Annotated in this window: 62 protein-coding genes (2 of these 62 running past the window's edge); 25 read left to right on the top strand and 37 right to left on the bottom strand. The window is 62.0% G+C overall.

What is annotated here, in order from left to right:
• Positions 1-1,336: the 3' portion of an amidase gene (locus LB577_RS14320; protein ID WP_224687172.1), read on the top strand. Its footprint begins 689 nt before the window's first position; only the last 1,336 of its 2,025 coding nucleotides appear in the window; its start codon lies beyond the left edge, outside the window; its stop codon occupies positions 1,334-1,336.
• Positions 1,337-1,484: 148 nt separating this feature from the next.
• Here LB577_RS14320 and LB577_RS14325 read toward each other — a convergent pair whose 3' ends face one another.
• From LB577_RS14325 to LB577_RS14335, 3 genes are all read right to left on the bottom strand, one after another.
• Positions 1,485-1,829 carry a hypothetical protein gene (locus LB577_RS14325; protein WP_224687173.1) on the bottom strand — a complete coding sequence of 115 codons (345 nt, stop codon included), beginning with the start codon at positions 1,827-1,829 and terminating at the stop codon, positions 1,485-1,487.
• A gap of 61 nt (positions 1,830-1,890) precedes the next feature.
• The gene (locus tag LB577_RS14330; RefSeq protein ID WP_224687174.1) at positions 1,891-2,538 is read right to left on the bottom strand and encodes a ThuA domain-containing protein; all 648 of its coding nucleotides are present in this window, start codon (positions 2,536-2,538) and stop codon (positions 1,891-1,893) included.
• 43 nt (positions 2,539-2,581) lie between these two features.
• Complete coding sequence (locus tag LB577_RS14335; RefSeq protein WP_224687175.1) at positions 2,582-3,604, bottom strand: LLM class flavin-dependent oxidoreductase; 1,023 nt, start codon at positions 3,602-3,604, stop codon at positions 2,582-2,584.
• 164 nt (positions 3,605-3,768) lie between these two features.
• Between LB577_RS14335 and LB577_RS14340 the strand changes: the two genes are divergently transcribed.
• Positions 3,769-4,854 (top strand): CaiB/BaiF CoA transferase family protein, encoded by a 1,086-nt coding sequence (locus LB577_RS14340; protein WP_224687176.1) that lies wholly within the window; start codon positions 3,769-3,771, stop codon positions 4,852-4,854.
• A 14-nt stretch (positions 4,855-4,868) separates the two neighbouring features.
• Positions 4,869-5,369 (top strand): peptide deformylase, encoded by a 501-nt coding sequence (locus tag LB577_RS14345; RefSeq protein ID WP_224687177.1) that lies wholly within the window; start codon positions 4,869-4,871, stop codon positions 5,367-5,369.
• A 369-nt stretch (positions 5,370-5,738) separates the two neighbouring features.
• Here LB577_RS14345 and LB577_RS14350 read toward each other — a convergent pair whose 3' ends face one another.
• Positions 5,739-6,014, bottom strand: a complete 276-nt coding sequence (locus tag LB577_RS14350) for a hypothetical protein (protein WP_224687261.1) — start codon at positions 6,012-6,014, stop codon at positions 5,739-5,741.
• A gap of 178 nt (positions 6,015-6,192) precedes the next feature.
• The gene (locus tag LB577_RS14355; protein WP_013894172.1) at positions 6,193-6,630 is read right to left on the bottom strand and encodes an Lrp/AsnC family transcriptional regulator; all 438 of its coding nucleotides are present in this window, start codon (positions 6,628-6,630) and stop codon (positions 6,193-6,195) included.
• A gap of 130 nt (positions 6,631-6,760) precedes the next feature.
• On the opposite strand from LB577_RS14355, the gene rocF reads away from it, so the two are divergent.
• The 4 genes from rocF (at position 6,761) to LB577_RS14375 (ending at position 10,033) form a co-directional block, all read left to right on the top strand.
• Positions 6,761-7,693, top strand: a complete 933-nt coding sequence (gene rocF, locus LB577_RS14360; protein ID WP_224687178.1) for an arginase — start codon at positions 6,761-6,763, stop codon at positions 7,691-7,693.
• Between the two features lie 2 nt (positions 7,694-7,695).
• On the top strand, positions 7,696-8,751 hold the full coding sequence (locus LB577_RS14365; protein ID WP_023778996.1) for an ornithine cyclodeaminase: 1,056 nt from the start codon (positions 7,696-7,698) through the stop codon (positions 8,749-8,751).
• Positions 8,752-8,874: 123 nt separating this feature from the next.
• Positions 8,875-9,846 (top strand): SDR family oxidoreductase, encoded by a 972-nt coding sequence (locus tag LB577_RS14370; protein WP_224687179.1) that lies wholly within the window; start codon positions 8,875-8,877, stop codon positions 9,844-9,846.
• A gap of 40 nt (positions 9,847-9,886) precedes the next feature.
• Entirely contained in the window at positions 9,887-10,033 is a 147-nt protein-coding gene (locus tag LB577_RS14375; protein ID WP_013894168.1) for a hypothetical protein, read from the top strand.
• 56 nt (positions 10,034-10,089) lie between these two features.
• On the opposite strand, the gene LB577_RS14380 is transcribed toward LB577_RS14375, so the two are convergent.
• The 4 genes from LB577_RS14380 to LB577_RS14395 all read right to left on the bottom strand — a co-directional run bounded on the left by LB577_RS14380 (position 10,090) and on the right by LB577_RS14395 (position 14,846).
• Positions 10,090-10,596: a ferritin-like domain-containing protein gene (locus LB577_RS14380; protein WP_013531567.1), complete on the bottom strand. Its 507-nt coding sequence runs from the start codon at positions 10,594-10,596 to the stop codon at positions 10,090-10,092.
• A gap of 325 nt (positions 10,597-10,921) precedes the next feature.
• Positions 10,922-13,201: a xanthine dehydrogenase family protein molybdopterin-binding subunit gene (locus tag LB577_RS14385; protein ID WP_224687180.1), complete on the bottom strand. Its 2,280-nt coding sequence runs from the start codon at positions 13,199-13,201 to the stop codon at positions 10,922-10,924.
• 3 nt (positions 13,202-13,204) lie between these two features.
• On the bottom strand, positions 13,205-14,227 hold the full coding sequence (locus LB577_RS14390) for an FAD binding domain-containing protein (RefSeq protein WP_224687181.1): 1,023 nt from the start codon (positions 14,225-14,227) through the stop codon (positions 13,205-13,207).
• Position 14,228: 1 nt separating this feature from the next.
• A complete protein-coding gene (locus LB577_RS14395) occupies positions 14,229-14,846 on the bottom strand; it encodes a (2Fe-2S)-binding protein (RefSeq protein WP_224687182.1) in 618 nt (205 codons plus the stop codon).
• A gap of 196 nt (positions 14,847-15,042) precedes the next feature.
• Here LB577_RS14395 and LB577_RS14400 point away from each other — a divergent pair, with 196 nt between their 5' ends.
• Positions 15,043-15,360, top strand: a complete 318-nt coding sequence (locus tag LB577_RS14400; RefSeq protein WP_013894164.1) for a hypothetical protein — start codon at positions 15,043-15,045, stop codon at positions 15,358-15,360.
• A gap of 33 nt (positions 15,361-15,393) precedes the next feature.
• Complete coding sequence (locus tag LB577_RS14405) at positions 15,394-15,837, top strand: PPC domain-containing DNA-binding protein (RefSeq protein ID WP_224687183.1); 444 nt, start codon at positions 15,394-15,396, stop codon at positions 15,835-15,837.
• Between the two features lie 15 nt (positions 15,838-15,852).
• Here the strand turns inward: LB577_RS14405 and LB577_RS14410 are convergent, their stop codons facing one another.
• Positions 15,853-16,461, bottom strand: coding sequence for a cysteine hydrolase family protein (locus LB577_RS14410; protein ID WP_224687184.1), 609 nt, complete (start codon positions 16,459-16,461; stop codon positions 15,853-15,855).
• 204 nt (positions 16,462-16,665) lie between these two features.
• Here LB577_RS14410 and LB577_RS33465 point away from each other — a divergent pair, with 204 nt between their 5' ends.
• Positions 16,666-17,061: a GFA family protein gene (locus LB577_RS33465; protein ID WP_084018753.1), complete on the top strand. Its 396-nt coding sequence runs from the start codon at positions 16,666-16,668 to the stop codon at positions 17,059-17,061.
• 135 nt (positions 17,062-17,196) lie between these two features.
• A complete protein-coding gene (locus LB577_RS14420; protein ID WP_224687185.1) occupies positions 17,197-17,616 on the top strand; it encodes an HD domain-containing protein in 420 nt (139 codons plus the stop codon).
• A 46-nt stretch (positions 17,617-17,662) separates the two neighbouring features.
• Here LB577_RS14420 and LB577_RS14425 read toward each other — a convergent pair whose 3' ends face one another.
• The 5 genes from LB577_RS14425 to LB577_RS14445 all read right to left on the bottom strand — a co-directional run bounded on the left by LB577_RS14425 (position 17,663) and on the right by LB577_RS14445 (position 20,025).
• Entirely contained in the window at positions 17,663-18,091 is a 429-nt protein-coding gene (locus tag LB577_RS14425; RefSeq protein WP_023779004.1) for a DUF427 domain-containing protein, read from the bottom strand.
• A gap of 139 nt (positions 18,092-18,230) precedes the next feature.
• Positions 18,231-19,127, bottom strand: a complete 897-nt coding sequence (locus LB577_RS14430) for an alpha/beta fold hydrolase (protein ID WP_224687186.1) — start codon at positions 19,125-19,127, stop codon at positions 18,231-18,233.
• Positions 19,124-19,306: a hypothetical protein gene (locus LB577_RS14435; RefSeq protein ID WP_023779005.1), complete on the bottom strand. Its 183-nt coding sequence runs from the start codon at positions 19,304-19,306 to the stop codon at positions 19,124-19,126. Before LB577_RS14435 ends, LB577_RS14430 begins: the two co-directional genes overlap by 4 nt.
• 76 nt (positions 19,307-19,382) lie before the next feature.
• The gene (locus LB577_RS14440; RefSeq protein WP_224687187.1) at positions 19,383-19,577 is read right to left on the bottom strand and encodes a DUF2934 domain-containing protein; all 195 of its coding nucleotides are present in this window, start codon (positions 19,575-19,577) and stop codon (positions 19,383-19,385) included.
• Between the two features lie 211 nt (positions 19,578-19,788).
• Positions 19,789-20,025, bottom strand: coding sequence for a DUF6894 family protein (locus LB577_RS14445; protein WP_013894156.1), 237 nt, complete (start codon positions 20,023-20,025; stop codon positions 19,789-19,791).
• A 190-nt stretch (positions 20,026-20,215) separates the two neighbouring features.
• On the opposite strand from LB577_RS14445, the gene LB577_RS14450 reads away from it, so the two are divergent.
• Positions 20,216-20,935, top strand: a complete 720-nt coding sequence (locus LB577_RS14450) for a Crp/Fnr family transcriptional regulator (protein WP_224687188.1) — start codon at positions 20,216-20,218, stop codon at positions 20,933-20,935.
• A 54-nt stretch (positions 20,936-20,989) separates the two neighbouring features.
• Here the strand turns inward: LB577_RS14450 and LB577_RS14455 are convergent, their stop codons facing one another.
• A complete protein-coding gene (locus LB577_RS14455) occupies positions 20,990-21,208 on the bottom strand; it encodes a hypothetical protein (protein ID WP_224687189.1) in 219 nt (72 codons plus the stop codon).
• A 172-nt stretch (positions 21,209-21,380) separates the two neighbouring features.
• Between LB577_RS14455 and LB577_RS14460 the strand changes: the two genes are divergently transcribed.
• Entirely contained in the window at positions 21,381-22,199 is an 819-nt protein-coding gene (locus LB577_RS14460; protein WP_224687262.1) for a DUF1236 domain-containing protein, read from the top strand.
• Positions 22,200-22,357: 158 nt separating this feature from the next.
• On the opposite strand, the gene LB577_RS14465 is transcribed toward LB577_RS14460, so the two are convergent.
• The 4 genes from LB577_RS14465 to LB577_RS14480 form a co-directional block, all read right to left on the bottom strand.
• Positions 22,358-22,975, bottom strand: coding sequence for a flavodoxin family protein (locus tag LB577_RS14465; protein WP_224687190.1), 618 nt, complete (start codon positions 22,973-22,975; stop codon positions 22,358-22,360).
• 59 nt (positions 22,976-23,034) lie between these two features.
• Entirely contained in the window at positions 23,035-24,384 is a 1,350-nt protein-coding gene (locus LB577_RS14470) for a PQQ-dependent sugar dehydrogenase (protein WP_224687191.1), read from the bottom strand.
• Positions 24,381-24,827, bottom strand: coding sequence for a DUF2231 domain-containing protein (locus tag LB577_RS14475; RefSeq protein ID WP_224687192.1), 447 nt, complete (start codon positions 24,825-24,827; stop codon positions 24,381-24,383). The genes LB577_RS14470 and LB577_RS14475 overlap by 4 nt, the downstream gene beginning before the upstream one ends.
• 131 nt (positions 24,828-24,958) lie before the next feature.
• Positions 24,959-25,570 carry an alpha-ketoglutarate-dependent dioxygenase AlkB gene (locus LB577_RS14480; protein ID WP_051508548.1) on the bottom strand — a complete coding sequence of 204 codons (612 nt, stop codon included), beginning with the start codon at positions 25,568-25,570 and terminating at the stop codon, positions 24,959-24,961.
• Between the two features lie 288 nt (positions 25,571-25,858).
• Between LB577_RS14480 and LB577_RS14485 the strand changes: the two genes are divergently transcribed.
• Complete coding sequence (locus LB577_RS14485) at positions 25,859-26,461, top strand: diguanylate cyclase (RefSeq protein WP_224687193.1); 603 nt, start codon at positions 25,859-25,861, stop codon at positions 26,459-26,461.
• Between the two features lie 15 nt (positions 26,462-26,476).
• Positions 26,477-26,605, top strand: coding sequence for a hypothetical protein (locus LB577_RS33100; protein ID WP_263496075.1), 129 nt, complete (start codon positions 26,477-26,479; stop codon positions 26,603-26,605).
• A gap of 6 nt (positions 26,606-26,611) precedes the next feature.
• Here LB577_RS33100 and LB577_RS14490 read toward each other — a convergent pair whose 3' ends face one another.
• The 6 genes from LB577_RS14490 to LB577_RS14515 all read right to left on the bottom strand — a co-directional run bounded on the left by LB577_RS14490 (position 26,612) and on the right by LB577_RS14515 (position 34,622).
• Positions 26,612-27,853 (bottom strand): NAD(P)/FAD-dependent oxidoreductase, encoded by a 1,242-nt coding sequence (locus LB577_RS14490; protein ID WP_224687194.1) that lies wholly within the window; start codon positions 27,851-27,853, stop codon positions 26,612-26,614.
• 4 nt (positions 27,854-27,857) lie between these two features.
• A complete protein-coding gene (locus LB577_RS14495; RefSeq protein WP_224687195.1) occupies positions 27,858-28,574 on the bottom strand; it encodes a methyltransferase domain-containing protein in 717 nt (238 codons plus the stop codon).
• Complete coding sequence (locus tag LB577_RS14500) at positions 28,571-29,785, bottom strand: type III polyketide synthase (protein WP_318013486.1); 1,215 nt, start codon at positions 29,783-29,785, stop codon at positions 28,571-28,573. The genes LB577_RS14495 and LB577_RS14500 overlap by 4 nt, the downstream gene beginning before the upstream one ends.
• An 85-nt stretch (positions 29,786-29,870) precedes the next feature.
• The gene (locus LB577_RS14505; protein WP_224687196.1) at positions 29,871-30,875 is read right to left on the bottom strand and encodes a L,D-transpeptidase; all 1,005 of its coding nucleotides are present in this window, start codon (positions 30,873-30,875) and stop codon (positions 29,871-29,873) included.
• 136 nt (positions 30,876-31,011) lie between these two features.
• Complete coding sequence (locus LB577_RS14510; RefSeq protein WP_224687264.1) at positions 31,012-32,217, bottom strand: acetate/propionate family kinase; 1,206 nt, start codon at positions 32,215-32,217, stop codon at positions 31,012-31,014.
• A complete protein-coding gene (locus tag LB577_RS14515) occupies positions 32,214-34,622 on the bottom strand; it encodes a phosphoketolase (protein ID WP_224687197.1) in 2,409 nt (802 codons plus the stop codon). Before LB577_RS14515 ends, LB577_RS14510 begins: the two co-directional genes overlap by 4 nt.
• A 302-nt stretch (positions 34,623-34,924) precedes the next feature.
• Between LB577_RS14515 and LB577_RS14520 the strand changes: the two genes are divergently transcribed.
• From LB577_RS14520 to LB577_RS14535, 4 genes are all read left to right on the top strand, one after another.
• The gene (locus tag LB577_RS14520; RefSeq protein WP_224687198.1) at positions 34,925-36,916 is read left to right on the top strand and encodes a protein-L-isoaspartate(D-aspartate) O-methyltransferase; all 1,992 of its coding nucleotides are present in this window, start codon (positions 34,925-34,927) and stop codon (positions 36,914-36,916) included.
• Positions 36,917-37,007: 91 nt separating this feature from the next.
• The gene (locus tag LB577_RS14525; protein ID WP_013894139.1) at positions 37,008-37,214 is read left to right on the top strand and encodes a hypothetical protein; all 207 of its coding nucleotides are present in this window, start codon (positions 37,008-37,010) and stop codon (positions 37,212-37,214) included.
• A gap of 42 nt (positions 37,215-37,256) precedes the next feature.
• Complete coding sequence (locus LB577_RS14530) at positions 37,257-37,727, top strand: YbhB/YbcL family Raf kinase inhibitor-like protein (protein ID WP_224687199.1); 471 nt, start codon at positions 37,257-37,259, stop codon at positions 37,725-37,727.
• A gap of 96 nt (positions 37,728-37,823) precedes the next feature.
• Positions 37,824-37,985 (top strand): hypothetical protein, encoded by a 162-nt coding sequence (locus LB577_RS14535; protein WP_023779024.1) that lies wholly within the window; start codon positions 37,824-37,826, stop codon positions 37,983-37,985.
• 62 nt (positions 37,986-38,047) lie between these two features.
• Here LB577_RS14535 and LB577_RS14540 read toward each other — a convergent pair whose 3' ends face one another.
• Entirely contained in the window at positions 38,048-38,476 is a 429-nt protein-coding gene (locus LB577_RS14540; protein WP_224687200.1) for a hypothetical protein, read from the bottom strand.
• Between the two features lie 231 nt (positions 38,477-38,707).
• Between LB577_RS14540 and LB577_RS14545 the strand changes: the two genes are divergently transcribed.
• The 5 genes from LB577_RS14545 to fabG all read left to right on the top strand — a co-directional run bounded on the left by LB577_RS14545 (position 38,708) and on the right by fabG (position 44,574).
• Entirely contained in the window at positions 38,708-40,978 is a 2,271-nt protein-coding gene (locus LB577_RS14545; protein ID WP_224687201.1) for a propanediol/glycerol family dehydratase large subunit, read from the top strand.
• Positions 40,975-41,394: a diol dehydratase small subunit gene (locus tag LB577_RS14550; RefSeq protein WP_224687202.1), complete on the top strand. Its 420-nt coding sequence runs from the start codon at positions 40,975-40,977 to the stop codon at positions 41,392-41,394. Before LB577_RS14545 ends, LB577_RS14550 begins: the two co-directional genes overlap by 4 nt.
• A 9-nt stretch (positions 41,395-41,403) precedes the next feature.
• Positions 41,404-42,102, top strand: a complete 699-nt coding sequence (locus LB577_RS14555) for a cysteine hydrolase family protein (RefSeq protein WP_224687203.1) — start codon at positions 41,404-41,406, stop codon at positions 42,100-42,102.
• A gap of 98 nt (positions 42,103-42,200) precedes the next feature.
• Positions 42,201-43,727, top strand: coding sequence for an APC family permease (locus tag LB577_RS14560; RefSeq protein WP_224687204.1), 1,527 nt, complete (start codon positions 42,201-42,203; stop codon positions 43,725-43,727).
• Between the two features lie 82 nt (positions 43,728-43,809).
• The gene (gene fabG / locus LB577_RS14565; protein ID WP_224687205.1) at positions 43,810-44,574 is read left to right on the top strand and encodes a 3-oxoacyl-ACP reductase FabG; all 765 of its coding nucleotides are present in this window, start codon (positions 43,810-43,812) and stop codon (positions 44,572-44,574) included.
• A gap of 107 nt (positions 44,575-44,681) precedes the next feature.
• Here fabG and LB577_RS14570 read toward each other — a convergent pair whose 3' ends face one another.
• Positions 44,682-45,692, bottom strand: a complete 1,011-nt coding sequence (locus tag LB577_RS14570; RefSeq protein ID WP_224687206.1) for a phosphotransferase enzyme family protein — start codon at positions 45,690-45,692, stop codon at positions 44,682-44,684.
• A gap of 117 nt (positions 45,693-45,809) precedes the next feature.
• Positions 45,810-47,093, bottom strand: coding sequence for an aspartate aminotransferase family protein (locus LB577_RS14575; protein WP_224687207.1), 1,284 nt, complete (start codon positions 47,091-47,093; stop codon positions 45,810-45,812).
• Positions 47,094-47,193: 100 nt separating this feature from the next.
• On the opposite strand from LB577_RS14575, the gene LB577_RS14580 reads away from it, so the two are divergent.
• Positions 47,194-47,955, top strand: a complete 762-nt coding sequence (locus tag LB577_RS14580; RefSeq protein ID WP_224687208.1) for an SDR family NAD(P)-dependent oxidoreductase — start codon at positions 47,194-47,196, stop codon at positions 47,953-47,955.
• Between the two features lie 244 nt (positions 47,956-48,199).
• On the opposite strand, the gene LB577_RS14585 is transcribed toward LB577_RS14580, so the two are convergent.
• The 8 genes in view from LB577_RS14585 to LB577_RS14620 are tightly spaced (each overlapping or abutting the next) and all read right to left on the bottom strand, a layout consistent with a single transcriptional unit that may run on beyond the window.
• Complete coding sequence (locus LB577_RS14585; protein ID WP_224687209.1) at positions 48,200-48,454, bottom strand: cytochrome C oxidase subunit IV family protein; 255 nt, start codon at positions 48,452-48,454, stop codon at positions 48,200-48,202.
• Positions 48,451-49,089: a cytochrome c oxidase subunit 3 gene (locus LB577_RS14590; RefSeq protein ID WP_224687210.1), complete on the bottom strand. Its 639-nt coding sequence runs from the start codon at positions 49,087-49,089 to the stop codon at positions 48,451-48,453. The genes LB577_RS14585 and LB577_RS14590 overlap by 4 nt, the downstream gene beginning before the upstream one ends.
• Positions 49,089-50,729 (bottom strand): cytochrome c oxidase subunit I, encoded by a 1,641-nt coding sequence (gene ctaD, locus LB577_RS14595; RefSeq protein WP_224687211.1) that lies wholly within the window; start codon positions 50,727-50,729, stop codon positions 49,089-49,091. Before ctaD ends, LB577_RS14590 begins: the two co-directional genes overlap by 1 nt.
• Positions 50,726-51,685, bottom strand: coding sequence for a cytochrome c oxidase subunit II (gene coxB / locus LB577_RS14600; protein ID WP_224687212.1), 960 nt, complete (start codon positions 51,683-51,685; stop codon positions 50,726-50,728). Before coxB ends, ctaD begins: the two co-directional genes overlap by 4 nt.
• Complete coding sequence (locus LB577_RS14605) at positions 51,682-52,437, bottom strand: SCO family protein (protein ID WP_224687213.1); 756 nt, start codon at positions 52,435-52,437, stop codon at positions 51,682-51,684. The genes coxB and LB577_RS14605 overlap by 4 nt, the downstream gene beginning before the upstream one ends.
• Positions 52,434-52,925, bottom strand: coding sequence for a hypothetical protein (locus tag LB577_RS14610; RefSeq protein WP_224687214.1), 492 nt, complete (start codon positions 52,923-52,925; stop codon positions 52,434-52,436). The genes LB577_RS14605 and LB577_RS14610 overlap by 4 nt, the downstream gene beginning before the upstream one ends.
• Complete coding sequence (locus LB577_RS14615; protein ID WP_224687215.1) at positions 52,918-54,057, bottom strand: hypothetical protein; 1,140 nt, start codon at positions 54,055-54,057, stop codon at positions 52,918-52,920. Before LB577_RS14615 ends, LB577_RS14610 begins: the two co-directional genes overlap by 8 nt.
• Positions 54,054-54,079, bottom strand: partial view of a c-type cytochrome gene (locus LB577_RS14620; protein ID WP_224687216.1) — the 3' portion only. It continues 517 nt past the right edge of the window; the window shows 26 of its 543 coding nt (coding positions 518-543); the start codon falls outside the window, past its right edge; the stop codon is at positions 54,054-54,056. Before LB577_RS14620 ends, LB577_RS14615 begins: the two co-directional genes overlap by 4 nt.

Genomic DNA, 54,079 nt, shown 5'->3' on the forward strand with positions numbered 1-54,079 from the left:
GAACGATATGCTGGAACTGCTCGACATCATCGTCGCCGGCGATCCCGAGGCGCGAGGCGACTTCTGGCGCGCGCAGCCCTGGGTCAAGCTGCCGAAAAGCTCCGAAATACGGCCGCAACGCTACACCGAGCTATCGCTTGCAGGATCAGTGAAAGGCAGACGGCTCGGCGTGCCCCGAATCTATATCGGCCGCGACAGCGGCGCCGACCGGCCGATCGAAACCCGGGCCTCGGTGCTTGCCCTGTGGGAACAGGCGGAGGCCGATCTCAAACGGCTGGGCGCCGAAGTGGTGGAAGTCGATTTTCCCGTCGTCTCCAACTACGAGCGCGACCGTCCCGGAGCACGCACCATGGTCGAGCGCGGGCTGGTGCCGAAGGAGTTCGCGAACCGCGAAATCTGGGACCTGTGCATCTGGGGTTGGGACGATTTCCTGCGCGCCAATGCCGACCCTGATATTCCCGACCTCGCCTCGGTCGATGGCCCAAAAATCTTCCCGCAGCCGCCAGGCACGCTGCCCGACCGCTACGAAGGCAGCTTCGACCTCGCGGACTATGTCGAGCGGGCGAAAGCCGGCGTCACGCCCTTCAAGGATATCCCGACGATGGAGGATGGTCTCAAGGGCCTGGAAACGACGCGGCGGATCGATTTCGAGGACTGGCTCGATGCACAAGGCATCGACGCCGTGGTGCTGCCCGCCGCCGCCGATGTCGGCCCGGCCGATGCCGACATCAACGAGGCGTCCGCCGCCCTTGCCTGGCGCAACGGCACCTGGGTCGCCAACGGCAATCTGGTCTGGCGCCATTTCGGCATCCCGACCGTCACCGTGCCGATGGGCACCATGGCCGATATCGGCATGCCGGTCGGCCTGACCTTCGCCGGCAAGGCCTATGACGACGAACGGCTCCTGTGCATGGCCGGCGACTACGAACGCGCCACGCAGCGCCGCACCCGCCCACCGCGCACGCCGGAACTGGCCGATGACGTGTTTTCGGATCGGCCCGCCCGGTGTGGCGACGGCAAGGCGCCACCGCTTGTCATCGCGCTTGCCGCCGAGACGCGTTCTTCGGGCGATCAGGACGAGATATTCATCACAGTCGACCTGCCCGGCGACGCGGAGGCGGAGAATGCCAGCGTCAAGGTGCATATCAACGGCGAGCCTGTCGCATTGCAGCGAAGCGGCGCGCGCCTAGTCGGGCGCGCGCTCGTCCCTGCAGCCGAGCATCAGCGGTTCCACAGCGTCTGGCGCGGCCCGTATGGCTCGATCATCACGGCGGTGGTGCGGCTGAAGGATGGGCGAAGCGCTGGCGCCTATGTGGTTGTGGGCGGAATCAGGTGAGGGTCTCAGCGTCCCCGGCTTCGTATTCCTAGGGTCTCCGCGACGGAGCTTCGCTCCTGCTACGCCCTAGGATGACGAAGCCAGGGGCCTATGGATAGTCGCACAAGTGCCGTCAATGACAATCGCGAACCCGGGAGCGCCGCTCCGGTCAGCCACTGGCCGAGCGTCTCGCCACAAAGGCCAGGTCCCGCTGAATGACATCCCGCTTGTCTTGCGGCAGACCGGCAAGCAGCTTTTCATCGAGATGCCCTGCTCGAATAAGCTGCGCGAACACGAAGAGAAGCTGCGAATAGCGATAGTCGAACGTGCGATCGATTTTCCGTCGCTGTTCACGCAAATAGTCTTCGAGCTCCCACATCTCGGAGGGCTGCGTCACCGCACTCGCCTTGCTTTTGAAGTCGGCCATCGTCTTTGCGAGCGCCGCCTCAAGGGCGGTATCGAAGGCATGGCGCGCGAGCTTCTTTTCGGATCCGGACCACTCGAAATCACTCATTGGATATCTCCATGGATGCCCTGTGAAGTCGGCCCAGATTTTCACGAAAACGCGCTTGCTGCTACCCTCGCGCCGCCCATACCAACCCGCGCTCCACAATCAGCGCCATTTCCGGCACCGCGAACTCATCCGCCGTGTGTCCAAGAGAACTGTAAAACACCCTGCCCGAACCATACCGGCGCTTCCAGACCACAGGCATGACAACGCCGCCGATGCCCGGAAAATGCGCGTCAGTGAAAGTGGTCGTCGCCAGCACTTCGTTGCTTGGGTCGACATGCATGTAATACTGCTCCGACCGGTAGGCGAAATCGTTAATGCCTTTGGTGATCGGATCGTCCGGCCGGGTGATGGCGACTTGGTAGTCGATGATGTCGCCGGGGTGCGCGACCCATTGGCCGCCGGTCATGAACTGATAGTCGGGCTCGTTGCGAAAACTGTCGCCCATCGTGCCGTGAAAGCCGCCGAGCCCGGTCCCCTGGCGAACGGCCTGCGTCAGGTTCTGCAGCTCGGCCTTTTCGATCGTCGACATGGTGATGACAGGCACGATGAGATCGAATGACGACAACTCCGGATCTGCGAACATCGCCGTGCCCTGGCCCAGCGTGACGGCGAAACCGTTACGCTCGAGCAGCGCGCGGATGACATTGGCGCTGCGCTCCGGCGTATGGCCTTCCCAGCCGCCCCAGGCAATCAAGGCTTTCTTCGCCATGCCGTATCTCCTCTCCTCCGTTGTCGCTGTCTTGGCGCGCCTGTCAGCGCCAACCCAGCCCAGGCGCGACATGGGTCAGAATCGCCTCGATGACATGAGCGTTATAGTCGACGCCGAGTTGGTTAGGCACGGTGAGCAGCAGCGTGTCGGCCTCGGCGATCGCCTCGTCCTGCGCCAATTCCTTGATCAGCACATCCGGCTCGGCGGCGTAGCTGCGCCCGAAGATCGCCCTGGTATTCTCCTCGATGAAGCCGATCTGGTCGCGGCTCTCATTGCCGCGCCCGAAATAAGCGCGGTCGCGGTCGTCGACCAGCGCGAAAATGCTGCGGCTGACCGAGACGCGCGGCTCACGCTCGTGGCCGGCCGCTTTCCAGGCATCGCGGTAAATCCGGATCTGCTCTGCCTGCTGGATGTGGAAAGGCTTGCCGGTCTCGTCGAATTTGAGCGTCGAGCTCTGCAAATTCATGCCCAGTTTCGCCGCCCATTCCGAGGTGGCGTTGGTGGCCGCACCCCACCAGATGCGCTCGCGCAGGCCCTCCGAATGCGGCTCGAGCCTGAGCAGGCCGGGCGGGTTGGGGAACATCGGCCGCGGATTGGGCTGGGCAAAGCCCTCGCCGCGCAGCGTGTCGAGAAAAACCTCGGCGTGGTGCCGCGCCATGTCGGCGTCGCTTTTGCCTTCCTGCGGCTGATAGCCGAAATAGCGCCAGCCATCGATCACCTGCTCGGGCGAACCACGGCTGATGCCGAGCTGCAGCCGCCCGCCGGCGATGATGTCGGCAGCGCCCGCGTCCTCGGCCATGTAAAGCGGATTCTCGTAGCGCATGTCGATGACCGCGGTGCCGATCTCGATGCGGCTGGTCTTGGCGCCGACCGCCGCCAGCAGCGGAAATGGCGAGGCGAGCTGGCGCGCGAAATGATGCACGCGGAAATAGGCGCCGTCGGCGCCGAGCTGCTCGGCGGCAACCGCGAGATCGATGGATTGCAGCAGGGCGTCCGAAGCCGAGCGCACCTGCGACTGCGACGAGGGCGTCCAGTGCCCGAAGGAGAGAAAACCGATTTTTTTCATGACCCTGAAGTATATGCGAGCGGCACGTGCTTCAATGCTGAAAGAGCAGGGTTACACACCGTCGCCCACCACGATACCAAAAGTGGGCGATACCAAAAGTGGGCGACACCAAAAGCGCGCGATGCAGATGTGCGCCATACAAGGTTGAAGCCGTGGAGGGTGGAATGCTGAAGGGAACCCGCATCGTCGAGATCGAGGCGCTCGGGCCAGCCCCCTTCGCCGGCATGCTCTTCGCCGATCTCGGCGCCGATGTCATCGTCGTCCATCGCAAGCAGGCGCCGATGCCGGGCCTGCCCGAGCGCTCGCTGCTCGATCGCGGCAAGCGCTCCATCGCGCTCGACCTCAAGGATGCCGAAGATGTCGTCGTGCTGATGCGTCTGATCGCCACCGCCGATGGCTTGATCGAGGGTTTCCGGCCCGGCGTCATGGAACGTCTCGGGCTTGGCCCCGATGTCTGCCTGGTGGCCAACAAGCGCCTAGTCTACGGCCGCATGACGGGCTGGGGCCAGGACGGCCCGCTCGCCCGCACCGCCGGCCACGACATGAACTATATCGGCGTGTCCGGCGCGCTCTGGTACGGCTCCTTGCCGGAAGAGGTGCCAATGGCGCCGCCGACGCTGGTCGGCGACATAGGCGGTGGCGCGCTCTATCTGGTGGTCGGCATGCTCGCGGCCATGATGAACGCCGGCGCCAGCGGGAAAGGCACCGTGGTCGACGCGGCGATCGTCGACGGCTCGGCCCACATGATGAACCTGTTGATGTCGCTCGCCCAGTCCGGCGGCCTTGCCGCAGAACGGGGCAACAGCCTTCTCGACGGACCGCACTGGTGCCGCGTCTACCGAGCGTCCGATGGTGGCTTCGTCAGCGTCCAGTGCATCGAGCCGAAATTCTACGCGCTGTTCCTCGACCGGCTTGGCCTCGCCGCCGATCCGCAATTCGCCAACCAATTGGACCGCGGTCTATGGCCGGAGCTCGGCAACCGGCTGGCGGCGATCTTTGCTGCCAGACCGCGTGACGAATGGGTCAAGCTGTTCGAAGGCTCGGACGCCTGCGTCGGACCGGTACTTGGCCCGCGGGAGGCAGCACAGCATCCGCACATGGCCGCCCGCGGCACATGGCTGACGGTGGACGGTACTCTTCAAGCGGCGGCGGCACCGCGTTTTTCGGCAAGGGCGCGGTGCTCGCCTGCCGGAAGCCCGGCGCGTGGCGAACACGATGCGGAAATCCGTGCTTGCCTGGCCGAATCGTGACGTAGGAGGAGTCCATGGCGGTTCGGCCGATCATAAGGTTCCCCAATCCCCTTCTCCGCGCGGTGGCGGAACCCGTAAAACTGTTCGACAGCGACTTGCAGGGTTTGGCCGGTGATCTCGTCGACACCATGCATGCGGCGCCCGGGATCGGCATCACCGCCCCGCATATCGGCATTTTGAGACGCCTGGTCGTGATCCAGCTGCCTTCCGCCGCAAAGCCGGGCATCTACGTCAATCCATCTGTTATCCAGGCCTCGACCGAAATGATCCTTCATGCGGAAGGCAGTGTTTCGATGCCCGGTGTCACCGAGGACATCGAGCGACACGCGCGCATTATTGTTCGCTATCAGGATCTGGATGGCAATGAGCAGTTCGAGAACGCCGAAGGCCTGCTGGCGGTTTGCCACCAGCATGAGATCGACCAGCTCGACGGGCTCTTCTGGACGCACAGGCTGACGCGCCTGAAGCGCGACCGGCTGGTCAAGCGCTACGGCAAACTCATGCGAGCCTCGTAGACGCCACGGCAAATCGTAAAGATCGGCCTTGGTCCGGCAAAAATTGTGCCGTGCTGATTGCGATGCGGTGCATGCCGGCGACGACAATCCACGTCGGGTTGGGGAACGGCCTGAGGCGGCACCAAGCAGGATCAGCGAATGCGCAACCCCTGGGTGTCGAAGATGCGGGTGCGGCTGGGCAGGAAGCGCAGCGTGATCGTCTCGCCGAAACGCGGCTGATCCTCGCGCCGTTCACCGACCACCGTCTCGCCGCTGGGATGAGTGGGATGAGTGTTTTATCGTTCAGACGACGTCATGCCGGCCCGGTGTCGGCACCGGTAACCGGGGCGGCGTTCGCGACGTCCTCGCCGGATTCCCGGCGAAGGCCGTTCATTTCCCGCAATGATGATCGTTGATCTTGTTCGTCGCATTCGCGTCCGGCCCCACCCGGTGATAGGAACATGCGCCGGCGGCGGTGGTGAACAATTGCTGGTCATAATAGCGCGGGCCGCCGAACAGGAAGTCGATGAGATCGTCTTCGGCGGGAACGTAGCGTTCCCGTTCAACCTGATAATGGCGATGCCTGGCGCCGGCCAATGCCGATGGTGACATGCCGCAGGCCATCGCCAGGGCAAGAGCGCAGATCGCAAACCGTGTCGTCGTCATCGCCAACACCCCTCCTGGCCGTTCCGATTCCATCTTACATCCAAAATCGCCACCGCGACAAAAGTTCCGTGCTGGGGGTTTGCCTCGCCGCGATTTGCCGGCCAAGGACCGAACCGCACGGCGCATCAGAAAGATCGAAACTGCCCCGGCCTGTTAGGCGACGGACCCGATAGTGTCGCTAAAGCCGGGCTTTGGTGCTGCGGGGCGTGGCAAGCAGCAGGCTCGTCTCGCTGCCGGTAATGCCGGGAACGAGACGGATGCGTCGCAGGATCGCATCGAAATCGGTAAGGGTGGCCGTATTGAGTTCGACCACAAGGTCCCAGCGGCCGTTGGTGGTATGAATGGTCGCGACCTCCGCAAAGCCGCCAAGCGCACGGATGACGCGATCGGCGGCATGGCCTTCGATCTCGATCATCATGATGCCCCTGACCGCCGAGCTGATCGCTTCGGCCCGCAGGATCACGGTGTAGCCGATGATCTGTCCCGACTGTTCCAGCCGCTCCATCCGCGCCCTTGCCGTGGCGCGGGAAACGCCGAGATCGCTTGCCAGGTCTGAGATGCTCCGCCGCGCGCTATGGCGCAGCAGCGTGATCAGCTTTTGGTCGAGTGAATCCATTTTTGTCCAATGTGGCAGTCTGATTGATCAGAACGATAAGTCTTTTCGGTTGTTTTGCCAATCAGGCCTATTCATTCTGCCGGCCGCATGGGTTTCAACTGGCCTCAGCTTCATTGAGGAGAATGGTCGAGTGGATTGCAAGATCTTGGGTGCGCCGGTGCAGGACGGTGCCGGCCGCATGGGCTGTGAGATGGGGCCGAGCGCCCTGCGGACCGCCGGGCTTGCCGGTGCGCTCCGGGAGCTTGGCCATCAGGTTGCAGACCTTGGCACCATCCTGCCGGCAACCGTGCGGCCGCTCGCCCATGGCAATCTGGCGCTGAAGGCGCTGCCGGAGATTTCGGCCTGGACGGCCGGTATCGCCGAGGCCGCCTATGACGTCAGCGCCGACGCCATGCCGATCTTTCTCGGCGGCGACCATTCGATCTCGGCAGGAACTGTTTCCGGTCTCGCTCGCCGCGCCGCCGAAGCCGGCCGGCCGCTCTTCGTGCTGTGGCTCGACGCGCATCCCGATTTCCATACGCTGGACACCACGGCCAGTGGCAATCTGCACGGTGTTCCGCTCGCCTACGCCAGCGGCCAGCCTGGTTTCGGCGGCTATTTTCCGGACCTGCCGGCGGCGGTCGATCCCAAGCGGATCTGCGCCATGGGCCTGCGCAGCGTCGACCCGGCCGAACGCGAAGCACTCAACCAGGCAGGCGTGACCGCGCACGACATGCGGGCCATCGACGAACACGGCATCGCGCCGCTGCTGCGCGCGTTCCTGGCGCGTGTCGCGGCGCAAGACGGGCTGCTGCATGTCAGCCTCGACGTCGACTTCCTCGATCCCTCGATCGCGCCCGCGGTCGGCACCACGGTTCCGGGCGGCGCGACCTTGCGCGAGGCGCATCTGGTGATGGAAATGCTGTCCGACAGCGGCCTCGTCTCCAGCCTGGATCTGGTCGAACTGAACCCCTTCCTGGACGAACGCGGCCGCACCGCGACGCTGATGGTCGACCTGACGGCAAGCCTGATGGGCCGCCGCATCATGGATCGCCCCACCCTCAGCCATTCCGGGAGTTTCTGATCATGACCGCCGCAAAGCTGAACATCGTCCCCTTCGTCAGCGTCGACCGCATGATGAAACTGGTGAATGCCATCGGCGTCGAGCGCTTTCTGACCGAACTCGCCGGCTACATCGAGGAGGACTTCCGCCGCTGGGACCTGTTCGACAAGACGCCGCGCATCGCCTCTCACAGCCATGACGGCGTCATCGAGCTGATGCCGACGAGCGATGGACGCCTCTATGGCTTCAAATATGTCAACGGCCATCCAAAGAACATGCGCCAGGGTTTGCAGACGGTCACCGCCTTCGGCGTGCTCGCCGATGTCGGCAGCGGTTACCCGATGCTGCTCACCGAGATGACCATCCTGACCGCATTGCGCACCGCCGCCACATCCGCCGTCGCGGCCAAGTATCTGGCGCCGCGGGGCACCCGCACCATGGCCATCATCGGCAACGGCGCCCAGTCGGAATTCCAGGCGATCGCCTTCAAGGCGCTGGCCGGCATCGACCGGCTGAGGCTCTACGACATCGACCGGTCGGCTTCGCTGAAATGCGCGAAGAACCTTGCCGGCATGGGGTTCGACATCACCATCTGCGAGACCGGGCAGGAAGCGGTTGAAGGTGCCGGCATCATCACGACGGTTACCGCCGACAAGCAATGCGCCACCATTCTCACCGACAACATGGTCGGCTCCGGCGTCCACATCAACGCCGTCGGCGGCGACTGCCCCGGCAAGACGGAACTGCACAGGGACATCCTGCTGCGCTCCGAGATTTTCGTCGAATTCCCGCCGCAGACGCGCATCGAGGGCGAAATACAGCAGCTTGATCCTGACCATCCGGTGACCGAGCTCTGGCAAGTGATCGCCGCCAGGACCCAAGGCCGCCGCGACGCCAAGCAGATCACGCTGTTCGATTCGGTCGGCTTCGCCATCGAGGATTTTTCGGCGCTGCGCTATGTGCGCGACCAGCTGCAGGCGACCGGCCTCTACGAGGAGCTTGACCTGCTCGCCGACCCCGACGAACCGCGCGACCTGTTCGGCATGCTGCTGAGGGCGGCGATGCAGCCGGCGGCCTGAGTGCAGACACCCCAAGGCCGTCGGGTTGCAAACGCCGAGGTGTTTGGAGGAATGATACGTCTGCCATAAACCTTTTCGTCCGCTATGCGTTGTTTCTTCTCCAAGCTAGCCAAGGAGACGATGATGCAGATGAAGTCGGAAATAGCCGGCGAAGCGGCAAAGCAGCGCCATATCCAGCGTGGCATCGATGCCAAGGACAAGTCGAAACGCAATGGCAAGCAGCAAGGCGCCATGCAGGCTGGCGCCCGCGAATATCCCGAGCCGCCCTTCCCCGAACAGCACCAGCCGAAACCGGGACATGAATGGGCGATAGAGCCGGCGCCGCTGTACGATGCGCCGTACTATCTCGGATCGAAAAAACTCGACGGCAAAGTAGCGCTCATCACGGGCGGTGATTCCGGCATTGGCCGTTCGGTGGCGGTGTTGTTCGCCCGCGAGGGCGCCGACGTCGCGATCGTCTATCTGGCCGAGGACAATGATGCAAAAGAGACCAAATCCGCAGTGGAGAAGGAAGGCGGACGCTGCGTTCTGGTCAAGGCCGACGTCAGCGATCGCGATCACTGCCGCAACGCGGTGGCCCAGATCGTGAAGGAATTTGGCCGCATCGACGTGCTGGTCAACAATGCAGCTTTCCAAATCCACTCCAGCGATTTCGGCGAGCTGACCGAGGAACATTTCGACACGACGCTGAAGACAAATCTCTATGGCTATTTTCATATGGCGCAGGAAGCCGTGCCGCACATGAAGCCCGGTTCGGCGATCATCAACACCGGATCGGTAACCGGCATCGACGGCTCAAAGCAGCTGGTCGACTATTCGATGACCAAGGGCGGCATCCATGCCTTCACACGGGCTCTCTCGGGCAATCTCATCGGCAAGGGCATAAGGGTGAACGCGGTAGCACCGGGTCCGGTGTGGACGCCGCTCAATCCCTCGGACAAAGAGGCGGAAGATGTCTCCAAATTCGGCGCGGACACGCCAATGAAACGACCCGCGCAACCGGAAGAACTCGCGCCGGCCTATGTCTTCCTCGCTTCGCCGCAATGCTCCAGCTACATCACCGGCGAGATTTTGCCGGTGGTCGGAGGTTACTGAGGCTGGTTGAAGCGAAACGTATGAGCTAGGAGCAGGATGAATGGCCCGTCTGCTTTTCACAGTGGCGCTAGCTTATGTGGCGTACCGCATCTACGCGGAAACCACGGCAGCCCGACATGTGCCGCAGGATGAACGCGAGGCATTGCGCAAGCAATCAGCGGCCCTGGGTGTCGACCCGTCCCGCTGAGATTGCTCAACTATCGGCGGGCCGGCGCATTTGCCGGCCAGCCGATAGGAATTGCCTTATTCGGCCGCCTGCAGGTTGATCTTGCTTTCCGCCATTTCGGTGAGCTTGCGGTCGGTCGCCTGTTCTTCCTTGAGATTCTTGGCCAGCACGTTGGCGCAGTCGGTGCGGCCGAGTTGCTTTGCCCAGGCGATGAGCGTGCCATAGCGTGTCATCTCGTAGTGCTCGACGGCCTGTGCCGATGCAATCAGCGCCGCATCGAGGACTTCCTTGTCGTCGACGTCGCCACTGACATCGTCGGCTTCCTCGAGAATGCCGTCGATAGCCGGGCAGTTGACCTCCTTGGCCTTGACGCCATGCAATTCGAACACCTGTTCGACACGCTCGACATGGCCTCTTGTCTGGTCGAGGTGTTTTTCAAATCCGGCTTTCAACTGCGGATCGGTCGCCTTGTCGATCATCTTCGGCAGCGCTTTCTCAATCTGCTTTTCGGCGTAGTAGATGTCGCGCAGCGTGTGCACGAAGAGATCGTCGAGTGTCTTGATGTCCTTCGAAAAGAAGCCCATGGCCTTGCCTTTCATTGTACTGGAGTTGAAATTTCAGTGGCGGGTCACCCGCCACTTATGAAGGCCGGGATCGGGTCCCGGCCTGTCTGGTCAACGTACCGGTACGGGAGGAGTTCCTGATTTTCGGGGGCAAACCGCAACCCCCTTTCCGACGGCCTGGGATGCCATGGACGGGGAGCCTGGCGTCGACCACGCGTCCTGAAAGAGCGCAAAACCCCAGAGGGAAAGACTGTCGACGGGGAGAGCCGCGCGCAGGTGTTCGACGCCATGCGCCGCAGTGACACGCCCGTCACTGCAGCAGAAGAACGGTGTGAAACGGTATGCGTCAGACGATCAGATGTTCGATCCTGATCGGCAGATCGCGGATACGCTTGCCGGTGGCATGGTAGACCGCACTTGCCACGGCGGCAGCCGTCCCAACATTGCCGAGCTCGCCCAACCCCTTGACGCCGGCAGGATTGACTTCACGGTCGACTTCCGGGACCAGGATCACGTCGAGCTGTTTGATGTCGGCGTTGACCGGCACCAGATAGTCCTGCAGGTCGCGGTTGACGTAGCGCGCGGTGCGTTGGTCGATCTCCGTTGCCTCGTGCAGGGCATGGCCAATGCCCCAGATCATGCCGCCCATCAGCTGGCTGCGCGCGGTACGCGTGTTCATGATCCGCCCGGCGGCGAAGGCACCGACCATGCGCGGCACTCTGATTTCATGGGTATGGCGGTTGATGCGCACTTCGACGAATTCGGCGCCGAAGGCATATTTCACCGAATCCTCATCGCCTTCTCCACCGTGGAATTCCGGCTGTCCGGCGTAGAGCTTGTTCAATGCCTCCGGTGAGGCGCCCTTAGGTGCAAACTCGGCATATTCCTCGATGGCGCCGACCTGCATGGCCTTGAAGACATCGGCGAGCTTTGCCGATTTGCCGGTTTCGGCGACGATCTTTCCATCGGCCATATCCAGCTTCGCGTTGCCCGAGCCGGCCAGGGGCCCATCCTTGCCAGCTGCCGCCGTGAACAGTTTCTCGCGAACGGCGTCGCAAGCCTTCATGACCGCCGAGCAGACACTGGCCGTTGAGATCGATCCGCCTGACACGGGAGCCGGCGGCAAGGCACTGTCGCCCATCTCGACGCTGATCTTGTCCATGCCGACCCCCAGCCTTTCGGCCGCCATCTGGCCGGCGATGGTGCGAACGCCGGTGCCGATTTCATGCGAGCCGCACTGGACCCGAACCTCGCCATCGGCGGTGAGACGAACCCTGGCCGCGCAGGGTGCGGCGGCTGTCGGATAGATCGCCGTTGCGCAGCCCATGCCGACCAGCCAGTCGCCGTCACGCATCGAGCCGGCCTTGGGCTCGCGTTTCGCCCAGCCGAAGGCCTCCGCGGCCTGATCGTAGCACTTGATGAGCGAACGGCTGGAAAATGGCTTGCCGCCGATCGGTTCCTTCTGCGGCTCGTTGATGCGGCGGAACTCGACGGGATCCATGCCGAGCGCAACGGCCATTTCGTCCATGGCATTCTCAAGCGCATAAACGTAAGGCGTCTCCGGCGGCGACCGCATGTATCCAGGCGTATTGCGGTCGGCGTGAACCAATGAAACCTGCGTCAGGACGGAGCCGTAGTCGTACATGCGGGCGGTGGCGGACGTGCCGCCGACGACATAAGGGTCAGGGCGTGACGTCACCTCCCAGCCCTCATGTCCGAACGCCGTGATGCGGCCGTCCTTGCCGGCGCCGATGCGGATTCGATGCCGCGTCTCGGCGCGATAGGTCTGTGTGCCGAAGGCTTGCATGCGGCTGACGACGCAGCGGACGGGACGGCCGATCCGCTGCGCGGCAATGGCAACGATCGCCGTGCGCGCCGTCATCGGTCCCTTCGAGCCGAAGGCCCCGCCTATATAGGGACTGATGATCCGCACATTGGCCGGATCGAGCTTCAGTTGGCGCGCCAGCTCCATCTTCCAGCCGGTCACGTTCTGGGAGGGCTCGTGTATGGTCAGTTGGTCGCCCTGCCACATGGCCGTGGTCGAAAACAGTTCGATCGGGTTGTGGTGCTGGGTCGGAGTCGAGTATTTCTGGTCGATCTTCACAGCCGCGTTTGCCCAGGCGGCGTCGAAGTCGCCGGCCTTGGCATCTTCCTTGAACATCGGGTTTTTACCTGCCGCAGGCTCCATCTTCGTGCCCTTCGAATCGAAGCTGGCGCTGGGCGGTTCGTCCTCATAGTCGGCGCGGATCAACATCGCTGCTTCCTCGGCCGCCTCGAATGTCTCGGCAACGACCAGAGCGATGATTTGGCCGTCGTGGAAAATCGTCTTGTCGTGCAAAGGCCCGATCGAACTCGCGCCGGTGTTGCCGAACTTCGGCGTCTCGGTCTTGTCCATGTCGCCGTAGGTGACGATGTCCAGCACACCGGGCACCGCCCTGGCGTCTTTCGTGTGGAGCGCGGAAACCTTGCCCCGGGCGACGGTGCTGGTGGCAAGGGCGCCATAAGCGACGTTGGCCGTGGCGATGTCGGCCGGATAGCTTGCCTGTCCGGTAACCTTCAGACGGGCGTCGATACGGACAACCGGATCGCCCTGATTTTCCTTGGGAGCGGGTGCAGCTTGGTTCATGGCTCAGACCTTCATGTCCCGGGTTTCGAGCAGCGCTCGCACCAGCGTGCGCTTGCCGAGCGGTATCTTGAAAGCGTTGTGTTCTCGCGGCCTGGCGTCGGCGAAAGCGACATCGGCAGCCTTCTGCGCCGCGGCTTCATCGAGCACCTTGCCTTGCAGCGCGTTTTCCGCCGCGCTTGCACGCCACGGCACGGTCGCGACACCGCCGAGTGCGACGCGCGCGCCTCTTACCGCGTCGCCATCCATATCGAGGGCGACCGCTGCCGATGCCAGCGCGAACGCGTAGGATTCGCGATCGCGTATCTTCAGATAGCGCGACCGCGTGCTCCACGGTGCGAGCGGTACTTCGATGGCAGTGATGAGTTCGTCGGCGGCAAGATCCGTCTCGATGTTGGGCGTCTCTCCCGGCGGCCGATGCAGCTTGGCAAAGGCAAGGCTACGCTTGCCTCGCTCGCCTTCGATATCGACAGAAGCATCGAGCGCTATCAGCGCCTGTGCGAAATCGCCATGGTAGGTGGCTATACAGGCATCGCTGGTACCGAGAATGGCATGCTGGCGGTTGAACCCTTCCATCGCGGCACAGCCGGAGCCGGGTTCACGCTTGTTGCAGGGCCATGACGTCTCGCGAAAATACTCACAGCGCGTGCGTTGCAGCACATTGCCGGCAAGGCTCGCCATGTTACGAAGCTGGCCGCTGGCGGCCAACGTCAGGCTGTCGGCAAGCAGCGGGCAACGACGCCTGACGTCTTTGTTGTCGGCAGCTTCCCCCATCCGGACCAACGCCCCAAAACGGATGGCGTCATTGCCGATCCTGACCTGCCGCAAGGCCGGCTCGGCAAGCGTGTTGAGGTCAAGCAATCGCTCTGGCCGCGCAACGCCAAGCTTCATGTAGTCGGCCAGGTTGGTGCCGCCGGCAATAAACTGCGCGTCGGCTTCGGTCGGCGGAATATGTCGTGCATCGCGACGAGACGCCATGGTGACCGCTGCGGAGACGCTGCTTGGTCTTTCATAAACGAAGGGGTGCATCCTAGGCCCTCCTGATCTCGTCGCGCGCCTGGACGATCGCCGCAACGATGTTCGGGTAGGCAGCGCAACGGCAGAGATTGCCGCTCATGTATTCGCGAACATCATCTTCCGACCCGGCATGGCCCTCGTCGATGCAGCCGATGGCGGACATGATCTGGCCCGGTGTGCAGTATCCGCACTGAAAGGCGTCATGGTCGACAAAGGCCTGCTGCACCGGATGAAGTTCTCCATCCGTCGAAGCCAGGCCTTCCACCGTGGTGATCTCGCGGCCGTGGTTCATCACGGCGAAGCTCAGGCAGGAGAGCACCCGCTTTCCGTCGACCAGAACGGTGCAGGCGCCGCACTGGCCGTGATCGCAACCTTTCTTGGTGCCGGTCAGGCCGACATGATCGCGAAGAGCGTCTAGCAGGCTCGTACGATTGTCGAGGGCGAGGCTGTAGGCCTGTTTGTTGATACGCATGGACACCGCCGACAGGTCGCGGGGCTTCGCCGATTTTGCCGACGTTGGCTGGGCTGCTCTTGTCGGGGAGGTCGCGAGCGGCACCGCCGCTGCCGCCGAAACAGAGGCTGTCATAAACATGCGTCTGCTCAGGCCATTGGAAATCTTGGCATCGGACATGGCTGGCTCCGGGCTGGCTGGGTCTCAAGCGAGCCAAACCACCCATCCAGCACAAAGTTCCCTCCTCGCGCGGCTGTGACTGATTTTCTGTTGTGCCGCATCAGGCCTCATAATGCCGGCTTAAATGTCCCCGGCGCTGGAACTCACCCACCGTCTTTTCGTTCAGGCTTAATCCCATCAGACAGGAGAAACCGTCATGCCACGCGGCGAGAAATCGAAATACACCGACAAGCAGGAGCGCAAGGCCGATCACATAGCCGAAGGCTATGAGAAGCGCGGGGTTTCCGAAAAGGAAGCCGAGCGGCGTGCGTGGGCGACCGTCAACAAGGACGATGGCGGCGGCAAGAAGGAAGGCGGCTCTGGCCGCGGCAAGCATACGGGTAACCCGGCAGCGCATAAGGGCGGCAGGACCGGCGGCAAGGCGTCGGCGTCGCGGTCCGCCGCAAGCCGATCGGAATCGGCGAAGAAGGCTGCGGCAACCCGCAAGCGGAACGCCGAACACCACGCTCATTGAAGGGGGGAGCAGACTGATGTCCGGAGAACAACCATGAAATCACGGCTCGTCAACGAAGTCAGTGGCCAACGGACATTTGTCGTCGTGCTCGATCCCGGCGAGGAAGCATTCACGGCGCTTACGGATTTCGCGGCTGACCGGAAAGTCGACGGCGCTTCCCTGACCGCGATCGGCGCTTTCGAAAGAGCCACCGTGGGCTGGTTTGATCCGGATGCAAAAACCTACCGCAAAATTCCGATCGACGAACAATGCGAAGTGTTGAGCGCAATCGGCGATGTTGCGCTTGGCGACGATGGCAAGCCCAGCCTCCACGTTCATGCGGTGCTCGGATTAAGCGACGGCACCACCCGGGGTGGACATTTGCTTGACGGCATCGTTCGGCCAACGCTTGAAGTCACGTTGGTGGAAGCGCCCGGCCATCTGCGCCGCAGCAAGCGCCCCGGACTGGGCGTTGCCTTGATCGATCTGGATGCTTGAGCCTCAAACCCGGCTTCAAATCCAGCTGGAGAGAAGCGTCTCCATCTCGATCGTCTCGACCTGCTGCGCGAAGCGTTGGTGATAGACGGTCAGCAGCGCGTCATGAGTTGCGTCTGAAGAACTGCAAAGCGCGTCCGTGACGAGGACGACGCGATAGCCGAAATCGATGGCCCCCAAAACAGTGGCCAGAACGCACACATCTGTTTCGCCACCCGTGATAACCAGCGTGTCGATCTCACGCTCCACCAGAAGGGCCCTGAGGCGCCCTTCGAACCAGGGCGAGTAGATGTGCTTGTCGATGATTGTCGCCGGCGGGCAATAACCGGCCAATGTCGGCAACAGTTCGACCATTTCGGGCCCGATGGTCTCGATCGTCATCGAAGCCCAGCGCTCGTAATAGCGCCTCCAGGTGCCGACGCCCTGCCCCGGCTTCCGAGCTGGCAGGAACCGCGTAAAGACCGTCTGTGGCGCGCGTCTTTCGACCAGCCTCACGATCTGCGGGAGAACCCGGGTGATCCAGGGTGTTGCCCATGAAGACGGCTCGGCAAACAGCCGCTGCATATCCACGCAGATATGCATGCATCTGTCGCCAAGAGGACCGTATGCGAGGCCCGGCATCGACATCAGCGCGCCTCCAAGAGGCGGTAGTATGTGTCCACGGCACCTCTCCCATTGCCAGCAAGAAACGCAACGCCACGCGCCGCGACTGGTTCCTGAGACGGCACAGGAACCGGCGCAAATGACTGGCGTTTCCGCTGAGACGGATGGAGATGCTCGCATGAGACCACGCGACACGTTGGGAGGCAGTAAATCAGGCGGGACGCCAAGATGGAGCTAAGCGGAGGATGTCTGTGCGGCACGATTCGCTTTTGCGTTGGAAGCGAACCGAGAGTGCATTACTGCCATTGTGATATGTGTCGGCGGGCGACCGGCAGTGCTTTCGCGGTTCTGGCCTGGGTGCCTTCTCAAAGCGTGAGCTGGATCAATGAGGCGCCAACCTATCGCTGGTCTTCACCGATTGCCCGGCGGGGGTTTTGCTCCGCCTGCGGATCTCCGCTCAGCCTCGCCTATGATGCATCGCCTGGCGAGATCGCACTGCATGTCGGGACGTTCGACGATCCGGCTCGACTGGAGCCGCGCTACAACTATGGGTCGAGGCAGCGACTTGGCTGGGTCTGCTGTGGAATAGACCTGCCGCACCACGATGCCGAGGAACGATGGTAAGGACGCAGTGGAGGTGGAACTGCACTCTAAAGAAAATCGGCTCGCCCCTGGAACAACAACCTCGGCAACCAATTTGAAACTGAGTTGCAATGCCGCTGTCGCTGGACATGCCCGCGAGCGGCCGGGACAGGCAAGATGAGCATTTTCTACCGTGCCGCCAAGATTGCGGAAGAGGTCCATGCATCGCAGAGTGACAAGACTGGGCAGCCCTATATCGAACACTGCCGGCGTGTCGTCGATGCTGTCGAAACGATGGACCAGAAGGTCGTCGCCTATCTTCATGACGTCGTGGAAAAGGGCGAGGGCTGGAGCCGGACCAGGCTGGAAGAGGCTGGCTTTGGCCCGACCATTGCTTCTGCTGTCGATGCCATGTCGCGCAGGGACGGCGAGGATTATTTCGCCTTCGTGCGGCGAGCTGCCTCGAACCCGTTGGCGCTGCCGGTGAAGCGCGCCGATCTGGAGGACAATATCTGGCAGTCGCGGCAGGTTGGGGCACCGGCTGCCAAATATGAAGCGGCCCTCCGCATCCTCGATGAGGAGTTCTCAAGGCCTTAGCGTGGTTCCGGTGTCTCGCCTCGCCCAAACTTCAGGTGCCCGGCATTTATTCCGTGACATGGGGCGTGTGCCGCTTGTCCTCCGCGGGTTCGACATCGATCCGTGCCTTTTGCGGATCGAACGTGCCATGACGCGCAATGGCCCGCGCGGCGGTATCCGGCGTTTCGTATGCCCACATGAAATCGTCGGCCGAGCTGCCCACGGCATGGACGCGCCAATAACTCGCAGTTCCCTTAGGCGGGCTCTCGCTTGTCGTATTCGTCTTTTCGAACAGGTCGAAATAAATGTCCTCGAAAGGGATATAGAACACCGGCTCATGTCCTTCTTCCCGCAGCACTTTCGCCCGTTCCGTCGCAGCGACTATGGCGTCGGAAAATCGCACCGTCACCGTTCCGGCAAACGGCTCTATGGCCAATTGGCCAGCATGGTGTGTTGAATCAGCATGGCGTCCTGAAATTGCACCCGAAGCTTGCATCTGAATTCTCCTGACTACCGGTTGATGACGGGCGGATTGATGGCGGGATGGCGTTCCGGTTTCGCGATCCGTGAAAACGAAATGCACGCCGGTGGAGTGAGGTTCCGCTCCGCCAAGAAAGGCTGAGCGGCGGCGGTGCCTATCGCTTGCTGTGGCTGTCGAGGAAATTCACCAACAGCCGCGAAACCTCTTGCGGAGCTTCACGCATGGGGAAATGCCCGACGGCATCCAGCACCAACCGCCTGTAGGACGCGGTGAAATGCCCCTCCAACCCCTTGGAAGATCGAGGCAACACCACACGGTCATCGCCGCCATGAAGCGTCAGGGTTGGCACGGTGATGATCTTGACCGATGTCGCCTGGCGGGCGAGTTCGGCATAGCGAGGATCGGGCTCGGCTTCTTCCCACCGGACCCGATAGGAATGCAGCGTGACTTCAGCCCAATCCGGGTTTTCGAAGGATTTAGCCACTTCATCGAAGATGGCATCGTCGAACCAGCCCAATGGGCTCCAGGTATCCCACTGGAATCTGGCGAATTCCTTGCGGTTCTTTCGCACGAACTCGGCGCCGCGCTTCGTCGCCATGAACCACTGATACCAGAATGCTTTCGCTTGTTCGGGCGATGGCGTCACCAGCTTGCCCGGTTGCCAGCCGAGCGACAACGCGGCGCAGCATTTGATGCGGTCCGGGAAAACCGACGCCAGCAGGTAGGCGATACGGGCGCCCCAATCGTGGCCGACAATTGCAAAGCGGCTGAGGCCGAGCGCATCGGCGAGGTCCAGCACATCCTGCGCCATCGCCGTGATCTCGCCCGAGCGCATGGTTTCCTTCGACAGAAACGATGTCGATCCACAGCCTCGCAGCCAGGGCGAAAATGTCCGAAAGCCGGACTCATGAAGGGCCGGCGAAATGCGCGCATAAGTGGTCGCGTCGTCGGGCCAGCCATGCAGCAGAACGACTGGAGCACCGTCCTTCGATCCACCGCTGAGATACGCGATGCGCAGCAGAGGGGTATCGCAATACGAGATGGAGTTCATTGGTTCGGCACTGTCGCCGGCTGGTCGCCGCCAGTCGTGGACTTGGGCCTGGCGTCCTGGTCGACCTGCGGGTTCTTGTTGACGGTGTCGGTGTTGGCTTTCATCGGTTCGGTGTTGTTGTCGCATGCGCCGAGCGCAAGGGCGGCGGCCAACACCAGAAATGACAGAGGACTCCTCATGGCAATCTCCTCGGCTGATAATGGACAAACAAGGCTGCCCGACTTTGGTTGCCAGGATAATGACGATGGCGTGATTTTACGCCTTCGAGCTTTTTGAGCCGTCGTCGACTGTCGGATCGGCCTCGACCGGACCGCGTTCGGTCTCCGGGTCCTCCGCTTCTATCTCCTGCACAGCCTGGTCCCAGTGTTCCTGCTCACGTCCGGTGGGCCGGCCTTCGCGTTCCCAGATTTCGTAGGCCCGCCGTTTGATGCGCTCTTCCCTCCTGTCCATGGATCCGATCCTCCAATCCACAGGTTCCAATCCCGAACGGTATTTTTTTTTCCTCCATCGCCGTGTGGAGGCTTGCTGTCGGTGCTGCGATCCCGGGCAAGGCGTATGTGGATATGGGGTGAACCCGGTTGGTTATTTTCGTACCAAGTTTTTCGATAACAGCCCGCCACAAGATTCGATGCTGCCGCGAGCCCATGCATTGATGACGCTGTCAGGCGGTCCAGGCGGCGTTGAGGGTAAGAGACGCCTCGAGCACCTGCGTCCCACCCGTGTCGCGCATTTTAAGGGTTATCTTGACGAGATCGCGATCCGGCATTTCATCGCGAGCAATGTCATGCAAGATGCGAATTGCTTCCGCTCTTGCCTGCTCTGGGGATTCAAACAGCTGCCCGTTCTCGTCCGAGACCAGGCCATCGCCATTATAGAGATCGAAATAGTAGCGTTTCATTCATGTCACGCTGAAAGCCTCAGCGTTCTAAATACGTCGACACGCGAATGGTTCCCCGTGTGCACTGGCGTTTGCGCGAAAACTGGCGCAGCCTGTCAAATGATAGCGTCCGTCATCTTCCGAAGGCCTAAGGTTCGGCTTCCCGACACACAGGCGATCGGCTTCCCACTTCGATCGCCCCGAGGCCGCCATGCTGGAACCACTTTATCTGCAACTTAGTCAGCATGACGATCTATCGAACGAAGAGAAGGCTCTGCTCGCCGAGACGGTCGTTTTTGGAAGAGATTTTGAAAAGGGCCAGGATCTCGTCTCGACAGGATCGCGGCCAGCCTACAGCACCATGCTGCTCGACGGCCTGGCGGCACGCTACAAAGTGCTCGAGGATGGTGGCCGGCAGTTCACTTCCTTGCAAGTGCCTGGCGACTTCGTCGACCTCCACGCCTTCCTGCTCCGGAAGATGGACCACGGCATCGTCGCACTTTCGCCTTGCCGTGTCATGTTCGCGGACCACAGCAAATTGAAGGCAATCACCGAACACGCTCCGCATCTGGCTCGGTTGCTGTGGCTCGACACACTGGTCGATGGCGCCATTCACCGCGAATGGATCGTGGCAATGGGCAGGCGCTCAAAGACTTCGCATCTCGCCCATCTCATATGCGAACTGTTCGTTCGCCTGCAGGTGGTCAAGCGTACCAGCGGCATGAGCTTCAACCTGCCCCTTTCGCAAGCGGAGATGGCCGATGTGCTGGGGCTTTCGGTTGTGCATATGAACCGGGTGATCGGATCCCTGAAAAAGACCAAGGTCATCAGCTGGGTGAACCACACAGTCACCATTCTGGATTGGGATCAGCTTGCAGAGCTTGCCGAGTTCGATCCTACGTATCTGAGCATGAACAACGAACCCAGGTGAGCGCCTTGCTCAACTCGCGGCGCTTCGAGCTCACCCATAGGTGAAGCCAGCCTGCTAAAGGCGCACGATAGCCGCAAGTTTCAAACGCCTGCGCTGGCCCTCTGCATAGGCAAGGGCAATGGACTCGAGCTCGAACTGACGACTGTCCTGCTGGTCGCCTCCGATCACACGGACGAACCATTCGCCACACGCTTCGACGACCTCAATTCGCGGCTCGACGTCGGTCCCGCTGCATTCGAACTCCTCGTCGTTTTCGCGTTGGAGATGAGCCATCTCCTTCCTCCTGATTTGGCGAAAACATCAGCGTCCCATCGCACCAAGGCCCGGTCATTTAAATTTGATGGTGCCGATGACTTTTGGCAGTCCCTCGGCTTTATCCCGGAACCAACCCTTTTTTGTGAAGTTTTATCCGGTGAAGGGACGATTTTTTCAGGGAGATTTTCCTATGAAACATGTTCTCATCACCAGCATGCTGGCGATCGGGCTTGGCTGTGGAACGGCAATGGCTCAACAACAGTCGGAAAGCCAGCAGGGAGCAGATACAAACTGCGCCGCCGGGGCGGCTAACTGTAAGACCGGAACGAAGACAGATGAGCAGGCCCAGGGCAAGGCCAAGATGAAGACCGATGAGCAGGCCCAGGGCAAGGCCGGCGCCGCCACGGACCAGCAGGCCCAGGGCAAGACCAAGATGAAGACCGATGAGCAGGCCCAGGGTAAGGCCGGCACCACCACGGACCAGCAGGCCCAGGGCAAGGCCAAGGTCCAGACCAATGAGCAGGCCCAGGGCAAGGCCGGCGCCACCACGGACCAGCAGGCCCAGGGCAAGACCAAGATGAAGACCGATGAGCAGGCCCAGGGCAAGGCCGGCGCCACCACGGACCAGCAGGCCCAGGGCAAGGCCAAGGTCCAGACCAATGAGCAGGCCCAGGGCAACGCCGGCACCGCCACGGACCAGCAGGCTCAGGGCAAGACCTCTACGCAGGATAAGACTTCAACCGCTTCGATCAACAATGTGACGGTCGAACAGAAAACCCAGATCACCCAGGTGATCAAGGAAACGAAGGTCGAGCCCGTAGCCAATGTCGACTTCGACGTTTCGGTGGGCATCGAGGTGCCGCGTCACAAGGTCAGGCTGCATCGCTTGCCGGCTCGCATCGTCAAGATTGTCCCGGCTTATGAGTCATATGAGTATTTCGTACTCGCCGACGGCCGGATCGTCATCGTCGACCCGGATACGTACAAGATCGTGCTCATTCTGACCTAGCAGGATACCCCGCAGCCCGTCTTGCCCGCGGCACGACGGGCTGCGTTATTGCCATCCGGCGATCACGGGCAATTAGAAAGGCGAACCGGCGTGGCGTTCGGCTGGAGCATTCAGGCGCTTGGGACACCGAGTGCCAACACCCCACCGCAAAACGACCTTCACCGCAAGACGCCAGGATAGGCTTCGCCTTTCAACAAGCTGGCGAGATGGGCAGCGTTGGAGGCAGCCATTTCGATCGCGGCGGCAACCTTTTCCGGCGTTTCGGGCAGGTCGACATAGTTGACATCGTCCATGGCCTCGCCGACCCAGTAGATTCCGCTATTGGCGGGAATGGTGAAGCCGACATCGTTCAAGGCTTGAAAGCATGCGGCATGGCAGTGATGCGCCCCATCCTCATTGCCGACAATGGCCACCAGAGCTACCTTTCCGGCTGCCGGCATGCGCCCCCGATCATCGGTTTCGTCCAAGAACGCGTCCATGCGCTCCAGCACGCGCTTGGCAACGCTCGAGGGCTGACCGAGCCAGATCGGCAACCCAAGCACGAAAATATCGGCTGCCAGAATCTTCTGTCTGAGTTTTGGCCAGTCGTCGCCCTTGCCCATGTCTGAAAGCACACCCGGCTTGATGTCGTGATCGAGCGAACGCACGATCTCGCCCTTGACCCCATGCGGCACCAACGCCGCCAGAAGATCGGCAAGCAGGCGGTCGGTGGAGGATTTCTCCTTGTCGTCCGAAGCCTTGAGGGAGCAATTAAGGGCGAAGGCTGTCAGTTTCATTTGAACGTCCTTGACTGCTGCGAGTGCTACCCAATCACTCGGCATTGTTGCGGAAATATCTACCGGGATGCGGACGTCACGCGCCAGACCGTGTTTCCGACATCGTCCGCTATCAACAACGCACCCGCCTTGTCGACGGCAACTCCGACCGGCCGCCCATGCGCCTTGTTGTCGTTCTCGAGAAAACCGGTGACGACGTCTTGCGGCTTGCCTTCCGGATGACCGTCCTTGAACGCTACGAAGACGACTTTGTAGCCATTGAAGTGCTTGCGGTTCCAGCTGCCATGCTCGCCGACAAAGGCGCCGTTGCGATAGGAGTCCGGCAGGTTGGTTCCGGTGTAGAACACCAGACCCAAAGGTGCGACGTGGGAACTCAGGGCATAGTCCGGAGGGATGGCTTTCGCCACCAGGTCCGGCCGCCGCGGCATCACGCGCGGATCGACATGCTGGCCATAATAGCTGTACGGCCAGCCATAGAAAGCACCATCCTTGACCGATGTCATGTAATCGGGAACCAGATTGGGGCCGAGCTCGTCGCGTTCGTTGATGACCGCCCACAGCGCCCCGCTCCGCGGCTCCCAGCTCAGCCCGTTGGGATTGCGCAGCCCGCTCGCGAAAATGCGATAGCGCCCGGTGGCCCGGTCGACCTCCCAGATCGCGGCCCGGTCCTTCTCGGCCTGGATGCCGTTCTCGGTGATGTTGCTGTTGGAGCCGATGCCGACATAAAGCAGCGCCCCGTCAGGACTGGCGACGAGCGACTTGGTCCAGTGGTGATCGATCGGCCCCCCGGGCAACGGTGTTAGTATGGTGCCGGGCGCGGTGATCTTGGTATCGCCGGTGGTGTAGGGATACCGCACGATGGCATCGGTGTTGGCGACGTAGAGATCGTTGCCGACCAGGGCCACGCCGAAGGGCGAATTGAGATGATCGAGGAATATGTCCTGAACATCGGGCACGCCATCGCCGTTCGTGTCGCGCAGCAGGGTGATCCGGTTGCTTCCCTCAGTCCCTCCGCCCGAGGTCGCCATGGACTCGATCCAGCCCATGACCAGATCTTTCGGACGCTTGATCGCAGCACCGGGCGGCGCCACGGACTCGACCACGAGAATGTCGCCGTTCGGCAAAGTGTAGAGCGAGCGCGGGTGCTTCAGTCCTTTCGCGAAGGCCTTGATTTGCAGGCCCTTGGCGACTGTCGGCGTCTCATCCTGCTTCCAGCCGACGACCGAAGCGACGTGCATCGGCGGAACAAGATACTGAGTCAGTTCTGGCAGTGTCGGGTTCGCTCCGACCTGATCGCCTGGGTCCGGCTCATCATTGCTGCACGCCGGCAGTGTGAGCAGCGAACCGCACAGCAGACCGAGACCAGCCGCGCGCTGGATATATCGGCCGGAAAACATCATGGCGCTCATTCGACCACCTCCACTCGATTGCGGCCGAAACTCCATTCCAGCAGACAGAGGAGGAGCAGGACGATCACCGCCGCGACTGACAGGGTGAGCCCTGTCGGCACGACCGAGGTCCAGGCATCGCGGCTATGCACCAGCGCGTTGAAGAACGATATGACCAGCACGACGAGATTGCCGAGAAGCGAGGGCCACGCAGACCTTGCCGCACCGGAAAGCCGACCGGTGAACAAATCGACAAGCGCCAGCAGAACCGCGAGCACGCCCACGACCAGGCCGGCGAAGAGTAGCCAGGCGGAAAAATCGGCCCACATCATTTCCGCGCTTTGCCAATAGGTTACGTCGGTCAGCAACGTGCCGATGAAACACGCATTGGCCACCGCCACCGGTGTCTTGTGAAGCGGACGCCGGGAGACCACCAACTTGGATTGCGCACGGGCCACGGACATTCTCCACCTGTGAAAGTTGGACCTGTCTTCCAAACCAACTTGTGGTTGGGAGGTTCCCGGAACAGTTTGCGCTCAAGAACTCGTGATGGCATCTCAAGGCGATCTCAAAGCTCAGCAGGAGCGCATGCGATTCAAGAATTTTGAGACCGCAAAGTCCGCAAGGTGATCGAGTATCGATGCAGGTCAACCGGCGGAATGCTGTGCTCCCATTCCGTGCGCGATGGTCCGGTCATCAGATAGGCCGACCTTGGCTCGACGACGATGGTCCTGCGATCCCATTTGGTGCCGTTCTTTCGCCGGAGCCGGAAGCTGCAGGGCGCCAGCAGCGAGACACCCGCCACGTCCTCGAAATGAGGCTTGTCACGGTGCCAGCCAATGCCGGCGCCAGGCCGATACTCATTGATCAGCACCTGTGCGAAGGCTTCGGCCGGCCGTCGCGCAAGGGCTGCAACCTTTTCGCGCAGAGGCAACAGAAAGTCAGGTATAGCCGGCGCCTGCACGACTTCGCGCCGATCATAGTCGTAACGCAAGCCAAAACCGACGACCCGCCGGTTGGCCAAATGGCCATGGAAATCGAACGCCTGGAAAGGCAAAGCGCCCAGTTGCCTGGCGAGTTCGGTTTCTTCCCGTGGGGTGATCAATCCAGGCTGGTAGCGAAAACCTTCCGGCAGATCGTCGACAGCACCAAAGAGATCCTGCTGAAGCGAGGATGAGCCGGGTGTTTTCGATTTGAACATCGCCATCATGGCTAGATGGTGAAGGCCAGCCCGCCTGGCAATATGGCAACGAAACCACCAATCCCACGGATCGCCCTGCGGAGGACCGTGGGACTCTTGTTTCAGCGCCAGGAGGCGATCGCTGATCGTGATCTCTTCGCGATGAGTCCGGAACCTGCCCGGCACCGCACCGTTGAAGTCTCGTCGAAGCGGCAAAACACCGTCGTTCTTTAGCGCTTGGCATGGTCGGGGTTTCCCCTGATCTAACCAATTGAACAGTGGCGCGAGCGCTCCGCCCAGCCACCGGGGACTGAGATGTTGTCCGATCCGACTGTCGTTATTTTGATGTACTTCATCCTGCCGCTCTGGCTCCTGGCCGGGTTCGCAGATTGGCTATGTCATCGCGCCTCGCATATCGAGACGACGACTGGCGCCAAGGAATCTCTTATTCATCTCCTGATGTTCGTTGAGGTCGGCATTCCGCTACTGGCGGCCATGTTCCTCGATATCAACGCCTTGATCATCGCCGGCATGCTTGTGACATTCCTCGTCCACGAAGCCACAGCCATGTGGGATGTGCGCTACGCCACGACAGCACGAACCGTGACGCCGGTCGAGCAGCACGTTCACAGCTTTCTGGAGATGATCCCGCTGATGGGCATCATCATCGTGATCTCCCTGCACTGGGGTCAATTCCTCGCACTCTTCGGCTTGGGATCAGAGCCGGCACGATTCAATCTTGTCTGGAAATCGGAACCTCTGCCCGTCACCTACATCGTGACGATGCTTGTCATCATTCTGCTGTTCGAATTCCTGCCTTACATCGAGGAATTCGTCCGGGGACTTCGCGCCAATGCCGGAAAACTCGTCCCTGAGAAGGCGCGGAAGGGAGACCCGGGACAGACCGCTCGTCGCTGACGGGCCGACGCCATCATGCGGAGACCGCATAACGCGGTTCTCTATCCCGGCCATTCAGACATGCGCACACCGGAAGATCTTGAGGATCTGCCGAATGCACTTGCCGGTGGCGGTTTGCATCTGTTCCAGATCGCCATCAGATAGCGCCGGTCATGCAAGACCGGGAACCGGCCTCGTCTTGCCGCTCATATACGCGCCAAGTGTCAGTGTTTGCGGGAAATTCCGGACAGCCGCAGCCATCAATGCGGGACCGCCGGGGCCGAGCGCTATTCGGGCGATAGCCGCGGCAGCGTGGACGCGCGTCGAAAACAATTCTCGCCAGGCCGCTTGATAGCGCCTGCCGGCAGCTTCGCGCCCTGCCCGGCCGCTTGGCGCGCCAGCAAGTTCCCTGGCTAGCAGCCAACCAGACTGAAGCGCCATCGAGATGCCTTCGGCGATGATCGGATGAGACTCCCCGGCAGCATTGCCGACGCGAAAGATGTCCCTTTCATAACAGGCCCGGATACCGGGACGGATCGGGCCGGCTGCGAGCCACCGTCCATCGACACAGGCTCCATCCAGAGCATCGCTGACGCCCCGGCAAGAAGCCATGAGATGATGGAAGACCACGTCAGCGGCCGACACAGGGCTTGCGACGCCATCATGTCCGGAGCCATGTTTCCCGCGCAGTCGCGCGAGCATCTCGCGCCTTATGCAGCACGAGATCGACAGCCGGCCATGATCGGCCAAGACCATGCCGCCATAGCCGCCGGGAAACGCCAGCAGAGGCATCAGATCGGGCGCGAGCGTCGAGCCGGTGAAGTGCGCCTTGAAGCCGAGCAGGTCCGACGGACGGTTGGTCTTTTCGAGCTGGCTTGGCAGCGGTCCCGGTTCCCAGGAACCATGCGCGGCGACAATCACCGGCGCCCGCAAGGTCGTCGTCTCGTCGCCCGAATTCTCGCCCCTTGCCTGAATGCGCACCCTTTGCATGTCCCCATCCCGATCGATGGCAACGGCCCGGCAAGGCTGGAAGATTTCGGCGCCCGCCGATCGCGCCGCCTGCAAGAGCAGCGCGTCGAGAACGTCACGGCCCAGCGCGCGGCCGAAGCAGTCTTTTGCAGGACTATATTTTGCGTCCGGCATCGGCGCCTCGACGCAGGTCTCGCCGGAAAAGAAGCCTACGCGGCGGATTTCGGGGCCAGCATCAGCGCGCCAGGCATCGCCGATCTCCAATCGATCGAGAAGCACGAGATTGCTCGCCGAGATGTATTCGCCACAGACCTTGCGGCGCGGGAACGCGCTCTTTTCCACGATCGCCACGGACCACCCGTGTCGGGCCAGTGTGAGTGCGGCGGAAGTGCCCGCCGGGCCGGCGCCGATGACGATCGCATCATGGGTCGATAGGTTGCTCACGGGTTCAACTCAAAACCGGCATTGTCGCTGACCCGACGAAGACATGGGAAAAAACACCGGCGCGCCGTTCCTCGAGCGGCTTGCGACCGGCCGCGAGCCAGAGACCGGACAGTTCGCTGCCGCGAAAGCCGGCACGCACGCTCTGGGCCGCATCATGTCGGGTCACGTCATTGACGCCGATCGCCGGCAGGAGGCGAGCCGCTGCCAGCGCCGGCATCGATCTCAGCGGTTCCGTCGCAAGCAGCAGGGGCGCCTTCGGCGCCAGCAGGGAAAACAGACGCACCAGACCGGCATGGTCGAAATGATGCAGGAACAGATTGACGGTGATCGCGTCGAACCGCTTGCCCCCGGCACCTTCCGCCCAGTCGAACACGTCGGCGGTGATGCCTTCGATGGTCCACCCCAGCCTGCCGAAATCGGCGGAGAGCTCAGCGGTGAGGAGACCGGCGCGATCGAGCATTGTCAGTTCCACCTCGGGCCAATGCCTGGCCATGCGCCGCGCCACCGCCAGCATGAAGGTACCGTCGCCAGCGCCTATCTCCAGAATGCGCCGTGGCGGCTTCGGCACGAATTTCCGCAGCAATGACGCCATGATCCGCGCCTGGAACATCAGCGCGTTGATGCGGCGGAGATCGCGGCGCGAGGCGAGCGCCCGCGGATCGTCGGCCGCCAATCCGTCCAGGATTTCCGGGACAAGGCGACGTTGGGACAGTTCGCTCATGATACTGTTCGAAAGAGCATGGTTTCAGCCGTCAGGCCGGGTCCGAACGACATGCCGCAACCGAGCAGGCCCGGCGGCGCCTTCAGCATCTCTTGCAGCGTGAACATTACGGTGGCCGACGACATGTTTCCGTATAGGCGCAACACCTCGCGCGACGGCTCGAGCGCGGCTGTCGTGAGGTTCAGCGCTCTTTCAACAGCGTCGAGAATAGAGCGCCCGCCGGGGTGAACGGCCCACAGATCGATCGCTTCGGTCGGCCGACCGCCGAGGAAGGCGTCCTGGTTGCTCAACAGCGCGTCGTGGATCGCCGCAGGAACCTGGCCAGAAAGAACCATGTCGAAGCCATGGTCGCGAATGTCCCATCTCATCAGGTCCCGTCGCTCGTCCGCGACAACGCAATGGAAACTGTCGAGCTTGATGCCGGTCGGTTCGGCGGTGACGAGCGCGGCCGCGCAGCCGTCGCCCCAAAGACAGAAGGACAGCAGCTTTTCCAGTTCGGTGGTTTCATTGAGATGCAAGGTGCAGAGCTCGATATTGACCAGCAAGACTCTCGATTGCGGGTCGGAGCGAACGATGTGGCGGGCCAGCTTGAGGCCATTTATCGCGGCGTAGCAGCCCATGAAGCCGATCATCGTGCGCTCGACCCTGTCCGACAGGCCGCAGCTCTGAACCAGGTCCAGGTCGATACCTGGCGCGGAAAACCCGGTGCAGGTGGTGACGATCAGATGGGTGATGCGCGACGCTTCGTCGCCAAGCTGCAATCCGTCGACGCCTTTTTTTGCCAGGACAGGAGCAGCTTCACAAAACATCGCCATTCTCGCGGCCGTTCCGGGGAATGCGCCGCGGACAAAGGTTCCGGCACGGTCGACGTACCCTCCTTCGGGGTCGATGGCGGGCGCAAAGCAGGAATAGCGGCTTTCGATGCCGGCAAGGCCGGCCATGCGTTCAAAGATCCTCCTGCGATTGGCAGCAAGCGTGGAAGCCGCGAACCGCAGATAGAATTGATGGACTTCATGCTCCGGGACCGCTGTCGCGATCCGGTTGATATAGGCGTCGGCAGACATTTCCGGTCTCCTTGGGCGTCGTGCGCGGTGTCGCCGCTGCCGAAGGGTCTTTGCTCTACGGCACCAATGTCGGGGCGCCGGCTTTGAGCGTTGCCTGTCCCACAAACGTTTCCCAAAACGAGTTTCGTCCCGCCGTGCCAGATTCACCCGCCGGGCCAAATTCCAGGGGCAGCCTCCAACGACAGGAAGTTTTGGCGGCCGCCGTCGCGGACACCGCTTTCGGCCTGATGTGCTACTGCGGCGGCTCGTTGCCGACGTCCGCCATCTCGTCCTTGAAGTTGACCGTGGTACCTTCTTGCACCACGGAGGCGAGGTCTTCGGCATCCCAGTTGGTCAGCCGGATACAGCCGTGCGAGAAGGTCGTGCCGATCTTGCCGGGTTCGGGCGTGCCATGAATGCCGTAGCTTTCGATGGAGAGGTCGATCCAGACCGACCCCACCGGATTGTTCGGCCCGGCTGCGATAGTGAAGGGCCGCTTGGTCCTGATGCCCTTGAAAGCGAACTTCGGATCGTAGTGATAGGTGGGGTTATGCACCACGCGCTTGACCTCTGCCGTGCCGCTCGGCGCCGGCTTCTCGTCGCTTCCGATCGAGGCGGGGTAGACTGCGAGCCATTTGCCGGATGCATCGAGCACGCGCACCACGCGAGCGCCCTTGTCGACCTCGACGCTGGCAATGGCGGCTGGAGGATCGCCTCGGCCAACATCGGGCACCATCAACATCGTGCCTGCCTTCCGGAAGGTGGCGCCTGGATTGAGCATTTTCAGCAATTTTTCGCTGACATGGAAGCGCTCAGCCAGCCTCTCCATCGCGTTGCGATAGCCGAGCCGCCTTAGATGGGCCATCTTCTCCATGCGAGCCGGAATACGCTTGGTGAAAGGTCCGCGCACATCCTTGGGCGCCAGTTCGTAGGCAATCAGGGCCGGACGGGTGGAGGCTGCCACCAGCTTGTCCCAGGTCTCGCGTGTCAGCTTGCCGTCCGTCTGGAGACCGTTCGCAGTCTGATAGGCACCGACCGCCTTGGCGAAGTTCTCCGACAGGCGGCCATCGATCAGGCCCGGCGAGAAGCGGGCGCGATCCAAAAGGATCTGCGCCCTCAGAACGGTAGGATCGACGCCTTTCGGCTCGCCGGCGGCGAATTGGGCCTGGTTGACGGCGTTCGGGTCCAGCTTGGCTGCGTCCGTCGCACCGCATGCAAGGGCGAGCGCCGCGGCGACGACAAGAAGGAGCCTGATCATCGATGTCACTTTCCTTGGCTGCAACCAACCTGCTTCTATGACGCGGTACGGCCCAACTGGTTCCCCTGGCTGTCAGATGCACCGTCGGCGTTAGGCGCAATATTGGCGTCGGCAGGAGTTGGCAGACTTCTCCTGTTCAGGGCCGGAACTGGATCGCATTTCCTTCAGGCTGCATCGCCACGCGGCTATGACGCGCAATGATTTTTTCCTCGTCAGTCGCAACCACACGGATTTCCACCTTGCTGTCTGGACGACTGATGATCTCGGCGTGGGCGTCATTGGCATGTTGGTCAAGCGCCACGCCAAGCCACGTCAATTTCCCGCATATCGCCTTGCGGATGGGGGATGACCGTTCACCGATGCCGGCGGTGAACACCAGGCATTCGAGCCCACCCATCGTGTTCGCGAGCGCTGCGGCCTCCCTCGCGGCGCGGAAGGCGAAAAGCTCCATCGCCTCATGGGCGCGAGGGTCATCGCTCGCTTCCAGCGTCCGCATGTCGCCCGAAATACCGGATACACCGAGCAGTCCGGATCGCTCGTAGAGCATCGTCTGCAATTCGTCCGCCGCGATGCCTCTTTCCAACAGGAGATACAACAGCGCGCCGGGATCGATGGAGCCGCAGCGCGTACCCATGACAAGGCCGTCGAGGGCGGAAAACCCCATCGTGGTATCGACGCTTTTGCCCCCGCGCAGGGCGCAAAGGCTCGCCCCGTTGCCGAGATGGGCGACGATGGTGCGTTTCGCCACGAGAGATGGCGATATCTCGCCGAGCCGCCCGGCGATATATTCGTAGGAAAGGCCGTGGAACCCGTAGCGGCGCAGGCCCTCTCCTTCATATTCGCGGGGAAGCGCAAAGCGCCGCACGAGCGGCTCGATCGTCCGATGGAAGGCAGTGTCGAAACACCCGACCTGTGGCAGGTCCGGTTGCAAGGCGGCTATGGCGCGGACCGGCGCGAGGCTGCGGGGCTGGTGCAGCGGAGCGAGCGGCGTCAGCCTGTCGATGGCCTCGATGATGTCTGGGGTCAACCGGACGGGTTCGATGAACGCGCTCCCGCCATGCACGATGCGATGGCCGGCGCAGATAAGTTTTCTTCCACCAAGTTCGCCCTGCACCCAATTCAGCATCTCGCCAATGGCTGTGTCACGAGGCTTGCCGGCGGCGAGTTGCCGGTCGCACAGCGCCGTTCCGTCGACCGCTGTCGCGCGCAGTGTAGGTACGTCGCCCAGATCCAGCGTGCCGCGCGAAACGAGTTGTAGATCTTGCGGCGAGGCAAGATCGTAAAGCGCGAACTTGATACTGGACGAGCCGGCATTCAATGCCAGGATCGACTGGCGCATCATCGAGGGACCTTTGCCGCGTTCGCGGGCCAGCTCCATTTCTGGATTTCGGGCATGTCTTCGCCATGCTCGCGGACATAGGCCTGGTGCTTCACCAGCCGGTCGTGGAGCTCGCCGGCAAGGCCTTCGGTCCTTTCGGCCAGTCCCGGCACGCGCTCGATGGCGGCAAGCGCGAGGTGGTAGCGATCGAGTTCATTGAGCACCACCATGTCGAACGGCGTTGTCGTGGTGCCCTCCTCGCGGAAGCCGTGCACATGCATGTTGTCATGGTTGGCGCGGCGATAGGTCAGGCGATGGATGAGGTAGGGATAGCCATGATAGGCGAAAATGACCGGCTGTGTTTTCGTGAACAACGCGTCGAAGGCCTGGTCGGCGAGACCGTGCGGATGCTCGGTGTTCGACTGCAACGTCATCAGGTCGACGACGTTGACGACGCGGATTTTCAGGTCGGGGATCGCGGAGCGCAGAATGTCCGTCGCAGCCAGCGTTTCCAGCGTCGGCACGTCTCCGGCGCAGGCCATGACCACGTCCGGCTCCTCGCCCTTGGCCACGGTGCCGGCCCATTCCCAGATGCTCGCGCCCGCTTTGCAGTGGGCTTCGGCTTCCTCGACGGACAGCCACTGCGGCGTCGGCTGCTTGCCGGCGGTGACGACGTTGATGCGGTTATAGGTCCTCAGGCAATGGTCGGTAATCCACAGCAGGGTGTTGGCATCCGGTGGGAAGTAGAGCCTGACCGTATCGGCCTTCTTGTTGGCGACCAGGTCGGCAAAACCCGGATCCTGATGACTGAAGCCGTTGTGGTCCTGGCGCCAGACATGAGAGGTCAAGAGATAGTTGAGCGAGGCGATCGGCTTGCGCCAGGCGAGTTCGCCGGAGGTCTTCAGCCATTTGGCATGCTGGTTGACCATGGAATCGACGATATGGATGAAGGCCTCGTAGCACGAGAACAGGCCGTGACGGCCGGTGAGCAGATAACCTTCGAGCCAGCCCTGGCAGAGATGCTCGCTCAGCACTTCCATGACGCGGCCGTCGCGCGAAAGATGGACGTCGTAGGGCTCGATGCCTTCCATCCAGACCCGATCCGTGACTTCGAACACATCATCGAGGCGATTGGACGATGTCTCATCCGGTCCCATGAGCCGGAAGTTTCGCGCTTTGGCATTAAGGCGGAACACCTCGCGAAGGTAGCTTCCACAAATCCGCGTCGCTTCGGCAACGACCCCTCCCGGCCGGGGCACTTCCAGCGCCAGGTTTTTCCAGTCCGGAAGCACAAGGTTGCGCTTCAACAGCCCGCCATTCGCATATGGGCTCGCGCCCATACGCTTTGATCCAGTCGGAGCCAGCGCAGCGAGTTCCGGCAGAAGGTATCCGTTTTTGTCGAACAGTTTCTCCGGCTCATAGCTTCGCATCCAGGTTTCGAGGATCCTGCGGTGTTCCTCATTTCCCCGCGCGTTCGACACTGGCACTTGATGCGCACGCCAGAAGCCTTCGACCTTCTCGCCATCGACCTCCTTTGGTCCGGTCCAGCCCTTGGGGCTGCGCAGCACGATCATCGGCCACAGCGGACGCCCGCCACGCCATCCCGGAGACCGGGCCTGTTCCCGAACGGACCGGATGCGGTCGAGCACCGTGTCGAGCGTCCCGGCCATGGATTGGTGCATGGCAAGCGGCTCGTGGCCTTCTACGAAGAATGGTTCGTAGCCATAGCCGGCGAAAAGGTTTCGCAACTCCTGGTCGTTCATGCGGCCAAGGATTGTTGGATTGGCGATCTTGTAGCCGTTAAGATGCAGGATCGGCAGGACGGCACCATCCGACGCCGGGTTCAGGAACTTGTTGGAATGCCATGACGCCGCGAGCGGACCGGTCTCGGCTTCGCCGTCGCCAACGACGCAGGCAACCACCAGATCCGGGTTGTCGAAGGCCGCACCAAAGGCATGGACCAACGCATATCCGAGTTCGCCGCCCTCATGGATGGAGCCGGGCGTTTCGGGCGCGGCGTGGCTTGGCACGCCGCCAGGGAAGGAGAACTGCCGGAACAATTTCCTCAGGCCGTCCTCGCCCTGCCCGATATCAGGATAGATTTCGCTGTAGGTGCCCTCGAGCCAGGTGTTGGCGACCATCGCGGGACCGCCATGGCCCGGACCGCAGATGAACAGGACATCGAGTTCGCGTTCGCGGATAACGCGGTTCAGATGCAGGTAGAGAAAATTCAGGCCCGGCGTCGTGCCCCAATGGCCAAGCAGCCGCGGCTTGACGTGCTCGGCCTTCAAAGGTTCGCGCAACAGCGGGTTGTCGAGCAGGTAGATCTGGCCGACCGAGATGTAGTTCGCGGCACGCCAGTAGCGGTCCATGAGATCGATCCGTTCGAGGCCGATCGTCCGCGGCGTTGCACCAGCCTTGTCGTTCATTGCCCAACCTCCGGTACCGGTTCTCCAGCAGCGCTTCGCTGCAGGTAACTGGAGCGGCTGCGCGCCCGAGCAAGCTCTGATCCGCCATCAGGGCCGGCTTCGAACCGCGCACTGCCCAGCAAGAAAGGGCCGTTCGCGATTCACAATGAGCTGGCGGCCTGTGCGGGGAATTGTGGGAACCTTGAAGTCCTCCAGCGGTTAGACAGCCGAGCTCAAGGCGATCGCTAAGGTGCCGCGAAGGATGTCCTCCAGGCGTCGCGGACAAGCGATCACCAAAGGGCGGCCACCAAACGGAGCTGGAAATGCTCGATCTCTCCCGTGCCCGCGATCGAATGGTCAAAGTACATGTCGGCCGGCGTGGCATCCACAATCGCGAGATTCTGCAAGCCATGCGCGAAGTTCCGCGCGAGGCTTTCGTCGATCCTGGCTTCGAAGAGTTCGCTTATGAAGACGGACCGCTGCCGATCGCGGACGGACAGACGATATCCCAACCTTACATCGTTGCACTCATGATCGAGATGGCGGATGTCAAAGCCGGTGATCACGTGCTCGAAGTTGGTACCGGTTCGGGCTATGCGGCCGCCGTGATGAGCCGGTTCGTCGAACATGTCTATACGATCGAGCGTCATCCCGGTTTGGCTAAGTCGGCAAAACAACGTTTTGAAAAGCTGGGCTATCGCAACATCGAGGTCCGCACAGGCGACGGAACCAAGGGCTGGCCGGAGGCCGCACCATTCGATGCCATCGTGGTGGCGGCCAGCGGACCGGGTGCGCCGCTGGCACTTCAGGAACAACTCGATGTCGGAGGCGTCCTTGTCGTTCCTGTCGGCGACGATCCGGATTTGCAGCGTCTGCTAAAGGTCACACGCACGGGCGCTTCGACCTACAGCGAAGAGGACTACGGCGGTGTGCGGTTCGTCCCGCTCATCGGCGAACAAGGTTGGCCGGAAGGCGACAAGCCGGCCGAGGCCGGTCGGCCGCTCCGACATCCGCCTCCCGTCAGCCTGCCCGATATGATTGCGAGGGCGGCTGAACCGCTTCCGGATTTCGACGACCCGACCTTTGGCGAATTGTTCGATCGGTTTGCCGACCGGCGCGTCGTCCTGCTTGGCGAGGCAAGCCATGGCACGTCCGAATTCTACAAGGCCCGCGCGGCGATCACCCGCAGGCTCGTCGAACGGCACGGTTTCACCATTGTCGCGGTCGAGGCGGATTGGCCCGACGCCGCCGCGATCGACCGCTACGTTCGCCGTCGTCAGCCGCAAGCCAACGCCATTGCGCCATTTCAGCGGTTTCCGACATGGATGTGGCGAAACACCGATTTTGCGGCTTTCGTCGAGTGGATGCGCCACCACAACGAGAAGCTTGAGCCATCAGGGCAAGCGGGGTTCTACGGCCTCGACATCTACAATATGAGCGGGTCCATCGCCGCGGTTCTCGACTATCTCGACCGGGTCGACCCGCGGGCGGCGAAGGTCGCGCGCGAGCGCTATGGCTGCCTGACACCTTGGCAGAACGAGCCATCCACCTACGGCCGCGCTGTGCTCACCGCCGGCTATCAAAAATGCGAGAAAGCGGTGCTTGAGCAATGCCGGGACCTGCTCGCCAGACAACTCGAATATGCAAGGCAGGACGGTGTGGATTTCCTCGACGCCAGCCAGAATGCCCGGCTGATTGCGGCCGCCGAGCGGTATTACCGGATCATGTACTATGGCGGCGCTGAATCCTGGAACCTGCGTGACACCCATATGTTCGACACGCTGGAACATTTGCTGGATGCTGGCGGCCCGAGCTCCAAGGCCATCGTGTGGGCGCATAATTCGCACATCGGAGATGCCCGCTACACCGAGATGGGTGTCGTCAGGGACGAACTGAATATCGGCCAACTCTGCCGGCAGCGTTTCGGCGATGAGGCCGCGCTGATCGGCCTTGGCACCCATTCCGGCACCGTGGCTGCCGCCAGCGACTGGGATGGGAAGATGGAGGTGAAGCAGGTTCGCGCCTCCCACCCCGACAGCTACGAGCGGCTTTGCCACGATAGCCGCGTGCCGCGTTTCCTGCTCGACTTGAGGCGCGACGAGGTGCTGCGCGAGCGCCTGCTGGAACGCAGGCTGGAGCGCTTCATTGGTGTGATCTACCGGCCGGAAACCGAGTTGCGTAGCCACTATGCCGACGTCTCCTTGCCCCGGCAATTCGACGCGTTCGTGTGGTTCGACAAAACCGCGGCGGTGACGCCGCTTGGCCCGGAACACGCAGGAACCGGTGTTCCCGACACTTATCCGTTCGGGCTTTAGCCGAGGCGGACAGCGAGCCCGTGAAAGAGGCCGGAACAATTCATCCGGCTTGCGGTTTTGAAACCGAAAACCTCTTCGAAGGAGTTTTCTGATGACCGGAACCAAGCATCCAAAGTGGAAGAAACCGAGCGATGCCGACCTGGCGAACAACCCTGGTATCGGCACCTCGAAGGGAACGATCAAGGAAGGCGAAGAATTCGAGCTTGAAGGCGAGAACACGGTTGAAGGCGACGTCGAAAACGACACCAACGCCGCCGGCGGGATCAATCCGAGACAGAAGATGCGGACCAACAAATAGCGTGCCGATGCACGCGATCAACTGTCGCCGTAGGAGTGAAGCATGCCCCTCACACTCAGCAGTACCGCCTTTGCCGAAGGCCGACAGATTCCCGAAAAATACACCCGAGACGGCAAGAACGTGTCTCCGCCGCTGAAGTGGGCTGGTGTGCCGGCCGAGACGAAGAGCCTCGTTCTCGTCGTCCAGGATCCTGATGCCCCAAGCGGCATGTTCGGCCATTGGGCAGTGTTCAATATCTCCCCCGACACCCGCGAACTTCCCGAGGCGGAAAGCGGCAAGCCGGGTCCGCAGGCCCTCAGGCAAGCCACGAATGATTTCGGAAACGCCTATTATGACGGCCCTCAACCACCCGTCGGGCATGGCGTCCATCACTACCATTTCCGGCTGGCTGCGCTCGACACGCCGAGCCTTGCCATCCCGGCGAGCGCGGGCGTCGAACGGATCTGGCAGGAGGCGCAAAAACACGCGCTTGAGCAAGCCGAACTTGTTGGAACATACGAACGCGCCCGGTAGTTCGAGTGCCGTCAAACGGGTCCAATCCCGTCACCCATGTCGTCATGAGCGGAACGGTTCTTCTCCTTGCCGATTGTCTTGGAAAGGAGATGTGCCATGTTTGAAAGTGTCATGTGGTTGCTTGTCGTCGCCGGTGGGCCATTGTTGCTGGTCATATTGATGGCCTATGTTGTTGCGAGGCGTCGCCGTCCTGGCCCCGCCGAACGCAGGGAAAGCGACCGGGCGACCGACCGGCTGTACCATGAGGACAAGGGTTGATCTCCGCGTCGGGTAACGAAGACCTTATATCGGCTCAACCAGGCGACGATCCCCGCCTGCGGTCAGCGCATTATCCTTTGCCTCAACCACGTAAAGAACCTGCCGCTAATCGCTGAGCGGACCCGGCTGGCGGCCCAACGCGCTCTCATGGTTGAGCCGACGTGACAATCGCAGACGATGTCGTGCAGCTGCCAGTCGTTCAGCTCGAAAAAGCGCTTTGCCTCACCATACGTATCGTCTTTCAAACCCGACGCGCGCAGCACCGGATCTTCGAAGGCAACCGAAATTGCCGATCCCTCGCCCCGCATCGCTGCACGTGCTCCAGGGTGAAGATGTTCGGTGCCTGCAAACGCACCAAGGCATCGCTCGGGATTACGCTCCAGCAGTTCAGCCCAGCGCTCTATGCGCTGATTTCGTGTCATTGCGGAATATGCAGCCGAGGATTCAATCTTGGCGACGGCATGCAGTTGGTCGAGTGTCTGATGTTTCATGGCCGGCTCCTTTCAGGAGTGAAAAACCACCCCTTCAGGAGAATTATCGCGCTGTGATGCCTCGACAAGAGCGGGAGATCGAAGCGGTCGAGATCGTAAATGGCCAGAAAGCGTTCAATGGCGCGGGTCGATAGCATCGGCCAGAAGATCCAGGGCCCAGGCTGTTCGATCCGGCCATTGTGTGACGAGCGGGCATTCAATAGTCTTTCCGCTGGGTTGAGGAACGCACGCATGACGCCGAAACTGAACCGTTGGAAGCGCTTCGCCGACTGGGACGAGCGGCCGTTGCGGCTGGACAAGTTCGCGGCGGAAGACCCCGCCAACGGCTTCTCCGCCTTCTCCAGCCCGGCCGATCCCAAACCCGGCATCGGCATCCAGGGCGGGCGCGTCGTGTCCCTTGATGGCGTGCTCGAGCACGACTACGACATGATCGACCGCTTCATAGCCCGCCATCACATCGACCCGGAGGTGGCGCCTGAAGCGATGGCGCTGGACTCGGCGACCGTCGCACGCTGGCTGGTCGACATGAACGTGCCGCGCGAAACACTGGTGCGGCTCGCGCATGGCATGACACCCGCCAAACTCGCCGAGGTCGTGTCGCAGCTCAACGCGTTGGAGATCGCCTTCGCCTATTCGAAGATGCGGGCACGCAAGACGCCCGGTAACCAGGCGCATGTAACCAATGCCAAGGACGACCCGCTGCAGCTCGCCGCCGATGCCGCAACCGCCGTCGCCTTCGGTTTCGACGAGATAGAGACCACGATGCGCGTGTCGCGCAACGCCTGGTCCAACGCGGTGGCGTGCGCGGTGGGCGGCGCCGTCGGCCGCTGGGGAACGTTGTTCCAATGCTCCAGCGAGGAGGCGGAGGAGCTGCGCATCGCCATGGCCGGCTTCACGTCCTATGCCGAAACCGTTTCCGTCTACGGTACCGAAAAATCGTTCACCGATGGCGACGACACGCCGTGGTCCAAGGCATTTCTCGCCGCCGCCTATGCATCGCGCGGCGTGAAGATGCGCTGCACGTCGGGTGCCGGCTCCGAATTGCTGATGGGCTTCCACGAGGCAAAGTCGCTGCTTTACCTGGAGGCACGCTGTCTCTGCCTGCAGCGCGGCATGGGGGTGCAGGGTACGCAAAATGGCGGCATCGACGGGGCGCCTTTGACCGCCACCATACCTGGTGGCGTCCGCGAGCTGATGGCAGAGAATCTCATCGCCGTCTGGCTCGATCTCGAATGCGCATCCGGCAATGACGCGCGCTCCACCGAATCGGAGATTCGCGTCGGCGCAAAGATCCTTCCCTACCTGATTGCCGGCTCGGACCTGATCTGCTCGGGGATGGGATCGATCCTGAAATACGACAATTCATTCAACCCGTCGCTGATCAACGGCGAGGAGTTGGAAGACTATCTGGTGCTGCAGCGCGATTTCGAGGCCGATGGCGGATTGACGCCACTGCCCGAGTCACGCGCGATCGAGTTGCGCGAGCGGGCGGTGGAGGCGATCGCCGCAGTGTTCGAGGAACTCGGCCTGTCGGCGCCGACCGAGGATATGAAGACCAGTGTGGTCTACGCCTCCGGCTCCGACGATACGCGCAGCCTGATGCCGCGCGACGTGAGCTTCATCAGCGAGGCCATCAAGGAGCGTGGCATCACCGTGATCGACGTGGTCAAGGCGCTGGCCAACCGGGGTTTCCGCGAAGAGGCCGAGAACCTGCTGAACGTGGTGAAGCTGCGCCTTTCAGGCGACTATCTCCAGACCTCGGCCATGATCCGCAACGGGCGCATCGTCAGCGCGGTCAACGACCCGAACGACTATCTCGGTCCAGGCTCCGGCTATCGCGTGTCTGAAGAACGGCGGCTGCAGCTCAACGACATTCGCGATGTGCTGGACCAGAAGGAAGTGTTGCGTTCGGAGGCGCTGCACGAGAAAGACGAGGCGAGACATATCCGCTATCGCAACGTTGGCCCCGCGGCCAATGGATCGGCGAAGGACGACGTGGTCATCGGCATCAGCCCGGCATTTGGACTGAAGCTTTACCGGACGACGGCCGGGCATCGGCTTTCCGAGGTCCTTGGCGCCATGCTGGATGCAATTCGCGGGCGCGGGCTCAAGGCGCGCGTCGTTCGCTTCCGCCACACGGCCGATACCTCCTTCCTCGGCCTGTCCGCCGCTCGGCTTGCCGGCAGCGGCATCGGCATCGGCATCCAGGCCAAGGGCACGGCTGTCATCCATCAGCGCGACCGCCAGCCGCACAACAACCTCGAACTGTTTTCCAATGCGCCGATCACCAGGCTCGAACACTATCGCGCGTTGGGTGCCAATGCGGCCGCCTATGCGCTGGGCGAAATGCCGGAGCCCATCGTGGTGCCGCAGCGAGGCGAGGCCATGGGTTCGCGCTACCACGCCCGCGTCGCCCTCATCTATGCCATCGAAACCGGGCTGACCGAGGCTGGTGCGGCTCCCGAAGAGGTCGATGTCACGCTGACGGGAGCGAAATCATGACCCATACCCGCGCCGACTATCCACTTGCCGAAACACAGCCCGGAGAGGTGACCGGCAAGCACGGCAAGGCGCTTTCACAGATAACGCTGGATGCGGTGCTTGCCGGCGAGGTGACGATGGAAGATCTTCGCATCACGCCGCAAGCGCTGCAGGCTCAAGCCGATGTGGCGCGCGATGTCGGACGGCCGACACTGGCCCTCAACTTCGAGCGCGGGGCGGAGCTCGTCGAGGTGCCGCAGGATTTCATCATGCAGGTCTACGAATTGCTGCGCCCCGGCCGTGCCAGGTCCAAGGAAGAATTGCTCGGGGCCGCCGCCACGATGCGCGATACCTACCAGGCCGAACGCATCGCCCGTTTCATCGAAGAAGCCGCCGAGACCTATGCGGCGCGCGGCCTTTTCACGTTCCGCTTCTGAAAGGATCGCATGAGCTGGAAAACCGGATACCGTTCGCTCTATTACCTCGGTGCACCCGAGCCGGATGATCCGGTGCTGGTGCCGGCGCAAACCGCCATCCTGGTCATCGACGTTCAGAACACATACCTGGAACGGCCGGATCGCGTGTCGCTTCCGCCAGAAGAACAGCATCGGTACGATCTGTGGACGCCGTTCCACGAGCGCATGCACGGCACGGTCATACCGAACACGGCAAGACTGCTCGATCTGGCACGGCAAAATGGCATCGAATGCCTTTTTGCCCGTATCGCCAGCCACACCAAGGACGGCCGCGACCGTTCGCTCTCCCAGAAAATGCCGGGCTGGAACAATTTGCTGCTGCCAAAGAACGACGCGCCGTCGCAGCTGGTTGCCGAGCTTCAGCCCGCCGGCGACGAAATCGTGGTGACCAAGACCACCGATTCAGCGCTGACAGGAACAAATCTGCGCCTGATTCTGCACAATCTCGGCATCAGGAATGTCATCTGCTGCGGCATCTTCACGGACCAGTGTGTGTCCTCGACCGTGCGCAGCCTGGCGGACGAGAGCTATGCCGTCATCGTGCTCGAGGATTGCTGCGCGGCGGCGACCGAGGAGCTTCATCGCAAAGAACTCGAAATCATCAACATGATCTACTGCCACGTCATGTCGAGCGGCGAGCTATGCAAAATCATGGCCTTGGCAAAGTGACGCAGCGTCCGTAGTGTGATGGCTGCACACGCAGGCCGGGACACATCGGCCGCTACGTGCGGGGACCAAATACAGCTGTCACGAATGGAGAGGGCTTCATGGCCATAGAAACTGCACGCGGGACGATCGACGTCTCGAAGAGTAACAGCATCAATCTTTTGCACTCCAAGGCCGTGGGGCTCGCGGGAGTGCTCTTTCTGGCCGTCACCGGCGCGGCGCCAATGTCGGCGATGCTGGGCAACGTGCCGTTCGCGGCAGGCTATGGCATCGGCAAATACACGCCAGCCGCCTTCCTGATGGCGACGATCGTGCTGACCATCTTCTCGGTCGGCTATGCCGCGATGGCATCGCGCGTCTCGTCCGTCGGCGGCTTTTACTCCTTCATCAGCCAAGGGCTCGGCCGCGAGGTCGGCATGTCGGCGGGCATTGGCTCGCTCGCCTGCTACTCACTGTTCGAAGCCTCTCTCACTGGTCTGTTTGCATTTTTCGGCAATCTTTGGATTTCCCAGCATTTCGGCATCAACGTGCCGTGGATCGTGCTCGCGCTCGCCATGATCGTGGTCATCGCGGCGCTTGCCTATCGTGATGTGAAGGTGTCGGCGCGGCTACTCGGGATCGCACTCATTCTTGAAGTGATCATGCTGGTGATCTTCTCGCTGGGCGTGCTTTTCGCTCATGGCCCGACGAATTTTTCCGGCGATTCACTAAATGTGTTCAAGGTGTTCACGCCTGTCGCCGAGCAGAAAGTTGGTGATGTGGCCATACCCGCCGGCGAGGCCGCCGTCGGTATCTTCATGGCGTTTTGGTCGTGGGTCGGCTTCGAGATGGCGCCGAACTATGCCGAGGAATCCCGTGATCCCAAGCGCATCATTCCACAGTCGCTGTTGATTTCGGTGATTGGCCTTGGCCTGTTCTATACCTTTGTCAGCTGGTGCGCGGTGGCGGCCTATCCCACCGAGGCCGACATGGTGGCCAAAGCCTTCTCCGACGGCGTGAACTTCTTCCTGACACCGGTTCAGAATTATGTCGGCGGCTGGGGCTACCAGCTGATGTCGCTGCTCATCCTGACCAGTTCCTTCGCCTGCGGCATGGCCTTCCACAACACCGCTTCCCGCTATCTGTACTCGCTGGCGCGCGAAGGCGTCCTGCCGCAGGTGATCGCGGAGACGCATGACCACCACAAGAGCCCGCACAAGGCCTCGGCGCTGCAGTCGGTGCTGGCGGCGATATGGGTCCTGCTCTACGGTCTGGCCTACGGCTTCGACGATCCGTCGGGACAGGCCTGGCTCGGTGTCTATACGCTGTTCGCGGTGCTGGGCACCGGATTGCTGCTCGTGCTGCAGGCCGTCGTCTCGCTGGCGATCTACATGTGGTTCAAGAAGAACGGCGGCGGCAGCCTGCTGACGACAGTCATTGCGCCGTTGATCTCGCTGGTTGTCCAACTGCTCCTCGTCTACACGCTGGTGGCCAATCTCGCGACGCTCGGCGGCACCAATGGCTTTGCCAGGAGCATCCCCTATGTCGGGCTTGCGATCTTGATCGTCGGCCTGATCTGGGGCTTCGTGCTGAAATCCGCCAACCCCAAGGCGTACGAGAACATCGGTCACATGGTGAACGAGGGCTAGCGGCGGACGCCGCCCTGGCATCCTTTTCGGCAACGGGGACAGAGTATCGCTCTGTCCCCGTCTCATTTTGGAGCTTCAGATCATGACCCAATCTTTGAAGGGTCGGTCCGTCGTTGTTACCGGCGGATCGAAAGGCATCGGCAAGGGCATAGCGCGGGTGCTTGCGCTATCTGGCGCCAAGGTCGCCATCATCGCGCGCCATCTCGACCAGGCCGAAGCAGCTGCCGCCGAGATCGGCCACGGCGCCTTCGGCGTGGTTGGCGACGTCACCTCGCTCGCCAGCATCGAGAGCGCTTTTGCGACAGTGGCCGCGAGAAACGGGCGCATCGACGTGTTGTGCGCCAATGCCGGAATTTTCCCGCAGGCCCGGCTCGAGGAGATGACTTCGGAACAATGGGACGAGGTCGTCGACACTAACCTCAAAGGCACCTTCCACGCGGTCAAGGCGGCGATTGCCTATCTCAAGAAATCCGACCAGGGCCGGGTCGTGCTGACGTCATCGATCACCGGCCCGGTCACCGGCTTTCCCGGCTGGTCGCATTACGGCGCCACCAAGGCCGGGCAACTCGGCTTCATGCGCACCGCCTGCATCGAGCTGGCGAAATACGGCATCACCGTCAACGCCGTCATGCCGGGCAACATCATCACCGAGGGCCTTGCCGGCCTGGGCGAGGACTACCAGAAGACCATGGCCACCTCTGTCCCGCTCAAGCGGCTCGGAACCGTGGAGGACATCGGCTACGCCGCACTCTACTTTGCGTCGAAGGAAGCCGCATACGTGACGGGGCAGACGATCATCGTCGATGGCGGCCAGATCCTGCCGGAGAGCTTGGAGGCCCTGGCATAAAGCTGTTCATCGCGAACCGCTCTATCTCCTTGTTTTGAAGCAATTCCCAACGGAAAGCGCTACGCGCTTTTCCGGGAACACCGCTCACACTTTTCATGGAATTGCTCTCAGGAAAACTTGCTCAGATAGGCTTCGCACAGCCCCTCCGTTCCCTCGGTGTATGGCAGGCCCATGGACCTAGCGAGGTCCGTTTCAGCGTGCGAGCCGATCCAGGCAACCAGCAACAGGCGGCGCAGCATCACGAAGGTCGGGATCTCGTCCTCGTCCGCCTTGGGCAGGTCAAGCACGCGGCGATAGCCGGTCGTCCACGATTGGATCAGATCGGCTGCCTGCGGCTGGTGCTCGTAGAAAGAGATGGGCGTAGCGGCGTCGTACATAAACCAGCCGAAGCCGCAGTCGTCGAAGTCGATGACCTTGACCGTCTTGCCGTCGATCAAAAGGTTGGCGAGCCGCAGGTCGCAATGAATGAGGCCGAAGCGGTCTTGGCCCTTGCCGAAGGCATCGAGCCTGCGGCCAATCAGCTCCGCGGTACGGCCAAAGAGTTTGGCTTTCGCGGCGTCGACGCCCATGCCGTCGCGCCAGCGCCCCCAATGGGGTCTTTCCTCACCGAGGCTTGTCTCGAAATCCCACACGTGGCGGCTGAACCAAGATGGGCGTTTCCACTGCCGGGCGTGGATGTGCATGCGGGCCGTCACCTCGCCCAGCACCTCGAAGGGCTCGCCAAGCGCCTCGCCCATGCCCGGCTCCGCACCGGTCTCCCATTGCGACAACACGACATGACGCGGTCGCGCCAATCCGGCATGGCCGACAAGCTGGATTTGGTCGCCGTCCTTGCCCGCGACCGGAACGGGTGTGGGGACGATCCCGGTCTGGCGCAGATCCGTAAGCCAGGCCAGTTCGGATTGGATGGCCGTCTTTGAATGGTACCCGTCGCGATGGATGCGAAGCGCCCAGCGCCGGCCGTCGCGAGCTGCAATCTTGTAAGTCGCGTTCTCCGACAGGTTGATCATCTCGACGGAGACATCCGCCGGCAAGTCGTAGTTGGCGGTGGCCGCCTCCGCCGTCTCCTGCAGGATGCCGAGTTGCTGGTCGTGAGTGAGCGCGTCGAAATCCGTCATCGTCCGTCCTGCCCCATCATTGCGCCATCGTCCCCTGCCCGACCCTGGGCTATCCCGGCAAGTCCAGTGGCCAGCCCGCACTCGATGCCTGGCAGTTTCAACCAGGTTCGGGACATGTCAACTCGCCTTGCCTGCCTGATGCAGCAGCTCGCGGGCGCGTGGCATCGCGGCATCGAAACGATCCATGATGTCCCGGCAGGTTTCGTAATCCAGAAGAACGCCAGGCTTCCATTGCAGCACCCGCTTGTCGAGCGACGAGAAAATCGCCCACACGCCCTGCTCGTAGAGTGCACGCGAGAAGAACACGGCGCCTTCCGGATGATTGCTGAACTCCAGGCCGAGGATCACGCCTTTCTGGCGCACCCCGGTGAAGATATCGCCGTGACGAGCCTGCATCTCACCCATGGCCTGCGCCATGAACTCGGTCACGGTGCCGACATTGGCCACCAGTTCAGGCCGCTGCAGCATCTCGATGACCTTGTGAGCAACGACACAGCCGAGTTCGGCCCCGCCGGTGGTCGAAATGTGGGCCGCCCCGTCCTCGTTGAGCCAGCCTCCGGCCCTGTCGTTCACGAGCGTCGCGCTGATCGGATAGAGGCCGCCGGACAGGCCCTTTGCCGTCACCATGATATCCGGCTGGACGCCATAGGCCTGCCACCCCCACATGCTGCCGGTCCGCATCAGGCCGGTCTGGACCTCGTCGGCGATGTACATCACGCCATGCTTTTCGCACAGCGCCTTGCAGACGCCGAGATAGCCGTCCTTCGGCATCGGGAAGCCGTATGTGGCGGGGATCGTCTCCATGATCAGCGCCGCGACGTCTTCGCCCTTCAGCGCCTGCTCCATGGCGTCGATATCGTTGAAGGGAACCTGGATAAACGTCTCCGGCTGGTCGGAAAGAAAGATCTTGGTGAAGCGATCGTCGCCGGTCGCCACCGCGAGCCCCGAATGCCCGTGATAACCCTTGATGATTGACACGACCTTGCGCCGCTTGGTGGCATAGCGAGCGCTCTTGATGGCGATGTCCACCGCCTCCGCGCCGCCCGGCGCGAAGATCGCATATTTCATTCCCGGTGAGACATTGACCAGGGATTCGGCCAGCGCCGTCCGCGCCACGGAGGGAAACCAGTGGTTGCCGATATCGAAATAATCGAGTGCGCTCTTCAGCGTCTCGACCAGTTCCGGATTGCGGTGACCGAGATTATAGGTGCCGCCATTGAGGTGCAGGTCGATCAGGCGGCGGCCCGACATGTCGTAGAGGAAATAGCCTTCCCTCCTGCCGATCACCAGATCGATCCCGGCTTTCTGCCAGAACCTGGTCTTGTCGGGATTCCAGAAACGGATTGCCTTGTCGAAAAAATCCTGCTTCGACTCGAACTTGAAGGGGCCGAAGTCGTACATGCCTGTTTTCCCCAGAGGTTGATCGGCGCGCACCCAAGCTTGGGGGGCTCGTCCGCCGGATGATGCAGGATTGCGGGCCGGCGAGAAAGGGGACTGAAAGATGATCCTGAAGGACAGGACCGCGATCGTCACCGGGGCGGGATCGGGCATCGGCAGGGCGGCAGCGCTGCTCATCGCGCGCGAGGGTGCGGTGGTCGGCGTGACGGACCGCAGTGCTGACGGCGCGAACGCGACCGTCGACCAGATTGTTGCTGCTGGTGGCCGGGCGAAAGCGCTTGTGTTCGACCTGACCGACGATCAGGCGCTTGAAGCCGGTTTCCGCGATTTCATCGACACACAAGGCGGGATCGACATCCTGCACAATCATGCCGGCGTACAGGTAGAGGGTGACGTGCTGGGTGTGAGCGTCAAAGGCTTCGACACGTCCTGGACACTCAACGTGCGGGCTCACTTCCTCGGTGCCCGCATCGTCATGCCCTTCATGAAAAAGGCTGGTCGCGGGGTGATCCTCAACACGTCGTCGAGCTCCGGCGTGCTCTACGACCGCGAGATGATCGCCTATACGACGACCAAGCACGCGGTGATCGCGATGACGAAGCAGATGGCGGGCGACTATGGCCGGTTCGGCATTCGCGTCAACGCGCTTTGCCCCGGTTGGGTGGATACACCCTTCAACGGCCCCTTCATCGCACAGATGGGAGGACGGGAAGCCATTGAAGCCTACATCCGCGAAAAAGTGCCGCTTGGTCGTTGGGCCAGCGTCGAGGAAATCGCGGAGGCAGTGCTGTTTCTTGTGTCCGACCGGTCCTCGTACATGACGGGCCAGATTCTGGTTATCGATGGCGGAGAGACGGTGATCTAGGCGTGGGCTCGCGAGATTGTCTCGGCAGAATTTTCTACACAAAATCAATCGTTAACGGATTATTTGCTAGCCCGCATCTCTCGTATGATCTCACTTGGGGCAGTGGGCCCGGCTTCATCGCCGATTGAATCGGGATTCCCAAGAATGAGCAAATCAGATTCGACCTGTTCGGCATGCTGCTGAGAGCGGCGATGCAGCCGGCGGCCTGAGGTCAGACGATCCCGGCCGGCGGGTCGCAAGCATCTCACTGCCCCACCAACGTCAAGCCGAACAGAATGGCCAGCCACAGGCCCGTCGCGGCAACGGCGAGGCGCGGCAGGACATCTTGTCTTGCCAGTTGCATGAACAAAATGGCTATCACGATCGCCTTGGCCGCGGCGATCACCAGGTTGAGGGCAGAGTTCAATCCACCAAGTTCGACCAACGACGACCCGACCGTCAGACCCAGCAAGGCCAGGAGCCCTAGATAGGCGAAGGTCAGTTTGCGAAATTCGCTCATCGGTTGATCAGGTAGAGAACGGGGAACAGGAAAACCCAGACGATATCGACGAAATGCCAGTAGAGGCCGATGGCGCGCACGCGACGAAGCCGGTTCGCTTCCGTCGCCCGCGACCAAAGCACCAACATGCCGGCAATGACAACGAGACCGCCAACGAGATGCAATGCGTGCAGCGAGGTCATCGCGAAATAGAGGCTGAAGAAGAATTCGGCATGCGCGGGATCCGGCCCATCGTAGGTGAACGGGGCGCCAAGCACCGGAGCGACGCCTTCGCGGAACTCCGTCGTATATTCCGCTGCCTTGATACCAAGGAAAGCGACGCCCAGCAGCGCTGTTGCGGCCAGCGACCAGGCCGCCGCACGCCAGCGGCCAGAGCTGGCCTGGAGGTGTGCCAATGCCATGGCGAAACTGGAGGTAATCAACACCGCCGTGTTCAACGTGCCGAGCGGCAGCGAAAGGTGTTGTGACGCGGCGGCGAAGGCTGGCCCGTAGCTGATCCTCGCGATGAGGAACACCAGCAGGATCGCGCCGAACAGCATCGCTTCAGAACAGATGAAGACCCACATGGCAAATGTATCGGCCGACCGCTCGCGGGCCGGTGTGTCGAACGCGACGCTTTCATTCGACGCAGCCATCAGGCCTCCTCCTTGTGCGGGCTGAATCTTTCGTGCTGCAGCCCCTTCATGGCGTAGTCATAGGCCGGTCGGCTGACCTTTGGCATGGTGTCGAAATTGTGCGGTGGCGGCGGCGAAGCAGTCTGCCATTCGAGCCCCGTGGCGCCCCATGGATTGGCGGGCGCGCGTGCGCCGCGAAACATCGACCAGCCGAGATAGAACAGCGGCATCAGATAGCCCACCGCCAGTACAACGGCGCCAGCCGACGACAGGACATGCCAGAACTGGAACTCCGGCGGATAGGTATGATAGCGCCTTGGCATGCCGAGGAAGCCGAGCACGAATTGCGGAAAGAAGGTGAGGTTGAAGCCGAGGAAGGTGACCGTCGCTGCAATGCGTCCCCAGGTCTCGGAATACATCCGGCCGGTCAGCTTCGGCCACCAGAAATGCAGTCCGGCCATATAGGCCGTCACCATGCCGCCAACCATGATGTAGTGGAAATGGGCGACCACGAAGTAGGTGTCGTGGACATGGACGTCGATGGCGAGTGCCGCCAGGAACAGACCGGCCAGGCCGCCGAAAGTGAACAGCGCCAGGAAAAACAGCGCGTAGAGCATCGGGGTTTCAAACGTGATCTCGCCCTTGCGCAGCGTCAGGCTCCAGTTGAACACCTTGATCGCCGAGGGAATAGCGACACAAAACGACAGGAACGAGAACAGCACGCCGGCATAGGCCGACTGGCCGGAGACGAACATGTGGTGGCCCCAGACCAGGAAGCCAAACACGGCGATCGCCATCGAGGACAGCGCGACCGCCTTGTATCCGAACAACGGCCGTCGGCTGAAACAGGGCAGCACCTCGGAGACCACGCCCATGCCGGGCAGGATCATGATGTAGACGGCCGGATGCGAGTAGAACCAGAACAGGTGCTGGAACAGCAGCGGATCGCCGCCAAGCGCCGGGTTGAAAATGCCGATGCCGAACACCCGCTCCAGCACGATCAGGATCAGCGAGGCGGCGAGCACGGGTGTCGCCAGCACCATCACCAGGGCGGTGGCATACATCGTCCAGACGAAGATCGGCAGACGAAACCAGGTCAATCCCGGCGCCCGCAGCGTGTGAACGGTGACAATGAAATTGATGCCGGTCATGATCGTCGAAAACCCAACGATGAAGACGCCGAGCGCTGCCATCGACACGAAGCCATTGGCGTAGAGCGTGGAGAGCGGCGTGTAGAAGGTCCAGCCCGTATCGACGCCGCCGGCAAGCACGGAAGCCAGGGCAAACAGGCTGCCCAGCATGAACACATACCAGCTCGCCAGATTAAGCCTTGGAAAGGCAAGATCCCGCGCGCCGATCATCAGCGGCAAAAGGAAATTGCCGAGCGTGGCGGGGATCGATGGCACCAGGAAGAACCAGACCATGATGATGCCGTGCAGCGAGAACAGCCGGTTGTAGGTGTCATCGGACACGAGGTCGCCGGCAGGCGTCGCAAGTTCGACGCGGATCAGAACGGCAAACGCGCCGCCGAGGAAGAAGAAGGCGGTGAGTGAAATGAGGTAGAGCCAGGCGACGCGCTTATGGTCGGTGGTCAGCAGCCACGCGGCGGGACCGGCACCCTCTCCCAGGTAACTCGACGGCCTCAATGTCTCGGTGCTCATTGAACTGCCCCGCTCTTTGTCGCCGCCCGAGGCGAAAGAGATTTGAGATAGGCAAGCAACATCTGCATCTCACCCTCATCGACCACGCCGTCGAAACTCGGCATCACTGGATCGTAGCCGGCAGCGATTTCCTTTTTCGGGTTGAGGATGGAATCGCGCAAATAGCGGTCGTCGGCTATGACCGTCTGCTGGTTGGCCAACGCCACCGGCCGTCCGAAGATGCCGGCCAGATCCGGTGCCCTCACCTTGCTGGAGTTGCCGTGGCAGCCTGAACAGCCAAGCGCGCGAAACAGCTTTTCGCCGTCGGCGGCAAGCGTGTCGCCCTGACCTTGGTCGCCAAGCCACGCGGCGTAGGCTTCCGGTGGCATCACCGTCACCCAGCCGCCCATTTCGGAATGCTGTGTCCCGCAATATTGCGCGCAGAACAGATGGTAGCGACCAGGCTCGTCGGCGATGAACCAGACATGCGTTGTGCGTCCCGGCACGGCATCCTGCTTGACCCGGAAGGCCGGCACGAAGAAGGAGTGGATGACGTCCTGCGATGCCAGCGACACGATCACCGCCTTGCCGACCGGTACATGCAGTTCGTTGATTTCCCGCTGGCCGCCGGGATGACGGAATTCCCACATCCATTGCTTGCCCAGGCCGGCGATCTCGAGCGCGTCGATGGGGGGATGCTCGCGGCGAAGGAAGAGCACGGCGCCCCAACCAAAGATGACGAAGGCAATCAGCAAGCTTGCGACCGTCCAGGTCAGCTCGAGAGGCAGGCTGCGCGTCCGTTCCCCCGTGCGCTCGGCCTTTGAGCCGGCGCGGTATTTGATGGCGTAGAAGACGACGAGGCCAGCCAGAAAAACGCCCAAGGCAAATGTGAAGGCAAGCAAGGTGTAGAACAGCGTATCGACGCTGCCGGCGATCGACGAAGCCTCAGGCGGCGTGAAGGGAATGCCGAAGCTCAAATCCGCCTCCGCCGCGTCAGCATCCACAGGCTCGCGCCGAGCGCCAGGAGAGTCGCGGCCCCCGCCACCTTTACAGCCGCCTCTATCGCCGAGGTGTACTGCCCTTTCGACGCATCGAAGCCGGCGCACAGCAGAAAGACATGGTCAGCGATTGATCCGAGGCGGCCTGCCGATGCTTCAACCAAAGCGAGCTTAAGATCGCGCGGCTCGAAAGTCAGCGCCGGCAGCACTTGCGCAATCCGCCCCTGCGGCGTCAGGGCTATGACGGCGATTGGGTGGACATACTGTGCTATTCGGTCACGCCTATCGAAGGTGATGCCGGCCTCGGCCGCAAGAGCTGCGCCCGCTCCGTCGGCACTGGTCAGGAAGCGCCAGGCTGAAAACTCTCCTGGCGCCGCCGATTGCGCAACCACTGTCTTGGCAGCACTTGCGTCCTGCATGGTTTCGGAGGGATCTATGGAGATGAAAAGCGCCCGGTAACTCTGAGGATCGAGACCCGTCTTGTTCAGGTCGGAAGCCACGGCCTGCTGGGTCACACCGCAGAGGTTGGGGCATTTGTCATAACCGAAGACGACCAGGGCTGGGCGTCCGTCGAGGACGGCGGACAGCGTTGACCGCTCGCCCGACGTATCCTGAAACATACTGTCGACGGCAAGCTGCGCGCCGATCTGCGGCTCGAAAGACGGCCGCTCCGCCGCCTCGACAAAGGTCGAGGTAAGCAACGCTGCCAAAGCCAGGAGCCATCGCCTCATGGCTTTGCCCCGCTGCCACCCGGAACAGTGGACTGATCATCACTCGGCCGGGTACCAGGGCTCTGATCGGCACAATTGGCAAGTTGAGGCGCTCGCGGCACCTGGCTTCCAAGCAGCGCGCAATCTTGCCCCGCCGCCGTGGCTCGCCGAGTCCAGTCCGGCAATCCTTTTGCCGCGATCAGTTTCATCGCGTCGGCGATCGGGATGCGCGCAATGCCGGCATCGCGATCGACCCAGGCGAATTTGCCAAGCTCCAGATCTTCCTGCTTGCGGAATGCCGCAAGGTCGGTTGCTGGCGACCGCTGCAATGCGGGGCTCGCTTCGGAGCTTGTGGTCCCCGCACCCGCCAGCGGCCAGTAAGGTGTCGTGCTGAAAATCACCTTCAGTGCGACCGCGGCCAGCGTCAGGAATACGAGCAGGCCGGCACCAAACAAAAGCAGCACCCTTGGCCGGACATCGCGCGTTTCCGGATGCAAGGCCTTAGCCACGGATCTGCCTCCTGCGCCAGAATGAAATCCGGTCCGGCTCGGACAAGGCCCAAAGGAACCAGGCGCACCACGCGCCGCCGGCCGCGGCGATCGCCGCCAGGTCGGTCCAGGACATCGGTGCGCTGGCAGCCGACAGAGCCGGGCGGATGCGCCAGACGGCATCGAGGAAATGTCCGGCCAGAACCAGCGTTCCAAGTCCGAGCAGGCCCTGATGGCTACGCTTGACCGAACGGTTGAGGAAGCCGGCGAAGGGCACGGCGAATTGCAGCGCGATCAGCAGCCAGAGCAGATATTGCCAGCCATCCCGGCTGCGAAGGACGTACCAGTGGATTTCTTCCGGCAGGTCGCCGGCCCAGATGATCAGCCACTGCATGAAGGACAGGTAGGCCCAGATCAGCATGAAGCCGAAGAGCATGTTGGCGACGTCCTCGCCCAGCGCCGTATCGTCCTCGCCGCCTGGCATCGTCTCGATGGCGCGGCTGGCCGCCAGCACTATCAAAGCCAGTGCAAACGCACCGACGACCTCTGCTGCGGCTTCAAGCATGGCGTAGATGGTCGAGGTTAATTCCGGTTCGATCGACAGCATCCAGTCGATCGCGAACACCGTTACGGCAAGTCCGTGAACGATCAGCCCGATCGCATGGCGACGGCTGGACGGGGGAGCGGAGCGGTCAATGGCGGGTGTTGTCCAACAAAGGGTCAACCAGCCAAGCGCCAGCCAGATCAACGTGCAGGCGATGAAGCGAATGACGAAAAACGGCACGTTGAGATAGGCCAGCTTTTGCCGCACCGTCTCCGGCAGCGCAGCCGGGGCGGTTCCCGCCCACGGGAAGACGAGATCAAGCCGCGCGACAATGGGCAGAAGCAACAGCAGCGCCAACGGCAAAGTGGCGACAATGGCGCGCAAGGGCGCACGCAGCGCCTCGCCCCATCTACCGCCTGTCAACCCATGCACCATCAGGATCGTCATCGCGCCAAGAGGCAATCCGAGCAGGAACAACGAGACCGTGAGCCAGCCGGCCAGCGTGGTGCGTGGTTCGAGGGACAGGCCGGCGATGCACAACAGAACCCCGGCGCCGGCCACCAAGACCGCCGGAGGATAATATCCTGCGGGCGACACGAGCCGCCTCATCGTTCGGCCTCCGCATCGAATT

The organism is Mesorhizobium sp. B283B1A, assembly GCF_020165735.1.
In the GTDB taxonomy this organism is placed as follows: domain Bacteria; phylum Pseudomonadota; class Alphaproteobacteria; order Rhizobiales; family Rhizobiaceae; genus Mesorhizobium; species Mesorhizobium opportunistum.

What these genes read in the sequence shown, in the direction of transcription:
- LB577_RS14325 (WP_224687173.1), bottom strand. Translation starts at nt 1,829, where the DNA reads ATGAGTGATTTCGAGTGGTCCGGATCCGAAAAGAAGCTCGCGCGCCAT.
- LB577_RS14330 (WP_224687174.1), bottom strand. Translation starts at nt 2,538, where the DNA reads ATGGCGAAGAAAGCCTTGATTGCCTGGGGCGGCTGGGAAGGCCATACG.
- LB577_RS14335 (WP_224687175.1), bottom strand. Translation starts at nt 3,604, where the DNA reads ATGAAAAAAATCGGTTTTCTCTCCTTCGGGCACTGGACGCCCTCGTCG.
- LB577_RS14340 (WP_224687176.1), top strand. Translation starts at nt 3,769, where the DNA reads ATGCTGAAGGGAACCCGCATCGTCGAGATCGAGGCGCTCGGGCCAGCC.
- LB577_RS14345 (WP_224687177.1), top strand. Translation starts at nt 4,869, where the DNA reads ATGGCGGTTCGGCCGATCATAAGGTTCCCCAATCCCCTTCTCCGCGCG.
- LB577_RS14350 (WP_224687261.1), bottom strand. Translation starts at nt 6,014, where the DNA reads ATGACGACGACACGGTTTGCGATCTGCGCTCTTGCCCTGGCGATGGCC.
- LB577_RS14355 (WP_013894172.1), bottom strand. Translation starts at nt 6,630, where the DNA reads ATGGATTCACTCGACCAAAAGCTGATCACGCTGCTGCGCCATAGCGCG.
- LB577_RS14365 (WP_023778996.1), top strand. Translation starts at nt 7,696, where the DNA reads ATGACCGCCGCAAAGCTGAACATCGTCCCCTTCGTCAGCGTCGACCGC.
- LB577_RS14370 (WP_224687179.1), top strand. Translation starts at nt 8,875, where the DNA reads ATGCAGATGAAGTCGGAAATAGCCGGCGAAGCGGCAAAGCAGCGCCAT.
- LB577_RS14375 (WP_013894168.1), top strand. Translation starts at nt 9,887, where the DNA reads ATGGCCCGTCTGCTTTTCACAGTGGCGCTAGCTTATGTGGCGTACCGC.
- LB577_RS14380 (WP_013531567.1), bottom strand. Translation starts at nt 10,596, where the DNA reads ATGGGCTTCTTTTCGAAGGACATCAAGACACTCGACGATCTCTTCGTG.
- LB577_RS14385 (WP_224687180.1), bottom strand. Translation starts at nt 13,201, where the DNA reads ATGAACCAAGCTGCACCCGCTCCCAAGGAAAATCAGGGCGATCCGGTT.
- LB577_RS14390 (WP_224687181.1), bottom strand. Translation starts at nt 14,227, where the DNA reads ATGCACCCCTTCGTTTATGAAAGACCAAGCAGCGTCTCCGCAGCGGTC.
- LB577_RS14395 (WP_224687182.1), bottom strand. Translation starts at nt 14,846, where the DNA reads ATGTCCGATGCCAAGATTTCCAATGGCCTGAGCAGACGCATGTTTATG.
- LB577_RS14400 (WP_013894164.1), top strand. Translation starts at nt 15,043, where the DNA reads ATGCCACGCGGCGAGAAATCGAAATACACCGACAAGCAGGAGCGCAAG.
- LB577_RS14405 (WP_224687183.1), top strand. Translation starts at nt 15,394, where the DNA reads ATGAAATCACGGCTCGTCAACGAAGTCAGTGGCCAACGGACATTTGTC.
- LB577_RS14410 (WP_224687184.1), bottom strand. Translation starts at nt 16,461, where the DNA reads ATGTCGATGCCGGGCCTCGCATACGGTCCTCTTGGCGACAGATGCATG.
- LB577_RS33465 (WP_084018753.1), top strand. Translation starts at nt 16,666, where the DNA reads ATGGAGCTAAGCGGAGGATGTCTGTGCGGCACGATTCGCTTTTGCGTT.
- LB577_RS14420 (WP_224687185.1), top strand. Translation starts at nt 17,197, where the DNA reads ATGAGCATTTTCTACCGTGCCGCCAAGATTGCGGAAGAGGTCCATGCA.
- LB577_RS14425 (WP_023779004.1), bottom strand. Translation starts at nt 18,091, where the DNA reads ATGCAAGCTTCGGGTGCAATTTCAGGACGCCATGCTGATTCAACACAC.
- LB577_RS14430 (WP_224687186.1), bottom strand. Translation starts at nt 19,127, where the DNA reads ATGAACTCCATCTCGTATTGCGATACCCCTCTGCTGCGCATCGCGTAT.
- LB577_RS14435 (WP_023779005.1), bottom strand. Translation starts at nt 19,306, where the DNA reads ATGAGGAGTCCTCTGTCATTTCTGGTGTTGGCCGCCGCCCTTGCGCTC.
- LB577_RS14440 (WP_224687187.1), bottom strand. Translation starts at nt 19,577, where the DNA reads ATGGACAGGAGGGAAGAGCGCATCAAACGGCGGGCCTACGAAATCTGG.
- LB577_RS14445 (WP_013894156.1), bottom strand. Translation starts at nt 20,025, where the DNA reads ATGAAACGCTACTATTTCGATCTCTATAATGGCGATGGCCTGGTCTCG.
- LB577_RS14450 (WP_224687188.1), top strand. Translation starts at nt 20,216, where the DNA reads ATGCTGGAACCACTTTATCTGCAACTTAGTCAGCATGACGATCTATCG.
- LB577_RS14455 (WP_224687189.1), bottom strand. Translation starts at nt 21,208, where the DNA reads ATGGCTCATCTCCAACGCGAAAACGACGAGGAGTTCGAATGCAGCGGG.
- LB577_RS14460 (WP_224687262.1), top strand. Translation starts at nt 21,381, where the DNA reads ATGAAACATGTTCTCATCACCAGCATGCTGGCGATCGGGCTTGGCTGT.
- LB577_RS14465 (WP_224687190.1), bottom strand. Translation starts at nt 22,975, where the DNA reads ATGAAACTGACAGCCTTCGCCCTTAATTGCTCCCTCAAGGCTTCGGAC.
- LB577_RS14470 (WP_224687191.1), bottom strand. Translation starts at nt 24,384, where the DNA reads ATGAGCGCCATGATGTTTTCCGGCCGATATATCCAGCGCGCGGCTGGT.
- LB577_RS14475 (WP_224687192.1), bottom strand. Translation starts at nt 24,827, where the DNA reads ATGTCCGTGGCCCGTGCGCAATCCAAGTTGGTGGTCTCCCGGCGTCCG.
- LB577_RS14480 (WP_051508548.1), bottom strand. Translation starts at nt 25,570, where the DNA reads ATGGCGATGTTCAAATCGAAAACACCCGGCTCATCCTCGCTTCAGCAG.
- LB577_RS14485 (WP_224687193.1), top strand. Translation starts at nt 25,859, where the DNA reads ATGTTGTCCGATCCGACTGTCGTTATTTTGATGTACTTCATCCTGCCG.
- LB577_RS33100 (WP_263496075.1), top strand. Translation starts at nt 26,477, where the DNA reads ATGCGGAGACCGCATAACGCGGTTCTCTATCCCGGCCATTCAGACATG.
- LB577_RS14495 (WP_224687195.1), bottom strand. Translation starts at nt 28,574, where the DNA reads ATGAGCGAACTGTCCCAACGTCGCCTTGTCCCGGAAATCCTGGACGGA.
- LB577_RS14505 (WP_224687196.1), bottom strand. Translation starts at nt 30,875, where the DNA reads ATGATCAGGCTCCTTCTTGTCGTCGCCGCGGCGCTCGCCCTTGCATGC.
- LB577_RS14510 (WP_224687264.1), bottom strand. Translation starts at nt 32,217, where the DNA reads ATGATGCGCCAGTCGATCCTGGCATTGAATGCCGGCTCGTCCAGTATC.
- LB577_RS14515 (WP_224687197.1), bottom strand. Translation starts at nt 34,622, where the DNA reads ATGAACGACAAGGCTGGTGCAACGCCGCGGACGATCGGCCTCGAACGG.
- LB577_RS14520 (WP_224687198.1), top strand. Translation starts at nt 34,925, where the DNA reads ATGCTCGATCTCTCCCGTGCCCGCGATCGAATGGTCAAAGTACATGTC.
- LB577_RS14525 (WP_013894139.1), top strand. Translation starts at nt 37,008, where the DNA reads ATGACCGGAACCAAGCATCCAAAGTGGAAGAAACCGAGCGATGCCGAC.
- LB577_RS14530 (WP_224687199.1), top strand. Translation starts at nt 37,257, where the DNA reads ATGCCCCTCACACTCAGCAGTACCGCCTTTGCCGAAGGCCGACAGATT.
- LB577_RS14535 (WP_023779024.1), top strand. Translation starts at nt 37,824, where the DNA reads ATGTTTGAAAGTGTCATGTGGTTGCTTGTCGTCGCCGGTGGGCCATTG.
- LB577_RS14540 (WP_224687200.1), bottom strand. Translation starts at nt 38,476, where the DNA reads ATGAAACATCAGACACTCGACCAACTGCATGCCGTCGCCAAGATTGAA.
- LB577_RS14545 (WP_224687201.1), top strand. Translation starts at nt 38,708, where the DNA reads ATGACGCCGAAACTGAACCGTTGGAAGCGCTTCGCCGACTGGGACGAG.
- LB577_RS14550 (WP_224687202.1), top strand. Translation starts at nt 40,975, where the DNA reads ATGACCCATACCCGCGCCGACTATCCACTTGCCGAAACACAGCCCGGA.
- LB577_RS14555 (WP_224687203.1), top strand. Translation starts at nt 41,404, where the DNA reads ATGAGCTGGAAAACCGGATACCGTTCGCTCTATTACCTCGGTGCACCC.
- LB577_RS14560 (WP_224687204.1), top strand. Translation starts at nt 42,201, where the DNA reads ATGGCCATAGAAACTGCACGCGGGACGATCGACGTCTCGAAGAGTAAC.
- fabG (WP_224687205.1), top strand. Translation starts at nt 43,810, where the DNA reads ATGACCCAATCTTTGAAGGGTCGGTCCGTCGTTGTTACCGGCGGATCG.
- LB577_RS14570 (WP_224687206.1), bottom strand. Translation starts at nt 45,692, where the DNA reads ATGACGGATTTCGACGCGCTCACTCACGACCAGCAACTCGGCATCCTG.
- LB577_RS14575 (WP_224687207.1), bottom strand. Translation starts at nt 47,093, where the DNA reads ATGTACGACTTCGGCCCCTTCAAGTTCGAGTCGAAGCAGGATTTTTTC.
- LB577_RS14580 (WP_224687208.1), top strand. Translation starts at nt 47,194, where the DNA reads ATGATCCTGAAGGACAGGACCGCGATCGTCACCGGGGCGGGATCGGGC.
- LB577_RS14585 (WP_224687209.1), bottom strand. Translation starts at nt 48,454, where the DNA reads ATGAGCGAATTTCGCAAACTGACCTTCGCCTATCTAGGGCTCCTGGCC.
- LB577_RS14590 (WP_224687210.1), bottom strand. Translation starts at nt 49,089, where the DNA reads ATGGCTGCGTCGAATGAAAGCGTCGCGTTCGACACACCGGCCCGCGAG.
- ctaD (WP_224687211.1), bottom strand. Translation starts at nt 50,729, where the DNA reads ATGAGCACCGAGACATTGAGGCCGTCGAGTTACCTGGGAGAGGGTGCC.
- LB577_RS14605 (WP_224687213.1), bottom strand. Translation starts at nt 52,437, where the DNA reads ATGAGGCGATGGCTCCTGGCTTTGGCAGCGTTGCTTACCTCGACCTTT.
- LB577_RS14615 (WP_224687215.1), bottom strand. Translation starts at nt 54,057, where the DNA reads ATGAGGCGGCTCGTGTCGCCCGCAGGATATTATCCTCCGGCGGTCTTG.